Below are 57671 nucleotides of genomic sequence, written 5' to 3'. Positions count from 1 at the left end.
CAAAACCCGAAACTGCTGATTTTGGACGAAGCTACAAGCGCCCTCGACTACCATTCCGAACGCCAAGTTTGCAATAACTTAGCAGAAGCTTTTGCCGGCCGCACGGTGTTTTTCATTACTCACCGCCTGACGACAATCCAAAACGCCGACATAATTATTATGATGGATCAAGGTTCTGTAGTCGAGCGGGGAACTCATAAAGAATTAATGGCTCTTAAAGGGCGTTACTACTGCCTCTTCCAACAACAAGAGTCATCGAATACCTGATATCTAACAACTCACAACTTAGCGCTAACAATTAACAACTGAGAACTAACAAATGGCTATGAAATCGTTAATACTTTCTGAGCAACCAGTCATTCTCGAAAAACCAGCGATTTGGTCGCACTTGTTTTTGTGGATGATCATGCTGATGACCACTTCTGCTGTAGTTTGGGCTTATTTTGCTAGCGTAGAGCAAGCTGTCCCCGCTGTCGGCCAATTGGAGTTCAAAGATGGTGCTAGAGACATCCAAGCACCTGCTACGGGCGCTGTGGTGAGACTTCACGTTGAAAATGGCGATCGCGTGGAAAAGAACCAGCCTCTGCTCACTTTCAACCCCCTTGCACCCAGCGCCGATTTAACATCGATTCAGAAAACTAAAGAAGCTCTGGAAAAGGAAAATAAATTTTACGAAGATGTTGTCAACGGCAAAATTCAAGGCGCTGTTCCTTCTAACCTAGAATCAACTATCAAGGACAGACAGAGCCTCACGGCACAAAATCAAGTGCTGCAAGCTTTGATTGACGAACTGTACCTCAACAGGGGAGCTAGCGGAAATTTTGATGCTGCTCAGCAAGGACTTTATGTTAATTATCGATCGGAGTTTCTGTCTCGCGTAGCCGCAGCTCAAGGCCAAGTTCAGGAGTTGGAAAAACAACTGAAGCAAGCTCAGGATGCTGAGAAAGCCGCCGGCGATCAAATGACAGTGGCACAGCAACAATTGGGTTTTGCCCAGAACCAATTAAATTATGCTCAGCAGCAGTTAAGTTCTTCGCAAGAGCAAGTAAAATCAGCCCTGGCTCAGAGAGATTTGGCCCAAGAACAGTTAGCGAAATCCCAACAAGTATTGAAGTCGAATCAAAACATTCTAGGCAGACTCGCCCCCCTGGTGGAGGAAGGAGCCATCGCTGAACTGCAAAAAGAACGTCAAGAACAAGATGTTTTCAGAGGCCAAAGCGACGTTCTCAAACAGCAAGATCAAATCAAGCAGCGCGAAGGTGAAATCAACTCTCGCAGGGGCGAAATTAACACGCGCCTCGGTGAAATCAATACGCGCCGAGGCGAAATTAACGCGCGTCAAGGTGACATCCAAAAAATTACTGCTGAAATACAGCGTCACCAAGGAGAGCAAGCGCGCCTTCTGGAGTCCATCGCCCGCGCCCAAGAACAGTTGAAAAACACCAAGGATACCTGGGCGAAAGAACTTTATACCAAAATTGCTGAAAACCAGAAACAAATTGCCAGCAGCGATTCTCAGCTAAGCCGCTTCAAAGTGGAAAACCTGAAAAAGTTGTCCGAGGTGAACGCTCAGCTAGAAAAGGCTCAACAAAACCGCGACACTCAAGTGATGAAGGCTCCGGTATCTGGCGTTATCTTCGATTTGAAACCTTCTACGAAGGAGAAAGCTAAGTTGGATATGGCGAAAGATCCGATATGCCAATCCATTATTAATACGGTGGTGAAACCGGGCGAACCGCGCCCAGCACGCTGCGAAGAAGCTTATTACGAAGCGCAGCAAACTGAAAAGCTGCTCAAAGTTTTGGATGACGACAACGGTCTGCAAGCAGTGGTTTACCTGGAAAACAGCAATGTGGCTCTGGTATTGGATGCTTTGAGACAGAAGCGGGCAAAATTGGAGCAGTATCACGGCAAGCAATTAGACGGAGAAAAGATTGACTGCGAAATAGGTAAAAGTTGCGTTTGTCCAGAGAAGGAAGTTAACAGAGAGAAACTGGGTTTGACGAAATACCAATGCGTGCCTGTGGAAGTGAATGTAGAAGCTTTCCCGGCGCTGGAGTTTGGTACTGCTGAGGGTGAAGTGATAGAGATTAGCAGCGATGCTGAGCCTCCTACTGAACTGCGGAAATACTACGCTTTCAAAACCAAAATAAAGCTCAAAAATCAGAAGTTTGTTTTGAACAAGGGCAAGGCAAATGAAGTGGAGGTTAACTTGCAGTCGGGAATGTCCGTGAGTTCTAATATCAATATTGGCAAGCGGAGTGTCTTGCAGATGTTTATCAACCGATTTACTGGGAAAATGGATACGTTCAAGACTATTAAGTAATTCGGTTAACCGAATTGAACGTGAGACTTTGAGGCTGTTCGGAAACCCGGTTTCTTCAAGAAACCGGGTTTCTATGTGTTATGTTTTTCAACTTGTTTGTAGTAACGAATGCAAGTCCCGGCTCAAACTATGAGGAGTGAAATCTTCACTACAAACTTGATAAAAATTATTTAACCGGGTTTGATATAAAATGGTGATGACAATCAGTGCGATCGCACTTTCATGAAAAAAATCATCTTATTTACTTTATATCTAATTCCTGTCCTCTTCTTAATCGGATTGGTAGCGAATTTTAGCGTTAACGTTCCCGTTGATGACGAGTGGAGGTTAGCTAGCCTTTTTGAAAAAATAGCTGCGGGAAATGTAACTTTTAACGATTTTTGGGATTTGCACAGCAATCACCGCATAGTTTTCCCTAAAATAATTATTGCGGTGCTGGCTTTTGCTTCCCGATGGAATATTAATTATCAGTTGTGTCTCAGCATAGGTTTGGCTGCGATAACTTTTCTCGCTATGTACAAGTTATCCTCGATGCAAGTTAAGAATGTTGGGGATGATTTGTGGCATTTAGCTAATATTTTAACTTGTATTTTGCTTTTCTCGCTAGTTCAGCACGAAAACTGGCTTTGGGGATTTCAATTGGCTTGGTTTTTAGTCAATTTTTGTTTTGTCGCTGCGGTTTATGCGCTGGTTTCAAATCACAAATTATTGCCTAATATAGCGGTTTTTAATCGGATGAAACAGAGATGTTGCACCACGATCAATAAGCTATTTAGGAACGGGCAAGATGCCCGTTCCACAAGAACATTGAATTTTTGTGGAACGGGCATCTTGCCCGTTATTGAGAATGATGCAACACCTCAGATCAAACAGAGTACGGACACGGCACTGCCGTGTCCCTACGATATTCAAATATGGATTGCGGCTGGATTCTGCTTTATTGCGAGTTTTTCCCTGGCCCAAGGTTTGCTTTCTTGGTTGGCTGCGATTCCGGCTGTGGCGGCTTTAGAAGGAAATGCGGCGCAGAAAAGAAAAAGAGTTATTGTCTGGATGCTGCTGTTTTTGGCAACTTGTGCTGTTTACTCAATTGATTATCATCCTAGCCGCAAAGCAAGTATTATTTCATTGTTGAATAAGCCGTTTGTGGTGATTGATTACTTTTTAAGTTTGCTGGGTTCGCCAATTGTGCGATCGCCTGGAATTTCAGCATTAGTTGGATTGCTAATATTTGCAAGTTTCTTATTTTTGGTATTCTATTTCTTTGTCATTGGGAACCCTGCGAAGCAATCTCCAGCCCCTGCGATTCCTTCGCCACTGGCAATGACAGATAGGAATGATATTTCTGAAAGCTATAGCAATCCCAACTCAGTTATGAACGTGGTTCAGACTGCGACGCTGGACGGGCAAGATGCCCATCCCACAATTCATTTAGGATTACGGCAAGATACTCATTCCAATATTGATTTAGGATTGCAAAATCAGGCTTTACCTTGGCTGTCAATAGGTTTTTTTTCGGTTTTATCTTCTTTGTTTATTACGGCTGGCAGGGCTGAATTTGGGGCAATTCAGGCGCTAGAATCGTCTAGATATACGACTAATTCAATTTTGCTATTAATTGCTGTGGTTCAGCTAGGGCAATTGTTTGTCCGAGGTAATTATCAAGAAAAAAAAGCAACGTTAAAACGTAATTATAAATTTATTTATCGCGTAGTTGCAGGGCTGTTAATTGCCACAATTATTGTTAACTCTCAACAGGCAATCGCCCAAACTAGATCGGCACTTATTTACAAACAAGGCGCTCAAGATTGTTTGCAGTTAATTAACTATCTGGAACCCTCGGATTTTTTCAATAATTCGCCGGAAAGCTGTTTGAGGGTGCTGAGCAAAAAAACTTGGCTGGTGAGAGAAGGCGCTGCAATTATCGACAAAATAGGTTGGAGAAAGTTCGCGAAAAATGTAGAGTTTATTTCTAATACCGAGAAAGTTTACGGTTATTTAGACAAACCTCAAACTACCGATAAATCCTTGACTGTTAAGCAAAATGATGCTGTCAAGGCTGCGGGTTGGGCGGTTTGGCCAGAAAAATTGCAACAGCCGAATATTGTACTGCTATCTGTCGGGGGAAAAAAATCTTTTTTTGCTAACGCTTATGTAAATTTGGACAGTCCCGACATTGCTGAGAGTTTAAAATCTGAGTTATACAATAATGCCAGGTGGGCTGTTGATTTGTCGCATAATAATTTGCCGATCGCCCAAACAGAAATTAAAGCTTGGGTGTATAATCCTGTTGACAACCAGTTTGTCCAGTTGCGCGGAGGATGAGGAGTGAAAATTTCTGTGATTATACCAGCCCACAATGAGGAGGGCTGTTTGTACGGTACTGTGCGGGCGATCGCCCAGACGCTCGATTTAGAAGGCATTCCGCACGAAATTTTGATTGTGAATGACAACAGTGTCGATCGAACTCTTGATATTTGCCAGGAGTTGTCAGAGACTTTTCCCACAGTGAGATACATCAACAATCAACCTCCCAACGGTTTCGGATTTGCTGTGCGCCGGGGATTGGCGGAATTTGACGGAGATGCTGCGGCAATTGTGATGGCGGATGCTTCCGACGATCCGATGGATTTGGTAGCAGGATACCGCAAGTTGCAAGAAGGATATGATTGCGTTTTTGGTTCCCGCTTTATCAAAGGCGGCTTTGTGGTTGATTATCCAATTCACAAGTTAGCAATTAACCGCTTAGCAAACTGGTTTGTCAAAAGTATTTTCGGCTTGCGGTACAGCGATGTCACCAATGCTTTTAAAATTTACCGCCGAGAAGTAATTGAAGGCGTACAACCGATTTTGAGTCATCATTTTAATTTGACAGTGGAACTGCCTTTAAAAGCAATTGTTCGGGGTTTTTCCTATAAGGTAATTCCTTTGAGGTGGTACAATCGGACTGCGGGAATTTCTAAGCTGAAAATCAAAGAGATGGGCAGTAGGTATTTGTTTATTGTCTTGTACGTTTGGCTGGAAAAACATCTCTCTCGCGGCGACTACCACCGGACTAGAAAGATGAATGAATTGAAATTAGATTTATTGCCAAATTCAAGGAGGGAAGTTTTGACGGCGAAGGAATGATGACTAATGATTTTGGTACCGCAGCTATTGATACTTTGATGCAGATCGGAGATAATCAGTGCGATCGGTTAATCGTCATCCTACCTGGCATATTCTCGCGAGATGGAAAAATTCATGGCAACTTTGCGCTCTTCTCGCGGATTGCGTACAAAATCGAGTTTCCCGATTATAATGGTGAAGGGGATAAAAAGTAGGATAGTCAGCGATAATTTGACGAGAGAGGCGATGGGGAAGTTTGGGTTATAAAATATACCAAATTGGGAGGATTGAGTCATGGTTTTTACAGCCCAAGAAATGGCAAGATTGATGCCAGATGCCAGTCAATTAGAAAGTGACGAACCGGAAATGGAAAGTTCCCTACATTATATTCAACTAGCATTATTAGTTGCCTGTTTGGAATGGCAATGGCGCGAGCGCCACGACTTTTTTATTGGAGCAAACCTGACGGTTTACTACAGCCAGCAACAATTGCGGAATCGGGATTTTCGCGGTCCGGATTTTTTTCTGATCGCAAACACAGAAAAACGTCCGCGTCGTTCCTGGGTAGTTTGGGAAGAAGAGGGGAGATATCCCGATCTAATTATAGAATTGCTATCTAGTTCTACGGCAAGAGTCGATCGCAACGAAAAAAAGATATTATATCAGAATCGGTTTAGAACTCCCGAATACTTTTGGTTCGATCCTGAAGATTTAGATTTTAGCGGTTTTCGTTTAATCGGTCAAGAATATCAACCTATCATTGCCAATGAATTTGGTAGATTGTGGAGTGAGGTACTAGAATTATATCTGGGAATTCACGATGGGAAATTGCGTTATTTTACCCCAGATGGTGAGTTAGTTGCTACACCAGAGGAAGCTGCACTGCAAGCACAGGAGCGGGCCAATCGATTAGCGAATCAGTTGCGGGCTTTGGGCATTGAACCAGAATAGTTGAAGACTTACGCATTTCCGACCAAAGAAACCGGGTTTTTTATCTAATCTGCGGATTGCAGCGAAGGATTTTCGCAAAAAACCCGGTTTCTGGTGATCCGTGCGCCAGTCCTATAGTTGTCAAAATTCATTAAAAAGATGATTCGGTTTTAATGCGAGGTATACCTCAACACCCATTGTTCAATAATTTAACAGCAGTAATTAATCCTCTAAGAAAGTTGAGTCAATGCCTGAGAGAATTTTAATTGTGGGTGGTGCGGGTTTCATCGGCAGTTGTTTGGCAATTGGCCTGAAGAAACTGCACCCGGAATGGCAAATAATTTGTTTAGATAATCTGCGTCGCCGGGGCTCGGAATTGAATCTGCCTCGGCTTAAAAGTTGCGGTATTCAGTTTGTTTACGGGGATATTCGTACAGCGGCGGATTTAGATCCAGTTGCACTCAATGCTGACTGCATTATAGATTGTGCTGCGGAGCCTTCTGTGCTGGCTGGTTTTAGTTCGCCTCAGTACGTTTTGCAAACGAATTTACTGGGCACTGTGAATGTTTTGGAGTTGGCGAGACAAACGGGTGCGAGTTTGCTGTTTTTGTCTACGAGTCGGGTTTATCCGATCGCCAGTGTCAAATCTGTTAAGCTGTTAGAGTTGCCGAATAGATTTGCGATCGCCCCTGAGCAAACTTTACCCGGTATATCGGAGTTGGGCATATCAGAAGACTTCCCATTAAAAGGACACCGTTCGCTTTACGGAGCAACTAAATTAGCTTCGGAATTGCTGATTGAGGAATACAGGGAAGCATACAATGTGCCGACAATTATTAACCGCTGCGGGTTAATTACTGGTGCTTGGCAAATGGGTAAAGTAGATCAGGGAGTTTGCGGTTTGTGGGTGGCGGCTCACTATTTTCAAAAGTCGCTGAATTATATCGGTTTTGGCGGCAGTGGGAAGCAAGTTAGGGATTTGCTGCACGTTGAAGATTTGTTGAGGTTAGTTAATTATCAGTTAGAACATTTTCCTGAATTTGATGGCGAAGTTTTTAATGTGGGCGGCGGTTTGAGCAACAGTCTTTCTTTAGTTGAGACAACTGATTTGTGCCAAAAGATTACGGGTAAATCGATTTCAATTAACCCTGTTTTGGAGGAACGCGCGGGGGATATTCCGATTTTTATTACGGATTCTTCTAGGGTGATGGAGAAAACAGGATGGCGGCCTGTTATTGGGCCGGAAGCAGCTTTGCAGGATATTTATGATTGGATTGCTGCTAATGAGGTGGTTTTAAGTTCGATTTTGTAGGGAGTTTTTTAATGGCAGATTGCAAATAGTAGGGTGCGTCGCTATGGGAAATTTCGCCACTATTTGAGTGACTAGAACCGACGCACCCTACGGCGAAATTTCATCCCCGTCTAAAATTCCCACCATTATTTTCATTAAATCCTCTAAATCGTCAGGCACTTTAAACAAATTGATATCTTGAAAAATAGTGTGCTGATTTCGGTCTAACTTGCCAAATCGCCAGACATCTCCCATTGTCACCGCACCGTAAAAGATATTTTGCTCTTCAACGTGAGACATCGCAATCAATTCTACAGCTAGTTGGGTAAATCCTCTAGTCATATCGTCGTTCTTTGCTTCAATGACTAGCAATTCTCGCTCGGATTTTACGAAATAATCTAAATTTCCCTTTAACCAGCTATTAACGTTGAGAGTATACTCAAATCGCAGTTGACATTTGCAGTACCGGATGATGTCCAGCAAAACTGGCGATACTAATGATTCTCTTCTAGCTGTTTCGCTGCTGAGACTGACAAAAAATAAAGTTTCTTTAATTCTTTGTTTGAGAAAAGCTATTTCTGCCAGTTCCCTAGGGGTATGCGGCAAAGACAACTCAGTTTTGATCAGCGAGTAATCAAATTCTGCTAAAATTTGATCCGTTTCGTAAGGTAACTCAAAGTATGAACTAAATGTATATTCTCGACCTTCCTGTAAGATTTTTTGCTTGGTCATACTGTTTGAAATCGCAATGTGTTTATTTGTCAATAATAGCAAATATAAATCATTTATACAGATTTGTAGGGGTAGTGCTCCCGTGCCTACCCTCTATCGATTATCCCCAAACTTCTGTCAAATCTAAGACAAACCCAGGCAACACATCTTCACCGGACAGACTAATAGGATTTTCCAAGACTTCTACATCTTGATTTTGCCTGTAAATTTCCACCTTTCTGTTTTTTCTATCTATCAACCAACCTAAACGAGCGCCATTGTTCATATACTCTTTCATCTTGGCTCGCAGCGGTTCCATGTTGTCAGTTTTAGAACGAAGTTCTACCACAAAATCAGGACACAAGGGAATAAAGCTTTCTTTTTGTTTTGGGGTGAGTGCATCCCACCTTTCTTGACGCACCCAAGCTGCATCGGGAGAGCGATCGGCTCCATTAGGCAGGTGAAAACCAGTAGAAGAGTTAAATGCTTCTCCTAATTTAGTCTGGCGGTTCCACAACCAGAGTTGTCCTTCTATACTGAGATTTCTCTTTCCTGTTTCGCCTCCGGTTGGTGGGTTCACGATTAATTCTCCTGTTGCTGTGCGTTCTAATTGTAACTCTCGATTGGCGCTCGCCAATTCAACGAACTGTTCGTGGGTAACGGTGAGTGTTAGTGTTAGTGGAATATTGACGGGAAGGGCAGCGGATAATTGAGTTTGTGTCATCATTTTTGTCCTCAAGCTGATGCTTTAATGGCAGCTTCATCCTAATTGGGCTAAGCCAGAAATGCGGGATACTTTGTAACTTTTATGATAACACTTACAAGTGCCATCTACAAAGTGCGATCGCCCTTTTGTCCACCAAAGGTCGATCGCATCTGGTATCATAGAAAAAAAGTTCCCCGCCCAGACGCAAAAACATGATAACTTCTACAGTTGTTGCCCCATCGAAAATCTACTCTCTAGAAGCATGGATGGAAAGTCCACCGGATCGGCAAGAGTGGGTTGATGGCGAATTACTGGAGAAAAATGGCATAACTCTCAAGCATAGCAAGGTGCAAGGAAATCTTTACTTTTATTGGAGAAACTACAAAGAATCCAGCCGACAGGGAGGAAAAGTTTATACTGATGTTCCCTGCCGCACAAACAAGCAGGGGCGCTATCCTGATGTTGCCTACCTTCCCCCGGAATTAGCAGCACAATTTGGCAATCTCAAAGTGCTGCCGCAAAGTTTTCCTTTATGTGCTGAAATTGTTTCACCAACAGATTTGGCGGAAGATGTAATTGCTAAAGCTACAGAATATTTAGAATCGGGAAGTGAGGAAGTTTGGCTGGTATATCCTGAAAACCAATGGATTATTGTAGTAACAAAACAAACCAGAAGCATCTTTATTGCTGGGGAAGCTGTTAGCACTCAAATTGTTTTACCGGGTTTTAGTATTCCAGTAGATGAGTTATTAAAATGAGCGCTTTCCCTACATTCTCATTTTCAGCCTCCGACGGCAAGTGTCGATATTGAGGAAGATACTCACTTGTTGGGTTTCGATGCTTTAACAAACATTTGCCCTCCCAAAAACCGCCACAACCAAGGCAATTTTAAGTAAATTTTTAACAGCAAGGGCGAGGCCGGTCTGCCTTTCGTCGAAAAGGGCAAAAATCTCGGTACAATCAGGTCAATTTCAAACCCGACAGTTTGTAAAAGCTCTTGTAGCGATAAATGCGTTATCGGTAATTGATGGTCGATAAAATCGTAGTATTCCTTGTAGGAATATTTGAAATTAGGCTGAATTACCAATAGAGAACCGCTAGGCTTGAGGGCATCAAAGCAAAACGAGATAATTTCTACAAGTTCCTCTTTGTTGCGGAGGTGTTCAAAAAAGTTTGAGATAAAAATGCGATCGAACTGTTCGGTAAAAGATGTGTAATCTTCCAAATTCAACACATCAATATTAAGCACATTTACATCAGCATTAGCAAATAACTTTGAATCGGGATTAAGGTCAATTAAATATTTTTTTTTAGCCCGAATTTGATTGATAAACTCGCAGTAACCGCCGCCAATATCTAAAACGGTTGATTCGGGAGGAACATAATCTTGTAAGAATTCGTCAATTAAAACTTTCCATAGTGCCACCTTCGCTTGCATTTGTCGCAAATCAAAGCGGTTGGCATACAACTTTTTGAGATATGTGTCAGTTTTCATAGTAAAATAGCCTAGACTGAGTATGAGTTTATCACGCGATACAGCCAACTATGAATGTTATATCTACTGAAATACCGGAAGTTCTGATTATTGAGCCGAAAATTTTCGGAGACGATCGCGGTTTCTTTTTTGAGAGTTTCAATCACAAAGCTTTTGTAGAAAAAACAGGCGTGACGGCCGAATTTGTGCAAGACAATCATTCCAAATCTTCTAAAAATGTGCTGCGCGGTTTGCACTACCAACTGCAGCAGCCTCAAGGCAAATTGCTGCGGGTAGTTGCTGGCGAAATATTTGATGTAGCAGTGGATATTAGACAAAGTTCGCCGAATTTTGGAAAGTGGGTGGGGTGTTTGCTGAGTGCAGAAAATAAACGGCAATTTTGGGTGCCGGCGGGATTTGCACACGGTTTTTTAGTGGTTTCCCAGACTGCTGAAGTTTTGTATAAAACTACAGATTATTATGCACCGGCACACGAGCGGTGTATCCTGTGGAATGACCCCGATTTGGCGATCGACTGGCCGCTAGATGGTGCTCAACCCATCTTATCAGCTAAAGACCAAGCTGGACAAACGTTGAAAACAGCTCAAGTGTTTTGATTATGAAAATTTTACTCGCAGGTGGCAGCGGACAGCTAGCTCAAGAATTGCAGCCGATTTTATTATCTTCGGGAGAGGTAATTGCGGTCGATCGCACTCGCCTCGATTTATCCCAACCGGAAAGCATCCGTCAAGCAATGGCTGAAATTCAACCGAATTTAGTCGTCAATGGGGGTGCTTACACTGCGGTAGACAAAGCGGAAAGCGAACCGGAATTAGCAAACGCCATCAACGGCATTGCACCCGGAATTATCGCAGAAGAATGCGAAAAACTGGGAGCAAGTTTGATTCACTTTTCTACTGATTATGTATTTGACGGTAGCCACGGTTCTGCTTATCAGGAAACAGATTCTACGAACCCGCTGGGAACTTACGGCAAGTCCAAATTAGCAGGCGAGGAAGCAATTCGGCAAGCCGGAAACCGACATATTATTATTAGAACAGCCTGGGTTTACGGCAACGGTGGCAAAGGTAATTTTGTCAAAACCATGTTGAGGTTGGGAAAGGAAAGAGAAGAAATTCGAGTAGTAGCCGATCAGATCGGAAGTCCTACTTGGACGGGGGATTTAAGTGCGGCGACTTCGCAAATTATTCCTCTGCTTGGGCCAGAAAGTTTTGGGACTTATCAGTACACTAACAGCGGTGTTTGTAGTTGGTACGATTTTGCGATCGCCATTTTTGAGGAAGCAGCCAAACTCGGCTTTCCCCTAAAAATTCAGCGCGTAATTCCCATCACCACCTCCGAATATCCGACACCCGCAAAACGTCCCGCTTTTTCTGTCCTCTCTACAGTAAAAATATCAGCACTTCTAGGCACGTATCCTCCCCACTGGCGGCAAGGGCTCAGACAAATGCTGGCAAGAGAAGTGAAATAAAAATTCGAGTAAATCTGTAAAGTAGCCAGAAACCGGGTTTTTTCACCAAAATACTTGGTTCAAACCCTCAATCAAGTAAAAAACCCGGTTTCTTTAATCCCAGCGCGTACAACTTAGCCCAAATCGATTAAAAATATCGCCATCTACCAATCCATGAAAGTCAAGCAACAATATATTTTAATTGCCGCATCAATTCTCGGAATTCTAATACCAGCGTCATATATTTTGTACTTGATATCGCAAGCGGGAGACTTGTCTAATTTTGATTATTGGTGGATGACATGGAATTTTTATTCTGTAGACGGTTTCTCTACCAATCCTTTTAATTGGATATTTCGGGCGAACGAGCATTTTGTCTTGATTCCGGCAATTATTTATGGCTTGAATATAGTTGTCACCCAAGGTTCAAATATTGGTTTGTGTTTAGTTGCCTGGTTCTTGGCTTGGATTCAGTGCCACGTATTAATTGCTCTGCTGCCGTTAAATTTGAGGCGTTTTCCCCTGCAATTTATCTCGCTACTCCTTTGCATTTCTATTTTTAATTTTACTCCGGCGGCGGCTCACAATTGGATGCGGGGATTCAGTGGCGTTCACTGGATAATTGCTAATTTATTTGTGATTTGTTCGATATATTGTTTGCAATCCTATGCGACTTTGTTGGGTACACCGGGGGCGGGCACGGGGGCACCGCCCCTACGGAATGGTTGGGTAATTGGCAGCATTGTTTTTGGCGTTTTAGGCTGTATTAGTTACAGCACTCCTTTAGCTTTGTGGCCGATATTGTGTGCGGCTGCTGTTGTGCTGCGGTTTCCTCGGCGAATAACTTATTTGTATTTCATTGCTTCGATTGCGGTGATTGGCATTTATTTTTTAACTTATAAAACTCCATCTCATCACCCTTCTTTAACTAAAATTAACCCGCTCAAAACTCTCGAATATATTCCCACTTATCTCGGCGGAATTTTTAGCGAAAATATTATTGTTGCTTCAATTATTGGTATAATTGGTTTGATTGCAACGACGGGTTTTGTGGGTTATTGGCTATTTGTAAAAAAGGTCGATCGCCCGGATTGGCTGCCTTGGCTATCAATCCAACTTTACACGCTGCAAACGGCCTTAATGGCCGCTGTCAGTCGATCGGGATTTGGCGTCGAACAAGCCACCGCTTCCCGCTACGCCACACTCCCAGCTTTGTTTTGGATGAGTACAATTGTGCTGACAGTATTGTGGGTGCGCGAGTTGCAGCCAACACCAAGAATTCAAGGGCGTTGGCTGACACCGCTGTTTGCAGTCGCCACAGTCGCGATTATTTTAATGTACGGGGTGGGAGGCGAAACTGCAATGGCGATCGCCCGCAGAGCAACCTATCAACCGTTAGTAGCATTATCACTGCAATTAGGCATCACCGATGTAACCCTAATTAAAGACCGCGTAGGCAATAAACCCGCCGCTTTTGTCGGCTTAATCGACGCATTAAAAACTAACAACTTAGTGCCATTTAACCGAGACATCAAAAAACACAATTTTTGTGCAGCATTAGACACAAAACTCGACGCAAATTTACTGTCAGCGCCCAAAGACGGAGTACCCGGATATTTTGATACAGTAACTAAACTCGCACCCGCCGCCTCCAGAGTAATTGGCTGGGTAGGAGACCCCGAAAACAATGTAAAATGTATTGCCATTCTCAACCAAGAAAATGTCGTTCGAGGTTTCGCCATGTCAGGATTTCCCCGCCCAGATTTAGTTAAATTATTTGGCCATTCCTACGAATTCGCAGCTTGGAGAGGATACATTCAAACATCACCAACAGATAAACTATTGACAGCCTATGCCTCCTTTAAAAACCGCAAAGATTGGGTAGCCTTGCGAAACTCCCAAGTTATCAACAAAAACTAAAAAACCTCTCTTTCTCCTCCTCTGCGCCCTCTGCGCCCTCTGCGGTTAATAAAAAAATCTCATTGACAACACAAATGAAATAGAATAGCCCTATGCCAAAACATCTCAGCTTCGTAATCCCAGTTCACAACGAAGAAGCCACCCTCAAATTACTGTTTGACAAAATCCAAATTGTCATGTTCCAAACAGCAATTGACAGTTACGAAGTCATTTTCATAGATGACGGTAGCCGCGATTATTCCTGGCAAGAAATCACCGATTTAGCCAACAAACATCCCAAACTAATTAAAGCGATTAAAATGCGCCGCAACTTTGGCAAATCCGCCGCGCTTTCAGCAGGATTTCGCAATGCAGCAGGGATAATTATCTTTACTCTCGATGCTGACCTTCAGGATGACCCCGCTGAAATTCCCAAATTCTTACATCATTTAGAATCGGGATTTGATTTAGTTTCCGGTTGGCGAAAACAGCGGAACGACCCGCTTTCTAAAACTTTGCCTTCCAAGCTGTTTAATGCCGTTGCGTGTTTGCTGACTGGGGTGCAAATGCACGATATGAATTGCGGTTTTAAAGCGTATCGTAGGGAAGTTTTGCAGTCGATTAAATTGTACGGAGAATTGCACCGCTACATTCCGGCTTTAGCAAACAATTTAGGGTTTAAAATTGGCGAAGTAGTCGTGGAACATCATCCGCGCAAGCACGGAAAATCAAATTACGGCTGGGAACGTTATGCGCGGGGATTTATTGATTTGTTGACGGTGTTAGCCACGACGCAATATTTGCACAAACCGGGTCATTTGTTTGGAGGTTTGGGATTGTGTTTTGGGTTGGTTGGAACTGTTTCGCTGAGTTATTTGATAGTTATTTGGTTTCTGAATTTGGCGGGGATGAATTTTGGGCCGATCGGGAATCGACCTTTGTTATTTTTTGGGATTTTGTGTACAATTCTGTCGGTGCAGTTGATTTCTTTGGGGATTTTGGCTGAGTTGATGGCGCGGAATGTGGATGCTGATTATGTGGATAAGCAAATTAGCGAAATTATTGATGATTCGGGTTTTGATATTTAACCGCAGATTTGATTCGGCGGTTGAAACCGCTTCTATACAAACAAAGTCTGCCTTCGCAGACTGAATAAATATCTCATGTTTTGAAGAAGAGTATTATCTAATTTTAAACAGTATCCATTTGCCTTCTCGATCTACTATTTCTCCGTCAATATTTGGATGCCAATCGCTGCGAGTGAGGATATAATCGGCATGATAGTTTTTGGCTACTTTGACTAAATCCGCACTGCTGCGGCGGATGAAAAAGTCATTTCCTCCCCAAATCATTTGCGGGTTTAAGGGAACTCCTAAAACAGCTTCCATGCGATTTTGCCATTCTTTGATGCCTTTTTCTGTCAGGGGAAAGTTCTTGAAATTAACTACTATAGCTCTCTGAGAGAAAAACTGGAAGCTGGTAACTGAAGGTGGAATTAATACCAGTGCATCTTGACTGCTAATTTGTGAAAATCGCACCGCTAATTTGTTTACGTCGTCGCTGGGAACGGCATTAATATTAACTTTTTTTTGAAATATGTCTAACATTGGTTTTGGTAAAATGCCTGCTACCCCAAAAACCAAGATCGCGGTAGTTGCTAAAGCTAAGGCATGGGTGAGAATTTGTTTGATTGGTTTAGAAATGGATGTTTTTTCTAAAATAAAAGGCAAGGCAATAATTGAGAAAAGGATAGGTATGCTAATTATACGATCGCCTATTATTTCTCCTGAATTAGTCAGCGGATATATCAAGCTGAAAGTTAATGTTCCTGCTGTGAAAATCCACGGCAAAATAGTGTAGCGTTTGGGAATTATATATTTTTTGCTTTGCCAAATTGATAAAAATACAAATAAGGCTAAAAATAAAATACCTCGGTCAGGTAAAGTGAGGATAATTAACAGCAGCAAACCAATAGCTAGCTGTTTTGCTTGGTAAAGTCGATCGACTAGCAAGCTGATGGCAATAAATATGATTATTTGAGCAAAAGGTACGGTTCTAGCTAACTGGAGTTTGGCAATTAAAGCCACTGGGTAAACTTCTACAAATACATAATTAAGCAGCAGCCCAAAAATTGAGGTACTAATAATTACAGAAAAGTTAACTTTGTCTTCTTGGCGCAGTGAATCGGCAGTTTTGATGCACAATAAGCCACCAATGATCAAACATATAAAGTTGAACCAACTCCAAATATTCCAATTTGACGGGAGGATGTGGTGAGGATTCCGTACTTTTGCGTGAATGTATACAAACTCAGCATTCTCAATAGTTTGAGTGCCGGTAGTACCTGTTAGTAACATTGGCAAATAAACGATACTTGCCATTGCTGCTAAAAGTGCGATCGCCAAAATCAATGTTTTAAACTTCCGCTGTTTTACCGATTCAATAAATAAAACGGGAACCATCATCAATCCCGGCAACAAGCCAACTAAAAATTGCAGCAAACAACCCAGCCCAAAAAAGAAATATCCTGTCAGCCATTTTTGGCGCAAACTAAAGTAAATTCCCCAGATTGCGAAGGCCATCGCGAAGGTACTGGGTACTGATTTTGTGGAAAATATCAGCGTGTTACCAACATCTGTAAATGAAGCGGCTATACATAAAAAAGCCATCGCTGCTGCTGGCAGTTTGGAATTAGTATAGATATTGATAATTGCGTAGCAAGCTAGGATAAAGGAACCGAAGGCTAGGAATTGATAAATAAAATGCACCAACGGAATACTTAACCCTAAGTTGGCTAAGAAATAAATGATATAATAATAGTAGGATCTCGGATTAAATTTAACCATTTCCTGAACATGATAGTCATTTTTGTAGAGTTCAGGATTTAGCAGCGATTGGATTTGTGGCAATTCTGGAAAGTTGCCTCCAATGGGGAAAATATAGCCAGTTGCCATCAGGGAACCGATGATGACAAAAGTATAGAGAGATAGATTAAAATACCAGTTTGATTTTTGATGGTTCTGCATTGAGGGTTCAATTTACCTATTGACAGCTAAATTATTAATCTCCAGTTGGCATTGGTTTGTTAAATCCTGTTTGCTGCTACTCAATACCTCAAGCAGCAGATAAAGGGGATTTTTGCCCTCAACTAATAGATTTAAGCCGATCGCACTTTTTTGACTATCAGCCATCTCTGCTGAGTCTACTAATTTACCTTGCTTGTCCCACAACGTCAAGCGCAGGGCAATTCCCGGACATTGTTTGTTAGGTAAATTGAGTTTGCCGGTAACTTTTACTTTGTCTGAGATGGAACCTAAATACAGAAAAGATGTATCGAGTTTCTTGCTGTTTTTAATTGGATGAGTTACAATATTATATAGGTTATCCGATTCTTGACTCACTGAATAATTGGCAGTTGTGTAGATTGATTGATGCAAACTAATCCAATCTAACTGCGTGCCTGGTCGATCGACTATTTGCCGCTGCATCGCCTCCAGAGTCCTAACTGCCGTTGCTGTATCAGTCGGTCGCATCCTCCGGTAAACGCTGAGTGTCACGCCGTTTTCTAGCTTAAACTGTTCCGGTAGCAATTGGAAATCGCGGGCAATTTCCCAGTTTTGAGTAAAGGCATCGTACACAACTTTAACAACATCTTGTTCGTGCGATCGCAAAACTTGTTCGTCCGTCGATAACACCTGCTGAAAAGGTACAGCAACCACCGCATATTGTGACTGCAACAACTCCGGTAGCGGGTAAGTATCGCGCGAGTCAATTTGCGGCCTCCCGATTGTATTTAACTTCCACCAACCCTCCGGCGGGTTTAATTTGCGGTTAGCTTGTCTGAGTATGTTAGCATTGAAATTGTTAGAAGCACCGGCAATATAAATCGGTTCTTCGTTGGGTGCTGATTTTCGCAGAAACTCTACTAATTTTACAACTTCGTCGTAGTCCGATCGCACTAACGGCGGAAAATTACCCACAAACAGTCTTGGCAAATCAATTTTGAGAGGAATTAACCCGACTGCGGCATTTACAACCAGGTACAAACCCGCCGCGCCCAGCATGAAATACCGGACTTTTCCCTTGAGTGTCAGCCAAGTTGTCCAGAAAAATGTAGATAGTCCTAAAAGTGCGATCGGTGTAATATGAATTGTATAGTGCAAGTAGCCGTAACGCAAGACTAACAGCCATTCAATCAGCGACAAAACCCCAAACAACGAAACAAAAATAGCCGCCGCCGGAACCAGGATTCTGGTGAGAATTCCCGCCGAAAAACCAATCAGTACCAGCAGCCAAGTTCCCAAACCGTAAAAATCCGCATAACGAGTTAAAATATCATTTACAGGCAAACTCCAAGCGACATACAAATTGCGGTAGTCAACCGTCAGAGCACTGCGAGTAAAATCTCCCGCTACCAACATTAAAATAGTCAAGCTAGTTGCAGCTATCAAACCCAATTTTACACCTGATTCAAACAAGTATCTGTAGGGAAACGACACTGCCACGTCCTTGTCTTTGGGAGATGACAATGCGGTTTTTTTACGGTATATTAGTATAATAAACTCGATGAAAGCCTGTAAAGCCGCTGCACCAAAAAATGCGATCGCACTATAAGCAAAATGGCGCCGCAACAGAATGGCCGCCGCCAGCAAAAACCCAATTAATGGGATTTTCCACCAAGATTTCAGCTTAACATCCTGCAAATAAACCAAAATTGCCAAGGCTACAAACACACAGCCGCCAGTATCCAGATATCCCCGCAGAGTCGGTATCCAACTCATAGGAATTAATAAACTCAGCAGCACCGTTGACCAAAACACCCGGCGGGGATAAACTGGAATTAGCTTGGCAGAAATTGCCCCCAACAACAGGCGAAACGGCAGCACATAAATCAGGGATACGCTGAGAATGTAACTCAGCCGAGACTTGCCAAATAAGAGAATAAACGGCACTAACGGCAGAGAAATTAACAGGTTTTTTTCCTTAGATAGCGATTCTATAACTCCGCGCCATGCTTTATCTGGCGAGTCTCGAAATAAATTTGCCGTGTTGACTGTAGCAGTATTGTATCCCGCGTAATCCCACCAATAAAAAGTATGTTCGCTAGATACATAGATTGATGTTACTGCAACTGTGACTAGAACAAGCACAAACAGGAAAAAGCCATCAATTAGAAATTTTCGAGGCAATTTAAAAGAAACAAAATCAAATAATCCCATCAGTCTAGCAACCCTAAATAACTCCTAAACTTCCTCTTTCTCTCTTGCTTCGCGCCCTTCGCGCCTTCGCGGTTCGTTAACTTACCTTAAAACAGTACCTTGCAAAAAATCCTCCAACTTTTCTGCATATTGCCGATTCGCGATCGCGCTTGGATGAATGTCATGAGGTAAATTATTATTGGCAGGTATTTTCAAATCAACCGAAATATCCGCCGTAGCAATTCCCTCCTGACTTAACTCCCCCAACATCTTAGCAGAACCCGCATTAATTCCCGCAACAACTAACTTAACACTGTTAGCCTCAGCCACACGGTGAAACTCTTGAATAATTGCCTTAGAAAGGTCACGGCTTCTATACAACCCCTCTTCAAATTGATTGTAATTAACCTCCCAAAAATGGCTGAATGCAGAAACCCGCATCAGCGGGAACTCGCGATATTCAAGTTTGGCCATGCTGTAGGTAAAATTATTTTCTTTATTCAGCCTCGCATCGGGCTGAAATAGAATACCGAGTTTATTCCAAGCAGCCATTTGCTTTCTTCTCGCCCTTAACAAAGTATTGCGGCGGTCATGAAATCCCGCATAAGCAATCACCGCAATTTTGGGTTTATTTCCTTGTTTGAGTGCTGCTTTGAATTGAATCAATGAGTGCAGCGTTCCGTAGCCGTTAACGCCAAAATTCACTATTTCATATTTGGGTAATTTCTCTTGCAACAACCAAGCATAAGTTTCGCTATCATTCAATGACCAACCGTAGGTAAAAGAACAGCCAAATATCGAAATTTCCGGCTTTTTTGACGATAAATTGTAAGTAGTGAGGGGATGTGTGATTCTTAAACTATTATTGAGATGAGTTGTATTAAATGAGTAATTGCCGTTAATTATCACCTTGAATTTTCCAGGCAAATGTTTGTAGCCGAGTTCCGAATCTTTAGTGAAAAAGTTACCTTTTGGTTCGACCGCAACATCAACATTTTCTATTTGCCAGGGTTTGTATCCCGCAACTCGCAAGACAATTTCAGCCGTAGTGGTAGATAAAAAAATTGGAAAAATTAGATATGTTATTAATCTGAAAATAGAGGTTTTAATAAATTTTTTTTTCATAATTTATCGTAGGGGCGGGTTTCACCAACCATATCGGCGTAAGACCAACAATATAATAAACCCGCCCCCGCCCAACGAATAATCGGAATCTACATTTTTTTGGATGATCTCGAACATCAGGTTAATCTAGATTATCGGTTGTGTGGGGGCGGGTTTATTTAAATTGTTTGTGAACATCAAATATTGTTTGTAAAACCCGCCCCTACAGGCAATTGTAGGGGCGGATTTCACCAACTATCTATGTCTAAAACAAACAATCTCGTAAACCCGCCCAACCGAGGGATTAATTCCTAATAACCAGGCTCCTCCTCGTACTCAGGAGTCTTAGTCTTCTCAGGGATATTCACCCGAGGAGCCTGGTAAGGCTTCGGTGCCTCATCGTCAGCCCAAGCATCCGCCTCCACATCATCCTCGTACTCGTACTGCACCACCGGCTGCTTCGGGCGAGAAATTTCCGCGCGAGTGTACTGCGGCTTCTCCTCGTACTCCTCCTCGTAATCGTCCTCCTCACCGCCCCAATTATCCTCTTCGTAATCGTCGTAATCGTCGCTTATTGGCTCAGGCTGCTGTACCTGCACCGCGCGCATCGGCTGGCGAACCGCAGGCCGATTCCACTCTAAATCCTCATCCCAAGGAACTTCCTCCACCGCAGGCGCAGCTACCCGGCTCCGCATTTCCGGTGCAGGTATCCGCACCCCCGGGCCCAATTGATTTCCCGTAGCCACGGGTTTCGGATAATAACCTGCCTCGTCCTCTTCTCGTTCCCAAGGTGCTTGGCCCAAACCAACGCGCTCCAGCAAACCCACACTAAGCTGCCTGAGCCTTTCCTCGGAACCTTCAAACACAATCAAGCGATTCGGGCCGCTGCTGACAATTTCTTCAATCCCCAACTCGTAAGTGCTGAGAACTTGGTCGGGGATTTGGGGGATTCCCAGGGAAGCGATAATTATAGAAACTAACTTACCGTCTTCGGGATCGAACCTAAAGCCCCGTACCCTACCTAAAAGTTCGCCAGTTTCGGTAATAACTTCGCTGTTAATCAAAATGCTGTAGACTTCAACATCAACATCATCTTCGATCGCGCTCTCATCTTCCACCAACAGCACGTCGCCGATTTCGCTGACATTGCTGAGGAACATAAACCTCGGCATTCCAGCGACCGCGAATATATTATCACGCAGACCGATCGCCACAACTTCCCGCCGATCGATGTCCACCCACAATTGACTAACCACCCCCAAGCGTTTACCTCTGTCGCGGGTGATGACTTGAGTGCCGAGAATATCGGAGCGTTGGCAAATTTGTTCTGATGTCATTCTAAGTTTAGTCCTGATTTATCATAAAAATGGGCCTAAAACCCCCGTGCTTCTAGCACGGCTTTGCTGTATGCTTGTAGTAGTGGAAAGGTAATCAACCACTCTAAAAACCTAGCTGTCAAAAGACAAAGCGCTGAACCTTGAAAATTGAATCTAAGCGGTTCTACTGCATTTTTCTAGACTCCACCTCGCAGTAGGTAAAAGATTCAGAGGAGCTAGACAAACAGCATTTGAAGCGAATTTGCTTCAAACTGAAACAGGACTTGCCTAAAAGCAAATAGGGTAGGGCATACCCGAATTAACTCTTGGGGAGAGTCCCACCTCTGGGCTAGAGACTTCAAGGAATCTAGTTTAAGTGGTCTCGGTGAGCCAAGAATCCTCGTACCTTCAGGTCGAGGAGTGTCAATAAGTACATATATCACTCAACACGATCGTCAACCGACACTCCGGGACTACAACTTCAGTCAGTCGATTTTAGATTTTAGATTTTAGATTTTAGATTTACTCCACAGAGGAATGTGGGAGCTGGAACTAGGGTCTAAAATTTTGATCTATCCACGACTGTTGTCGGCGGCTTGTACCCGTTTTTGGGTAGGGTCATCAACAGAGACTCCGGGACTACAACTTCAGTCCTATGACTTGAGTATAAGCTCCCCGTGCTTGAGTAACACCAATTGTACGCTCAGCCGATTGAATCATAGGTCGCCGCAAACTCACAACAATAAACTGGGCTTGTTCAGACTGTCGTTTTATCATTCTAGCTAATCGCTCCACATTTGCCCCATCCAGAAACATATCCACTTCATCAAAAGCGTAGAACGTAGACGGGCGGTAGCGTTGCAGCGCAAAAATAAAACTCAGCGCCGTCAACGACTTTTCGCCTCCAGACATGGAAGCCAGTCGCTGTACGGGTTTGCCCTTCGGGTGAGCGACCAAATTCAAGCCACTGCTGAAGGGGTCTTCCTGGTCATCTAGCTGGAGATAGCCATCGCCTTCGGAAAGTTCCGCAAAGATAGTCTGGAAGTTCTCGTTAACCGCGTCGAAAGCTTCTTTAAAAGCGCGTCGCCTGAGTGTGGTAAAGTTTTCGATTCTCAACAGCAGTTCAGTGCGTTCTCCTTCCAATGTCGTCAATTTTTGACTTAATTCTTGAAGGCGTTCTTGAGTGCGGTTGTACTCTTCCAAGGCTAGCATATTGACTGGTTCTAAAGCTTGAATGCGTTTGGCGATCGCCTTTACTTCCTGCTGCAATTCGGTCAAATTGGCTTTCTCGACATTTTCAGGAATCGACGGCACGGGGTCGGGCATTTCCGCCCGCTGCGTTTCCAAGAGAGTGCGGATTGCGGCCAATTGTTCCCGGCGTTCTTGCTGGGTTTCGTGGAGTTTTTGCAACTGCCATTGTAACTGTTGTTTGGCTAAATGCTGTTCTCGCAATTGAGATTCCGCCCGATCGCGCTCTCCCTTTTCCACGCCCAATTTTTCCTCAATTTCCCCCAAAGCCGCCTTAGCTGCGGCAATTTGTCCATCGAGTTCTAACTGCTGCGAAACAATGCGATCGAGTGCATCCGCCCCCGCGTTTTGCTGCAATTGCCATTCCTGCAATTTCTCGCTGCCTTCCTTAATTTTCTCTTCCAAACGCCCGAATTGATTTTCCAAGTCTACAAGGCGCTGCTGGACGTTTCTCAGAGCCAATTCTCGCTCTTGGAGTTGCGCTTCCAGAGCGCGCAAACTCGATTGCATTTGCTGCCATTCGCTGTGACTGTTCGACTCTTCCAACTGCGCCAAAGTTTGCCGGTACTGCTGCAATTGAGTTTCCTGTGCGGGCAATTCTCGTTCCAGCAACTGCAATCTCGATCGCGAATCAGTTAATTCCTGTGTGTTTTTCGCAATTTGCGATCGCACTTGTTCCTGTTGCCCTTGCAAATTCTTAATTTCTGACTCCAACTGTTCCAATCGCAACTGATTTTCGCGCAAATTCTGTTTCGCTTCCATCAATTCTTGGCTGCGAGTTTTCACTGCAATAGACGCGCGATCGATCGCAATTTTGCACCGTTCCAAAATCCGCTCAATTTCCTCCAACCTTTCTTGCAAAGACGCGATCGTCCGCGCTTCACTAGCAGCCTCACTAGCCTCAACCGTGCCAAAATGCAAAGTAGATCTATTAGTAGAACTTCCCCCAGTCATCGCCCCGCTAGTTTCCAAAATTTCCCCGTCCAAAGTGACAATCCGGTACTGTCCCAAATAGCGGCGAGCATCGCTGAGGTTGCTAAACACAACCGTACTGCCAAAAACGTAAGCAAAAATTTCCTGATACCGGGAATCGCAGTCAATCAAATTAACAGCCGCATCCACAAACCCAGCCGCGCGCCGCAAATTTTCATTCACCGAATACCTGCCGCCCCTAATCTTATTCAAAGGCAAAAACGTCATCCTTCCCGCCCGTTTTTGTTTCAACAATTCGATCGCAGCAGCAGCCACGCTGTCATCTTCCACCACCATATTTCCCATGCGCCCGCCCGCCGCAATTTCCAGCGCCAACTGATAGCGCGGTTCTACCCTACCCAGTTGAGCCACCAAGCCACAAACTCCGCCAATCCCGCTTTGCGCGACAATTTTTGCAGTAAACGTTCCCGTCGCTTCTTGCATTGCTTGAAACTGCACCTCTAGTTTGTCTAATTTGCGCTGTCTTTCCCGCTGTTCTTCCAACAAACGAGTTTGAGTTTCCTGTTGCAGTTGCAATTCTTGTTCGGCTTCGACTAAAATCTGATTTAGCGATTCTACTTGCAAAGATGCCACGCCTTTGGTTTCCACAAGGCGAGATTGTTGCTCTTTTTTCGCTGCAATTTCCTGTTCCAATACTTGCAGCGATTGGTTTTGTTCTTGAATTTGACTTTGCAGGCGATCGGCTCTTTCTCCGATAGTAGCTTGTTCTGTACGCTGCGGTTCCAAAGTTTGTTGAATTGTTTCGATTTGGCGGTGCAGTTCCGTTTGCTGCTGTACCCAAGCTTCGGCCGTCGAGGCGATCGCATTTGCAACTTCCCGACTTTCATCTAAACTTTGCTGGGCTGCGTCCCGCTGTTCCTGCAAACTTCCTGTTTGAGACTTAACATAAGATATTTCTATCTCAATTTGCTCCAAACTTTGCCGGAATTGGCGAACTTCTTCCTCGGTTTGTGCTATGTTAGCAGCTATTTGCCCAGCAGTTTTTTCCAAATCCTGTTTGCGGTTTTGCAGTTGCCGCCGTTCCGCTTCCTGAGTCGCAATCGTCGCTTGCAAAGCCAACAATTCCGACTCTCCCAAAGCTTTAACGCGGGCATTCAGCGCGTCGAGTTCCGCCGTTGCTTCTTGAATTTGGGTACTAATTGCTTGCAGTTGTTCGGTGAGAGATGCAGAAGTGCGATCGCCCGTTTCGATTTGTTCTCGCAGCTTCCATTCTTGCTGCTGCAATTGGCGGAATTTCAGCACAATTTCCCATTGCGACTTTTCTTGAAATTCCGCCCGCAATTTTTGATATTTTTCCGCTTTTGTGCGATCGGAAGCCAGTCTATCGCGCTGAGAAATCAGCTCTTTTTCCACAATACTGCTGCGTTCTTCCACCTCCTTAACTTCATCCAACTTCTGCCTAGCTAAAGAGATTTTGCGATCGAACTGAGCCACCCCAGCCAATTCGTCAATGATTTCTCTTCGTTCCTTAGAATTCATCGAAATAATGCTGGTAACGTCTCCTTGCAGGACGACGTTATAGCCTTCGGGATAAATTCGCAAGCGGTTGAGTTGTTCGTGAAGTTGAGTCAGCGTGCAAGGTTGACCGTTAATGTAATAAGTTGAAGTGTAAGTACCTTGGCGAGTTACCCGAAGTTTGCGCGTCACACTCCACTCATCCGGTTTGGGATTTTGGATTTTGGATTTTTTATTAGTAGCGAGTAGTTGTCCGTTGTTGTCTTGAGTTGCTGCGATTTCAATCTCTTCTACGTCTTCAACAGATAACTCATCCGATTTTGGATTTTGGATTTTTGATTTTCGATTGACAGGAGATGATTGGCCGTTGTTGTCTAGAGTTTCGGCAGTTTCTATCCCTTCGGCTTCTGCAACTAGAGGCGATTCTTGATTGACAGGAGATGATTGGCCGTTGTTGTCTAGAGTTTCGGCAGTTTCTATCCCTTCAACTTCCTCTGCTTCAACAGATAACTCATCTGCTGCATTTTCATCCTCATCTTCATCCTGCGCGAACCATTCCTCCCCCACATCTTCCAGGGCAAAAGTCGCAGTCACGCTAGCTTCGATCGTACCGCGTTTGTTTTGGGCGCTGTTCACCAAATCCGGCAAACGTTCAGCCCGCATTCCCTTAGAACTCGAAAGTCCGAGACAAAACAGCAAAGCGTCGAGGATGTTGGACTTCCCAGAACCGTTGGGCCCGGAAACCACAGTAAAACCGGGCAGCACGGGAATGGCCGTCGTGCCGCCAAAAGATTTAAAGTTAGTCAGTTCGATCCGCTTAATGTGAACCATATGCTAGGAGTAGCTTTGGCTCTAGGTTGTTGTCACAGGGTAGCACAGGCAATGGGGCGATCGACAATGTGTTAACTTTCTAGCATTGTTGATCGAACCGATATCTTACACCTTCGTCAACAACCCAGCCGGCTTTTACTTCAAAAGATCGTTGACAAAAGTACAACATCTGCGATCCGAGCGACCGCTACAGATGAACGTAAATTTTGATACAAATAATTTCATGAGACTCGATCGACATTATTTATGCGATTAAACCTGAAAGCCTTGTCCCGATTGAATCCCAGCAAATATAATTCCCGGAATTCCTAATGTTACCCCTAGACATATAAAAACTTTCCGGTAAAATCGAACCAAAATTAATAATGTATAAAGTAACGAAGCGAATTATGGAGGGCAAACCCATTACACCAGCTCAGAACTCATCTAACCTGTCAGCTTCACCTGAAAGCGACCAACAAGTATTGCAAATTTGGGGTCGCCAGCCCCTTAAAGGACATATCAAAATCAGCGGCGCCAAAAACTCGGCCTTAGTCGTCATGGCAGGAGCCCTGCTATGCCCAGAGGATTGCCGTCTCCGCAACGTTCCCGGTCTAGTCGATGTCGCCCGCATGGGGCAAATTCTCTCGGCTGTAGGAGTCAAATTACAGCAGCACGGCGACGTTTTAGACATCAACGCCAGCAGCCTCATAGACGCTCAAGCCCCCTACGAATTAGTCAGCCAACTGCGGGCGAGCTTCTTCATCATCGGGCCACTGCTAGCACGTTTGGGATTTGCCAAAGTGCCCTTGCCCGGTGGGTGTGCCATCGGTGCGCGACCCGTTGAACTCCACGTTCGCGGTCTGCAAGCCCTGGGTGCCGAAGTCCACATCGACCACGGCACGGTTCACGCTTACGTCAAAGGGCCGAACCGCCGCCTGAAAGGAGCCAAAATTTATTTGGACTACCCCAGCGTCGGCGCAACTGAAACTTTGATGATGGCGGCGACTCTGGCTGAAGGAGAAACCGTGATTGAAAATGCGGCTCAAGAGCCGGAAGTCGCAGATTTGGCGAATTTCTGCCGCGCAATGGGAGCAAAAATTCAAGGCGCTGGCACGAATACGATCGTCATTTCGGGAGTTCCCAAGCTGCACGCGGTAGACTATTCAATTATTCCCGATCGCATTGAAGCCGGAACATTTTTAGTAGCCGGAGCCATCACTCACTCGGAAATCAGTTTGTCGCCGGTAATTCCCGACCACCTGACCGCAGTCATTGCCAAATTGCAGACAATTGGGGCGAAAATTATTGCAGAAGCCCCTGACATTTTGCGGATAGTTCCCGGCCAAACTCACTCGGCCACAGACATCGAAACTCTGCCTTATCCCGGTTTCCCCACAGATATGCAAGCTCAGTTTATGGCTTTGCTGACGCTGAGCGAAGGCGACAGCTTGATCAAAGAAACCGTGTTTGAAAATCGCTTGCGCCACGTAGCAGAGCTCAACCGCATGGGCGCGGACATTCGCCTTAAAGGCAATGTAGCGATTGTGCGCGGAGTGTCGCGGCTGTCGGGTGCGCCGGTAGTAGCAACAGATTTGCGGGCTTCGGCGGCGTTAGTGTTAGCGGGACTTGCCGCCGATGGTGTCACCACCATCAGCAGCTTGCAGCACTTAGACCGCGGCTACGAGCAGTTAGAGGTGAAACTGCAAAAATTGGGAGCTAAGTTGCGGCGCGTCAAAGAGGGTACAGACCCGGCGACTGCTGAGGCTCCTGTCAATCCAGTGCGATCGGGTTTAAACTGTTAATTAGTCAGTTGACCGTTGACTGTTGACTGTTGACGGTTAACTGTTGACGGTTAACTGTTGACGGTTAACTGTTGACTAAGGAATAATCACTACAATGTCGAACATACCGCTCATCGGTTTAAAAGCAGACCAGTTTCGCCACCCGCTAGACTTGGAAGCCACCAGCACTCTCAAACAACTGCCCGGTCTGGATTTGATCGTGCGGCAGTTGCTGGGACAACTGGGCGAACAGTTTTTCATGCTGGAAAATCTGGCTTCCAGCGTCCAAGTCGGCGAAAATCAATTGCCCCACCTGCATCAATTGCTGTTGGATGCCTGCAAAACTCTGGATTTGGAAGCGCCGCAGCTTTATGTCCGCCAGCATCCGATGCCAAATGCTTACACCTTTGCGATGCGGGGAAAGCAGCCTTTTGTGGTGATGCACACTTCTCTGATTGATTTGCTCACAGACGAGGAAGTTAAGGCAGTAATTGCTCACGAGTTGGGGCATTTGAAGTGCGAGCACGGAGTTTACCTGACTCTGGCTAATTTAATTGTGTTGGCGGCCGGTCAAATTTCGCCTGTGGGAGCCGTGCTGGCGCAGGGTTTGCAGGCGCAAATGTTGGAATGGTTGCGGTGTGCGGAATTTACGTGCGATCGCGCCGCCTTGCTCGCCACCCAAGACCCAAAAGTGGTAGCATCGGTGCTGATGAAACTGGCCGGAGGTTCGCCGACTTTAGCTTCCAAACTGAATGTCGATGCGTTTTTGGCGCAGGCGCGGGCCTACGACGACCTCAGCAGCACTCAACTGGGAGAAATGCTCAAACAAGCTCAGACGGCTCAGTTGTCCCATCCTGTACCAGTATTGCGCGCCAGAGAGATCGATCGTTGGGCAAGTTCAAAAGATTATGAATCTTTGCTTGCAAGAAATCGATCGGTGTGTTATGATGGTGAAACCCAAAAGGGCGGGTGGCGAAATTGGTAGACGCATCAGACTCAAAATCTGACACCGAAAGGTATGAGAGTTCGATTCTCTCCCCGCCCACTACTAGAAAAGCTTAATAAATCTAGGGTTCCAGATGATAAGTCTGGAACCCTAATTTATATGGCATCGGGAATCGGGAATCGGGCATGGGGCATGGGGAATTGCGAATTGCCAATTGCGAATTGGTAACTAATGACAACAGTCAACCGTCAACACTTACTGTAGGGTGCGTGACAGCGACGAGCTCACCGTCGAAGCAAAAACATTTGCAGTCACGCACCTGACTTCTAAATCATCTGAATCAACCGGATTTTATATGATTTAATAGCTTTTTGGTGCGTGACCGTCCTGAGTTTCCTCGCCGCGAGTCAAAGCCCGTCGCTGTCACGCACCCTACAACTAAAATCTCCAATCTAATGACAAGTTTTATGGGTGAAATCGCCGCTTTAGGCGCTGCACTTGTCTGGGCTCTAGCTTCCACCATCTGGCAGCGAGTGGGACAGCAACTCCCCGCAGTCGTGCTAAACTTGCTCAAAGGCGCGATCGCCCTTTTCATGCTCCTTGCCACTGTACTAATATTAGGCAAACCCTTACCCGCAATCAACCCTAATATTTTAGCAATGCTGCTCATCAGCGGCGGGCTAGGAATTGGCATCGGAGACACCGCTTTCTTTATCGTATTAAAATATTTAGGCGCGAGGCGAACGCTGCTTTTAGAAACCCTATCTCCCCCTTTAACAGCTTTATTCGGCTTAATCTTTTTGCAAGAAAAGTTATCGGCCATTGCTTGTACTGGCATTCTTTTAACTATCTGCGGCGTAGCGTGGGTAATTGCAGAACGAACAGCCGAAACAACCTTATCATCAAAACATATTTGGCAGGGATTAGGTATTAGTTTATTAGGACAAACAAGCCACGCCGCTGGAGCAATTTTATCCCGCGCCGCCTTCACTCAAATAGATATTGATCCCCTGTGGACAGCCGCCTTGCGTTTGAGCGGTGGTATGGCAGTTATGTTGTGCTTTTTGAAGCCAACAAACCTTGACAGTTTCAAACAATTAAAATCCTCCAAAATATTAGCTGCAATAATTCTGGCAGCTTTTTTAGGAACCTATCTCGGAATTTTCCTGCAACAGACTTCACTGAAATATGCACCCGCAGCAATCGCTCAAACACTCAGTTCTACCAGTCCCCTATTTATCCTGCCTTTAGCCGTGCTGGCGGGCGAAAAAGTGAGCATTCGGGCTGTTTTGGGGGTAGTTGGTGCGATCGGCGGAATCGCCTTATTATTGGGTTTGAAGTGATTAGATTTGATCTCAATTCCGGTGCCACCGGAATGATTGTTGACTGTTGACTGTTGACGGGCGGGTCGAAAAACTGAATGGTTGAGTGTTAACTGTTGACACTAATAGGCACGGCGCCGTCTCGAAAGCAATGGGTAATATTAATTCCGATGCTACCGGATTTGATATCACAACTCCGACAAGTGGAAACAAAACTCTACGGAGAGATTGAGAAGCAAATTGCAAACGCTCACCAGAAGGAAGAGGAAGGGATTTATGCTTCTAATACTTGGGTAAAACAATTGGCAGAAATCCGTAAGGATTTTGGTCTGATTATCCGCTAAATCACGAAGGCCACAGCTAATCCGAATACTTGAATCTGAGAAAGCGCGATCGCCCTTACATCCCAACTTGTCACAAAGCACGCGCGGCGCAGCTATCCCGTAGGGAATCGCCCTTATAAGCTGTTGTGCATTTAACTTATATCTTTAGGGCGGGCAGGATGCCCACCCCACAAAAGTTTAATTGTATTCGGTCGTGCAATTTAAATGCCTCGGAGCTTATTCTTTAGAGAAGAAACGGCCCGAATAATATTTCTTCATCGATTCGTGAGAAATAATCCCCTCACAAGATTCGTCTCTCGGCAAATCTCCTCTCGCTTCCTGCCAAGGCATTTCACTGCAAATCATTCGTTCCAAAGTTGCATCATCATACTCAAAATAAGCATCAGCAACTTCCTCGATAAATTCCCCGATTTTTTGGGGAAGTTTCGGTTGTTCGATTTTCTCTGTAATTGGTTCCCCACTAAATTGTCGTTGATACTTTTCTAATAAATCAGGAATAACCGGCCCGTGAATCCCTGCTTGAAAATCTGCATCAAATAGTGGCTTGCCGTAAACTCCTAAATACCAAGCTTGAGCGTAATACATAAGTTTTTGTAGCTTGTAGGCGTTGATTGCTACATTAGTTTGGGCGGCTAACCAAATAAAAGCATTGGCAATATCTTGCTCACTCACTTTTACTGAATTACCTGGAACCGCAACAACTTTGAGTTGACCTTCGCCTATCTGTTCCAATAGTTCAGAAACTGACAAGTTAAATTCGGCGGCAATTTGCTCAACTCTTTGCCAAACTGGAGAACTCACAGTTATTTGATATTCATTTTTTGTTGAGATAGCTTGAGTCATAGGCCTCCTTAGAGCTGACTTAAATAATTCTAGCAAACAGTGCCGAATAATGACCTCATGCAGTCTTTTCTAAACCTTATAACTCAAGTGCAACTCACCCACAATCGGTAATTCAAATACATTACTCTCTCGCAACCGCTTTGAGAAAAACATAACTTCCAGATTTTCAATTTCCTCCGTGTCAGGATTGAGACGAGCCACAATTCCATATTCTAGTTCTTGCGATTCTTGCTCTGCATAAGGCGAACATTTATTGACGTACAAAATATCCCCAATAGCATCGTATTTAAAAGTTAGTTTTTCTGCCATATTATCTCTCCTTGGGTAACATTTTTTGTTAAGTAAGCTGTCACGATCCAATAGCGCTCTCTCGGAACTGTATCATTCACAACAGCTACTACAACATACCTACCCTTGCGACCCTTACCATACTGCTGTGAAAATAGAAAAGTATTGCCGAAACGTAAATCACATCGAACCTCATCTGGGTCAGCTAGAGTTTTAGCAATTCTTTCCTGATAAGATGGTAGCAAATCGGGATGTGTATCAACAATATGTAGTTCTCGCTCTTCAGTGAGTTCAACCTCGCTATCGAGATATGGACAGAAAAATTGTGTTGTCACATTCCTCCATTCTTGCCAGTCCTAGTTACCTAACTTTTAGATTACCATAATTACCTGATAAGTTTAGCGATCGCCCATCCCAACCCAACTTGTCAAAAAGCACGCGCGGCGCAGCTATCCCGTAGGGAATCGCCCCTGCTTGACCGATCGCCTCAACTCTGGTTAATATACAAGAGTAAGCTTTGGAGAGAGTGCTTGAAACTGCCCAATTATGAAAGAGCAGTCGTTCCTGAAAAGAAAATTACCGAATATCTGCTCTCACTCACCCACCGCGACGGGAAAAGCAAAGCAAAATTTTTTTTACGGTTTGGTTTTTCAGTTGATGCTTGGGAAATCATGGCAACTGCCTTGCTGCGTCATGCCGCAGACCATGAATTAGCTAAAATTGAAGAATCTCCTTTTGGCAGTCGGTACGTTATTGAAGGAGAAATGCTAGCAGCAGATGGCAGAAAACCCTTTGTGCGTTCTGTTTGGTTTATTGAAACCGGAGGCGACACTCCCAGGCTAGTAAGTGCCTATCCACCAGATTAAAAAATAAAATGATTCAAGAACTTGACAGCATTGTTTTAACAATTGATATCCCCGAAAAAAAATTAAGCCAAGGCGATATTGGCACAGTTGTTTTAGTACATCAAGGTGGGGTAGGATATGAAGTAGAATTTGTTACCTTGACGGGGAAAACATTAGCTATTATTTCACTCTTTAGCTCCCAAGTCCGTCTCATAGGTGATAGAGAAATTGCTCACGCCCGGATGCTAGCTTGAGCGTTATCTAAATGGAAGCAAAAACATTATGAACACTCACAGATTCACAGGCATCATTTACAAAGAAGAAGATAGATACATTGCCGAATGTCCAGAAATCGGCACAGTTGACCAAGGCGAAACCATAGAATAAGCGATCGCCAATCTTAAACAAGCTACAAAACTCTATCTCGAAGAATGTCCATTATTAGAGCCCCGACTTATTAAAGAAGCCGGAGCTCTAGCTACTATTACAAATTGCAACTCATATCCCCAGATAATTGACTGAAACGCGCATTTTCCCGATAGTCTACCGGACAGTCAATCACGCAAGGGACATCTTGAGCAAGGGCTTCTTTCAGAATCGGAATAAAATCCGTTGCAGATTCCACTCGATAGCCTTTTAAACCCATACTTTCGGCAAATTTCACAAAGTCGGGATTGCCAAATTTGACGAAATCGGAATGACCAAAATAATCTTGCTGCTTCCATTCAATTAACCCGTAACCGCCGTCATTAAATATCAGCGTCACAAAATTAGTACCGACTCGCAAAGCAGTTTCTAACTCTTGGCAATTCATCATAAAACCGCCGTCGCCGGTGGCTGCTATTACTTTGCGATCGGGATAAACGAGTTTTGCAGCTACCGCACCCGGAATCGCAATTCCCATCGCCGCAAAGCCGTTGGAAATCAAACAGGTATTCGGGCGATCGCAATGATAGTGCCGCGCGATCCACATTTTGTGAGCTCCCACATCAGATATAAGAATATCTTCCGGGCCCAGGATTTGCCGCAAATCGTAAATGAGTTTTTGTGGCTTGATCGGGAAACCGTCGTCGGCTGCATATTGTTCGTACCCAGCCCGAATATCCGCCCGCAATTGCTTAGCAAAAGGGTCTACTTTCTCCATGCGATCGGCACGCTGCAAAATTTCATTGAGAGAATCAGAAATATCCCCCACAACTTCTATAAGAGGAATATAACTGCTGTCAATTTCTGCTGGCAGAGCTCCAATATGAATAATCGGAATTTTTCCTTCAGGATTCCACTTCTTCGGGGAATATTCAATCAAATCGTAGCCAACAGCAATCACTAAATCCGTTTCTTCAAAAGCACAGCTAATGTAATCGCGTTTTTGCAAGCCCGTCGTCCAAAGCGCCAAAGGATGAGTGTAAGGAATTACGCCTTTGCCCATGAAAGTATTAGCTACGGGAATATTCAATCGAGTAGCAAATTGTGTCAAAGCATCGCTGGCGTTAGCGCGGATCGCGCCGTTTCCTACTAAAAGCAGAGGACTTTTTGCCTTGGAAATTGCCACTGCGGCTTTATTCAAGCTTTGGTAAGCGCCAAAAGTTTTTTCGCGGTTGTCTTTGGTGAGCGGCTGTCCTTCAGCAGGCATGGCTGCGATGTTTTCAGGTAAGTCAATGTGAACTGCTCCCGGCTTTTCACTTTGAGCTACTTTAAAGGCTTTGCGGACAATTTCTGCCGTCGTGCTGGGGCGAACAATTTGAGCATTCCACTTAGTAACTGGCGCAAACATGGCCACCAAATCTAAATATTGGTGCGATTCTATGTGCATTCTGTCTGTGCCGACTTGTCCGGTAATTGCTATTAAAGGAGCGCCGTCTAAGTTGGCGTCAGCAACTCCTGTCATTAAGTTAGTTGCGCCCGGGCCCAAGGTAGACAAGCAAACGCCGGCTTTGCCTGTGAGACGACCGTAAACGTCTGCCATGAAAGCGGCGCCTTGTTCGTGGCGAGTAGTAATAAATTTAATTGAAGAGTTTCTCAGGGCTTCTAGAACTTCTAAATTTTCTTCTCCAGGAAGTCCGAAGACGTATTCGACGCCTTCATTTTCTAAACATTTTACCAATAGTTGAGCTGTGTTCATTTCCGTTTTTCTCCTCGGTTAATGGGGGTTTTGGGTCTTTCTTTTTCAACCGATCGCCAAAATACTAGATGGGAATTTTTAACCGCAGGTAAACGCAGATAAACGCAGACTTATGTAGATTTGTGCGATCGGTTGATAGAGTGGGAGCTTATTTCACCCACACTGTTTTTATGTTAACAAATTCGTGCATTCCTTGGATGCTCAATTCGCGTCCGTAACCGGAGCGTTTGATGCCGCCAAAGGGCAATCTGGGGTCTGATTTTACTAAGCCGTTGATGAATACGGCGCCTGCTTCTAGTTCGGAAATAAACCGATCGCTCTCTTCTCTTACTGTAGTCCAAGCTGACGCACCCAAGCCAAAAGATGTGCTGTTTGCCAGTTCGATCGCCTCATCGATGCCTGCAACCCGGAATACTAAAGCTACAGGCCCGAAAAATTCTTCTTGACGCGCAGCAGCCTCCGGGGGAATCTCTGCCAGAATAGTTGGCAAGTAGAAATTGCCGCCATTCTCTGACAATGCGCGGCCGCCTGTCAGAAGTTTTGCTCCCGATTGGATGCAAGTTTGCACTTGCTTGTCCAAGTCTTTGAGGATTGCCGGAGTAGCTAAAGGGCCGATATCGGTTTCTGGCAACATCGGATCGCCTACTTTTAATTGCTCGATTTTTTCGACAAATCCTGTGATGAATTCGTCTGCGATATCTTCGGCTAAAATAAAGCGTTTGGCGGCGATGCAAGATTGACCGTTATTGAGCATCCGGGATGTCACAGCAGTTGATAAAGCTGCTGCTAAATCGGCACTGGGCATCACAATAAATGGGTCGCTTCCTCCTAATTCCAGTACAACTTTTTTCAAGTTTTTGCCCGCATTTGCTGCCAAACTTTCACCCGCTGGTTCGCTACCGGTGAGAGTTGCTGCTTTTATACGATCGTCCGCAACGATATCAGCTACTTTGTCGGCGCCCACTAACAAAGTTTGAAAAACGCCTTCGGGAAAGCCCGCTTCCGTGAAAATTTCCTCTATTTTCAAAGCGCACTGCGGCACGTTGGAAGCGTGTTTGAGCAAGCCGACATTGCCCGCCATCAGCGCCGGCGCCGCAAACCGAAAAACTTGCCAAAATGGGAAATTCCACGGCATGACGGCTAAAATAGCCCCTAGCGGTTGGTAGCGGACAAAGCTGCTGCTAGCGTCAGTGGTTGCCGGTACGTCTGCCATAAATTGAGCGGCATTTTTGGCGTAATAGCGACAAACTAAGGCGCATTTTTCCACTTCGCCGATCGCAGATTTGAGCGTTTTGCCCATTTCCAGGGTCATCATTTCAGCGTAAATTTCGCGATCGCGCTCCAAGATGTCTGCAGCTTTCTGCATCCACAGAGCTCTCTGCTCAAACGGCAGGTGGCGGTATTTGTTAAAAGCTTGCTGTGCTAATTCCAGCTTAGCTTCGATTGCCTCATCCGCGATCGGCTCGAAAGTTTTCAGCGTTTCTCCCGTTGCCGGGTTGATAGTAGCAATAGCCATTGTTTCATCTCCTGTGTGAAAAACACAAAACTCCCTGCTAGTTTTCCGCCTAGGCAGGGAGTTGTATCAATGTATTACAAAATAGGAATTTACCAGCCACGTTTTCTTTCAGGTCTTGCCAATTTGCAAGTGCCGCGATTTGTTTAAATTTCTCTACTTTTAATTATAGTTCAGAGTCTCGATCGCAAATCTTAAGAAAATTTGTCTTTCTGAAATCATGCACAAATCTCGCTTAACAGGCTGGACGGCCTGTTCCATAAAAGTTAAATGTTCTTGTGGGGCGTCCCGCCCGCCTCTGACAGCTTGATTCACAATTAATGGTGCAAGATGGATGAAATATCTTGTCGGCTGTCCCGCCCGCCTTGCATTCTCAAGAACAGTATAGCCGTAGGGTGCGTCGCCCTCAAAAATCCTCAAAAAAAGCGAAAATCTCGCAGCGACGCACCTTACAAGAATTAGGCATAAGGTGCGTCGCCCTCAAAAATCCTCAAAAAGAGCGAAAATCTCGCAGCGACACACCCTACGATAATTAGCGATTCCCCTCCCTCAAACAGACTGTTCCTGGACGTAATCCTGCACGTAAGACTGATAGTAATACCTGCTGCCTTTATCGTTATTCGCCACCATTCCCAACAGCGGAATTCCCGCCATTTTTAAATCTTCAAAAGCCAACACCAGCGCCTCCCGCTGAGTTTGATGCAGCCCTACTACCAGCATCAATCCGTTAGTGTGAGCCGCCAACAAATTCGCATCCGCCAAACCTAAAAGCGGCGCAGTATCGTAAATAACTAAGTCAAAATGACTTGACAAAGCGGCCATTAAATGCTGCATTTTTCGGGAAGAAAGCACCTTTGTAGGATCGAGAGGAACCGGGCCGGAAGTTAACACAAACAAATTTTCATCGCGGGGCGATCGCAAAATCACCTTTTGCACATCCACATCATCAGCAATCACATTGTGCAGGCCTTGCCAATTCGGTAAACCCAGCATTTCGTGTACCTGCGGGCGCCGTAAATCCCCATCCACCAACAGCACTTGCTGCCCCATTGCAGCCGCCGCCCGCGCCAGATTTACTGCTACCGTAGACTTGCCATCACCTACTTGACAAGAAGTAATTACACAAGAATTGATCGGAGTTTCAACGTTTAGTAAGCGAATATTCGCATTGAGCGAGCGAAAAGCTTCTTGAAAAGCATCCGTCGGCATCGGCGAAATTGCCACATCCACCGGGCTTGTCTCAGCAGGAGGAAGTCTCAAAATTTTATCGCTAGCAGGAATTACCCCCAACAAAGGCAGGCGAATCGACTCTTTGACATCCTCTGGAGTTTGGAACACCGTTTTATTTTTAAACCGTTCCGCCAACTGCGCCGTCAGCATACCAAACAGCAAACCAGCCAATCCCCCCAAAGCCAAATTCAAAGGCATAATCGGAGCAACAGCCATCAACTCGCCATTTTTGTAGCGCGGAATTTCCGGCTTAGCAATAACTTCCCAAGCCACCTCTTTTTTACCCACAGCTTCAAGCTGCAAAGCTTGCTGTTTTGCCAGCAAACCATTCAGCGTATTGTTAGTTAAATCCAACTCGCGCTGCAAATCCGAATAGCGCCGCAAAATCACTGGTAATCCTTGAGAGTATTGATTCAACTGCTTAGCAGCTTGTTCCAAAACTTGATTCCGCACGCCCAGCACCTGAATTAAATTAGCAGTACCAATAAACTGCTCGATTAACTTAATCCGCACCGGATCTTGAAAAGCCAGCACTTGCGAATTTACCTTAGCCAAATCAGTTCCCAGAACCTGTTGGGCTTCTTTCTTCAACAAAGGAATCAGGTTCTTGCGCTGTTCTCGCAACAATTGCATTTGCGGAGTTTCGTCTGTAAACGTAGCCGAGTTAATCGCAATTTGCCCTTCTAATTGCTGCAATTGAGTCAGCATCGCTTGATAGCGGGGAGCTTGACTCAGAGCCGAGGCCATCAGCGCTTGCTTCTGGTTTAATCCGAGCTGATTTTGCAGATTGGAATAGAGCAATCTCTGCTGATTGAGCTGCGATTGCGCTTCCAATCTTTGCGTTTGAAGTTCACTGATTTGCTGCGCGAGTTGTTGGGTTTGAATTTGCGGGTCGATGAAATTGTACTGCTGCCGCAACTTTTGAATTTCTGTTTGCAGAGCTTGTTGGCGCTTTCGCTGGTTGGGAATTTGCGATTTCACAAAATCCAGAGTCTGACTAATTTGAGTTGTGGTATCTTGCACGCTGTAGTTGCGGTAGCCTAGCGCCACTTTTTCCAAAACAAACTGAATTTTTTTCGGGTCATAATCCCGATATCTAACTTCGATAATTTTGGTATTTTTGAATCGATTAATTGACAACCTACTTTCCTGAGAAAACGGCAAATTATCGGCTTTTTGGTTCAAGAGGTAGTTGTAATTTATTTCGGGATACTTAGCCTGCAACTGTTTAATAATCGGCGACATTACTTGCGGGCTTTGCAAAACTTGAATTTGGGATTCGTAGTCAAAACCGCCCTTTTCTTGGGTCGCGGGGGCCGCTGGTTGCAGTTTCAGCTCACCGGAGTAGATTTTTGCTAAAGTATTTTGCGTAACCGCTGGTTCTACTAATAATTGAAAGCGCCCTTCGTACTCGCTTTTTTGATTCAGTGTCCAGGCGAAAACTCCGGTAGTTACTGCCGCTGCTACCCCGATGACTAAAATGGAGCGACTGCGGCAAACTTCCCAAAAACTTAACTCTTCTGCCTCGGTTTTGTTTCTGCCTAAAAATTGATCTTCTTCATAAAGCCCCGAAGACATTTTTTGCAGATCGGCGGCTTTTCTATGATTAAACAGTGCTACTTGTGATTGTTTCCCTGGTTTCATTGGATTTCTACAACTTATTAGTTTAAACGTCTGTATTGGTAGCGGAGTTTCAGGAAATCGGTTGATTCCTAGATATTTCATTACCAAACCGCAATTTTTTATAGAAAGCGGGTTTCTGAGGTCTTAATGCCAGTCTATTCAACTCACCGAAAAATATCGAACAATCGAAATATTCCTAACAGGGGGCTGAGAGGAGCGAGAGTCCCGCCTACATTATCCGAGAACGTAGCGCGACCCGATCGCCTTACCATAATTACATCATTATTTTGCAGTTTGGGATTAGTTTCTTCATTGGCAGTTGCGGAAAAATCCACCTTAACATTTAGCTGCGAAACAGTGCCGTTAGGATTGAGGCGAATTAAATTCACCGAATCCATTTCTGCCCGCGCTTTATTAAAACCTCCCGCTGCTACCAGCGCTTGATTTAAAGTAGTGTTGGGCAGCACCGCAATCGCTCCCGGTTTCACGACTTCTCCTACAATGTTCACCCTAATCGTATCCGGTGAAAAATTAGAATTAGCAACTTGTTCGTCTTGGGTTGCATCGAGATTTTCGGCTTTGGGAACGATTACCGTATCTCCCTGTTGCAGCGCTAAATCTTGGGATACATCTCCCCCTTCCAAAAGTTGCCACAAATTCACATTAATAATTTGTTCGGTACCCGCCCGCGTCAGGCGGCGAACTTGTATTTGTCTGATATCAGCTACCGGCGTAATGCCGCCCGCCATTTTAATTGCCCTCGTTACAGTTTGCTGCAAAACATTTTCCCCGCCGTTGGTTTCGCTAGCAGCAAACAAACCAGAATTTTCACCCATTTCATTCTCTTGTACCCTACTTTGAGCCTCTTTTGCCAAAGTATAAGTACCGGGGCGAGTTACTTCGCCTACCACAGCAATATTAATTGGTTGAGTGCTTTGTCCGGTAATGTTAGCTACTGCTAAAGTCGGTGCTTCTTGGCGGTTGAGGCTAGTTACAGTGGGAATAAATATAGTATCGCCGTCGCGCAAAGTCATATCGGCCCGCAAATCGCCGTTTTGCAATAATTCCCACAAATCCACACTAATAATTTGTTCCGCTGCGTTGCGCTGGGGGCGGCGGATTTTGATTTGCCGCACGTCTGCTGACTGGGTAATTCCGCCGGCCATTCGCAGAGCCCGCGATATTGTGGGCATTTGAGTTCCCATTTGCTCTGCTGTGCCTCCGGGACCTGCTGCTGAGGATATTGTATAGGCTCCGGGGCGGTTAATTTCGCCCGCGATCGCAATTTGCAAAGGACGTGCCGCCAGCAGTTTCAGGGTAATCCAAGGACGTTTAAGGTATTTGCCGTATTTGTCTTTAACAACATTAGAAGCTTGTTCTAGGGTCATACCGTACACCGAAACGCTGCCAATTAACGGCAAATTCAGGGAACCGTCTGCCTGTACTTGGTGTTGACCGTTGGGGCCGCTGTATTCCGGGACGTTGAATATGTCCATTTGAATACGATCGCCCGCTCCCAAAGTGTAAACTTCCGATCGTACACTTGAAGGTTCACTTGCCGGCAATCCCGGCAATCCCGGCACTGCCGGTACTGGTACAGGAACAGGAGAACCCGCATCAGCAGGAGGAGGAGGAGGAGGAGGCATCAACTGGGCAGCCGCAGGAGATGAACCCACCGCCACCAGCACTGACACTGTTAAACTTTGAATCATTAAACTTTTGACAGCATTGCTTGCCCAATAACTTAGCTTGCAGCTTTTGCTGGAAACCTCTGCCTGGGCCCCTTTCCTTGCAGGAAATGGGAGAAATTCTTCACCCTCCCTATCTGCGAAGGGGACACAAGGGTGAGATTTTTTCTCAAGTTGCACGCCGTGCGAATAACTTTTCACCACCATCGCTTTTTGCCCCTATCCTCATCCAACCCCGCCAACATCAAATGTAACCCAACTGTTCTAACTTGGTCAGAACTTTTTTAACACTCTCTTCCACAGTTTCTCGCTCTGTGTAACAAATAATCTCAGGATTAAGCGGTTCTTCATAAGGATCGTCAATTCCCGTAAAACCCTTAATTTCTCCTGCTCTGGCCTTAGCGTATAGCCCCTTGACATCGCGATCTTCGCACACTTCTAACGGCGCTGTGATATATACTTCAACAAAATTGGGCTCCATTGCTCTAATTTCGTCGCGAATTGCTCTGTAGGGGCTAATAGCTGCGGTCATTACGGCTACTCCATTGCGGCTCAGCAGGTGAGCTACAAATCCAATCCGCCGAATATTAGTATCTCTGTCTTCTTGGCTAAATCCCAAACCTTTTGACAAGTTGGTGCGAACGACATCTCCATCTAATATTTCAACTTTGCAACCTCTTGCCTTCAATTCGGGTTCGAGGGCTTTGGTGATAGTTGTCTTGCCGGAACCGCTCAGCCCGGTGAACCAGAGGATAAAACCTTTTTCCATTTTCAGCCGTTAATTAGTAACTGGGAAATTATTAAGACGTAAAACTTTATAGATGCTGTTCCCTTTTTTCTATTATCGTTACTCGCGGTGTCATATTGGCAATATTTACGCGCCAAAAATGAGAAATCAAAATTTGCCATCGCTCCTGCGGTCATTTAGTAACAAAATTGTGCACTCGCTGCATAATTCCCGATTGATTATTTGTCAAGTCTTTAGACAGTAAAATTCAATTCGCGATCGCCCACGCCGAACATCTATCTGCAGGGTACGCACGGAACACCTTAGCTTACATTATGCCAAAATGACAAACGCCGAACATCTATCTACAGGGTTAACGGCACGGCTCACCTGACTGAGCCTTTCGCCATCAACCTAAAATCTCAAATGGTATTGCCTATGTCTTCCGTTTTGAAAGCAGATGTTTTGGTAGTCGGTGGCGGCACCGGCGGCACCGCTGCTGCTGTGCAAGCAGCCCGCCGAGGTGCCAAAACTATTTTAGTAAGCGAATTCCCCTGGCTGGGAGGAATGCTGACTTCGGCTGGCGTTTCGGCCCCCGATGGCAATGAATTAGCAGCTTTTCAAACTGGTTTGTGGGGCGCGTTTTTGCGGGAACTCCAGCAGCGACAGCCGGGAGGTTTGGATTGGGGCTGGGTAAGTTTTTTTACTTACGATCCCCGCATCGGTGCTGAAATTTTCGCTGATTGGGTTAAATGTTTGCCGAACTTACAGTGGATTTGTGGACAAAAAGCTCACGATGTGCTATGGGGAGAATCTCGCATTTCTGGCGTTCGGTTTGCAGATTTTACGGTTTCGGCCAAAATCACTTTGGATGCAACGGAATTGGGAGATTTGCTGGCTTTAGCGGATGTTGGGCACCGCTGGGGTTGGGAATTCCAAGCCGAGTGGGGAGAACCCAGCGCGCCGGCTGCCTCTAATGCTCTCACAGAGCGTTATTCGGTGCAAGCTCCGACTTGGGTGGCAATTATGCAGGATTTTGGCTTAGGTGCGGTGGCGCCAGAAATTCCCGCGCCACCTGTAGACAATCTCGATCGATTTATCGGTGCTTGGGACGGTTACACTCCCGAACAATTTCTCAATTACGGCAGGCTGCCAGGGGGATTGTTGATGATTAATTGGCCGATTCGAGGTAATGATTATGGTGAAGGAGTCGATCGACTCATTAAATCAGAAACATCTCGACAAGAATTCCTGCAAGAAAGTCGGTGGCACAGTCAAAGTTTCGCCCGTTTCATTCAAACGCAACTCGGCCCCCGCTACGGCCTTGCACAGAATATTTTCCCGATTTCAACGATCGACAATCAACAAAATTCTTCCCTTCTTTCTTCCTTTGCCTTACATCCTTACTACCGAGAAAGTCGGCGCTTGCGAGGGATAAGTACAGTCACAGAACAAGATATTTTGCCGATTGTCGGTGGCAGAGTCGCGAAGTTGCCGATAAATTCTGAGGGCATTTGTGAAACAATTGCGATCGGCAACTACGCCAATGATCACCACTACACCAGTGGCGACATTCCCTTGCAGCCAAAATCGATCCGCTGGGGCGGCCGCTGGACGGGAACTCCGTTTACCATTCCTTACAGCGCGCTAATTCCTGCCAGTACAGACGGTTTGCTAGTCTGCGAAAAAAATATTTCCGTCTCTCACATCGCCAACGGTGCAACTCGCTTGCAACCGACGGTAATGAATATTGGACAGGCGGCGGGGATGGCGGCGGCTTTGTGCGCGGAATCTGGATGTCAGCCGCGGGAGTTGCCGGTGAGAGTTTTGCAAGAAGCTTTGCTGCAAGATTCCGAGGCGAGTGCGGCGGTTATTCCTTTATTTAATTTGACACGGGATCGATCGGACTGGCTCGACTGGCAACGCTATTATCTCGATCGACCCCAAGCATATCCCGCCAGCGGCGAATGTCAGGAGTCAGTAGAGAAACAAAGCAGTCAAACAGCAAATACCCACAGCCAATTTTCGGGCATTTTCCGTCGCCTCGGCGAACAAGACTGGACACTAACGCTGACAAGCCCTGCATCCTTAGCCGGTCAAACTTGGCAACTTGTGACTTTGGACTCGGAAACCGACAGATTTTTACACAATTGCGAAACCGAAAAGCCTCTGACTGTATGGGGTAGGCTGAATGCGGCAGGTGCTTGGCTGCTGGCGGGCTCAGTAGAATTGAAGAGGTAGGGTTTTTTGCAGAGATCCGAAAATTCACAGAAATTTATCCTGATCGATCGGGGAGAGTCCGTATCAGTTAATAGACAATGACACGGATACTAACCCCATGCAAACTTACACACCAATTGCTTTACAGAGTCTTTTGGGCGTTACTTTGAGCGCCACTGTCGTTCGAGCCTTTGAATCCCTCGTCGGACTGCTGGAAGTTGCCACCGCTTCATACATTTTATCCGCCCAAACCGAACAAAGGGGCGATCGTTCTCCTGAAAGAGGCAGCGGACGCCGAGAGTTCAGTGAACCTAATCTTTACACTCATCAACTACAAGCATTTTAATGACATTGGACGAAAGCGATTTCCGTTATTGAGTTAGTTTCTGCCGCCCGTGTCGAGCGCTCAATCTGATTTCCTGGGAGGCTAGTTTTTCAGGTTTCCAAGGCCACTGCATTTCTTGTTTACAGTCATTAGGCTCTTCTTTTATGTGAGTGATGATAGCATATAAACCTTAAACCGCCATCTATCGAGAGATTGAATTTCGTATTTGGCGGTTTTGTATATTATTGCAACTTTCGGGGTAGTGCAATTAGGATTTTTTTTTTATTACTGAACCCAGAGATTTTATTTATTCCATTTTACATCGACTTCTGACAGCTCTCATAGATCAGATGCTACGCATCTAAAGTGTCTGTTGCTTCGGGAGGGGTAGAGGGTGAGAAAGGGAGAGGGAAAGATAATTTTCCGCTTTTTATACAAGGATTTTAGGAGACAATTTAAATGCGAGATAGCTTAACTTAAGCCTGATTCCTTCTTCCTTTTTCCTTCTGATTCTTCCTTCTGATTCCTGATTCCTGATTCTATAGTTTGATAATTTCAGGGAAATTAATCCTGATCAGCCTGGGTAATGTCGTATCTCTAAATAGATACTGATACAAATACTACCCATGAAAACCTACACAGCAATTGCTTTACTGAGCCTGTTGGGCATTACCTTGAGTGCCAGCGCCGCTCAAGCTTTTGAATCTCCACTCCCCATTGTCGAAACTGCCACCGCCCAATATATGTTGTCAGTCCAAACTCAACAAAGCGGCAACCGCCCTGCTGAGAGGGGCAGACGCAGAAATTTTACTGAGCCTACAGTTTACACTCATCCGCTACAAGATTTCTAATGACACTGGACGCAAGTGATGACCACAACTGAGTTGCTTCGGGCCGTTCATTCGATCGCGCGATCGGATTTTCTAAAATTCTAGTGTTTCAGGTTAAGCGACAATTGCACTTTTTGTGGACAGTTCTGAGGAGATTCTTTTTTGTTTGAAAAATGTTAGCATATAAACGGGAAACCGCCATCTACCTAGAGATAGATTCTAGTCTGTGGCGGTTTTGTATTGAAAAGGCTTCAATTACACAGTAACTAACCACAGGCCTCTGATCATCTGGGTTTTTCAAACGATATCTCTCGCGCTCCACCCTTATTTTGGGGTTGTACAATTTGAGGAGGATTCTTGTGGGGTGTCCCGCCTGCTGTGAAAATACAGCGGACGGGCTACGAGATCCCATCCCACAAAACCATCAAAATCTTCCCGCAATTATGCAACAGCCTTATTTTAGTCGATCGAACCGGGTTTGGGCATCCATGACTATTCAAGAATTAGGGGATCGGAGTCGCCTGAAATTCTTGGCATCGCAACAGTTATTTACCTTCTCCCCCCCACAGGTAGGGTTTAATTTTCAACCGCTGCACTATAATTAACTTGCGATAACTAACTTATATATAGGTAAACTGTCAGCGCAGAGGGTGCAGCAATCTACTTAAATTGGCCACCAATAAGAACCACTTATGCGGTGTGGATAGCCTTTAAGCCCATGCCCCTGTTACCTCAGGGAAATTAACTAACCTGAATATTAGGGTAGCTGGCAAGCTTTCCGGCGACAGTCGGCTATGCTTGATTCGGCGCTCTCGCAATAATTTAATGGAGGATGACAAAATGCCTCCTAATTTGGCTATTTCGGGGATAGTGATGAAAAATGACTCTTTAGATCTGGTCAAAAGCCTCAGCCCTAGTGCAATGGATCAGATCATGCTATATCTGGCGTTTAGCGCCATGAGAACCAGTGGGCACAGGCACGGGGCGTTTCTAGACGCGGCCGCAACGGCGGCTAAGTGTGCCATTTATATGACTTATATGGAGCAGGACAACAACCTGCGGATGACCGGACATTTGCATCACATTGAGCCTAAACGGGTGAAGGTGATAGTTGAAGAAGTCCGGGAAGCTCTGACTCAGGGAAAATTGCTGAAAATGTTGGGTTCGCAAGAACCTAGATATTTGATTCAGTTTCCTTATGTCTGGCTGGAACAGTATGGTTGGATGCCGGGACGCCCTCGTATTCCGGGAAACAATTTGACTGTTGATGAAAAAAAATATCTCGAAGGCAAGATTCCTCCGAATCCGCCAGACGCTCAACTGATCAATTCTTTTCAGTTTATGGAGTTGATCGAGTTTCTGCACAGGCGATCGCAAGAAGATATGTCTCCAGAAAGGCGAATGCCTTTGAGCGAAGCTCTAGCAGAACACATTAAGCGGCGCTTGATCTATTCTGGGACAGTAACTCGCATTGATTCTCCTTGGGGAATGCCGTTTTATGCCCTCACCCGCGCTACTTACTCTCCCGCAGAGCAGGAAGAGCGGACATTTACTATGGTTGAGGATACGGCTAGATATTTCCGGCTGATGAAGGATTGGGCGGAAAAACAACCGAAGGTGATGCGAATTATGGAGACTTTGGATATTCCGCCGGAACGGCTCGACCAAGCTCTTGAGGAATTAGATGAAATTATTCGCAATTGGGCCGATCGCTATCACAAGCGGGGCGAACCGACGATGATTTTACAAATGGTTTTTGGGCCGCAAGACGACGCTTAGTTGGATTAACTATTAATCATTAGTCAGGAGTTGATTGCTTGAGACTAATGACTAATGATTAATAGCTAATAGCCCTGGACGGCGCAACCGGCTTTTTTTCCCAAAATACTGCGTTATATCATGTCCGATCGAGTGACGGCGATTAAAAGGGCGGGTTTTTGAGATTGTCAATTATTGGCAGATATTTTTCGTGAACCCGCCCCTACCGTATTAAGCTGTCACGCATTTAAATTGCATATTCAGGGCGGGCGAGACGCCCACCCCACAAGACGCTTGATTATTTTTTGACATTCAATTTAAATGCACAACAGCTTAGGGGTAATCGACCGGACATAATATTAATCGTTTGAATTATCGTAAAAAACCAGGTTGATTGGGTCGCGAATGCGTCCAGGATTAACTAAGTTAAAAAAGCTCTCCATGTCGCAGCTAAAATAATCGCTGCGATCGCTCCTATGAGTGTATTGAAAAAATTTACTACCTCGTTGGTCAGCCACTCAAACTTTGATTGCACCGTCGCCCCAATCACACTCTCGATGTTCGTGGCAATAAAAGCTGCAATAATACAAAAAACAATTCCTGTCAAGTCAATTAAACCGACGGCCCAACTCAAAAGCGCGATTAGAATTGAGCCGACAATACCCGCGATCGTTCCTTCCAAACTTACGGCCCCTTCCGTACCCCTAGGTACAGGCTGCAAGCTAGTAATCAAAAAAGTCCGCTTTCCGTAAGCTTTGCCGATTTCGCTGGCGCAGGTATCGGAAAGTTTGGTGCAAAAACTCGCCGCGTAACCCAGCAATAACAGAGAAATAGCATCTTGTGGCACAGGCATCTTGCCTGTCTCTCCTAAAACAGCCATCTTTGCTGTCTCTCCTAAAACAGACATTTTGCCTGTCTCTGCTAAAATAGATAATGCCAAAACTCCCAGAGCACAAAAAGTAGCGGTTAAAGCCGAACCCCAGACATTTTCGGGGCCTCTGGCGCCTGAACGCTTTTCGGCTATGCCTTCTGCTTCTTTTTGGGCTTTGCCGATGCGGGTAACTCCCGATCCGACAAGAAAGTAAAACATCACCACAGCATAGCCTTGCCATCCCAAACAGCCCCAGATGAGGATGCCCAATACCCAGCCGTGAAATTGGCCAGCGGGAGTGAGCAATTTTTTAGGAGCAATGGTGGCGATCGCGATTAAAACTGTATTTAGGGCGATCGCCACCAACCAAGGATTAGACCAAGATAAATAATTAAAGAACAATTCTGAATTCTGCATTTACTACCTCCATGAACCAAGTCTTATTTCATCTTGCCTTCCCCGTGACCGATATTGCCCAAACAAAAGCGTTCTATGTAGACGGGCTCGGCTGCGAACTAGGCCGCGAATCGCCTAATTCTGCGATTATGGGTTTGTGCGGTCATCAAATTGTCGCCCACGTCAGCCGCGAACCTTTGACGCCTCAGCGAGGCATCTATCCCCGGCATTTTGGGTTAATTTTTACTTCCGAAGCTGACTGGGAAGCGTTGCTAGAAAAAGCCCAGCACAACAAGTTAAATTTCTATCAAGAACCGAGACGGCGATTTGTCGGTTTGCCTACAGAGCACCGCACTTTCTTCTTAGAAGACCCTTTCCACAATATACTGGAGTTCAAGTATTACTGCGAAGCTGAAGCAATTTTTGGCCGCAGCGAATACGCTGAAGTTGGCGATGCTGTTTGATTTTTCGGAATGATTAAACCGCAGAGTACGCAGAGTACGCAGAGTTCGAGAAGAGAGAGCGATTATTCTGAGGCTAACGGATTTGATATTAGTTGTTTAATGGCGATCTGACATTTCTATACTGTAGGCTGAATCTGGCCCAAGAAAAGATTGCGGACAGTTCGATTGACAAAACTGAGGTAATCGTCGATTTCTTCGTAAAGATTCAGTTCTTGGTCTTCTTCGGGATTGAGTTGCAAATTTTGTTGTTTTTCCAACAGTTCTTCTATGCGATTTTTGACTGTTGTAGAGGCTCGGAAAATCGGTATTCCTTCCACTAATTCAATGCGAACTGCTCCTTCTATAGGCAGAGTGTCTCGCAGCTTTTCCAGTTTGGGCAGGACGATCATAATTGTTGATTTTATGGGTGTCAATTAAGATTATATCAATAAATTTTAAATCCGTTTAGCTAGACTCGAAAATACCGAAGACCGAACCCCTACTAAAAAAAAATCGGGGTTTTCAAAGCAGAGCGTTTTACTTTACAGCCAGCTATTTATGAATCTTTAAGGGTTCTGACAGTGCTTCAGCGACCGCTTTTAAACTGCTGGAATGCCTCGCCATCATGGCATGGGCGAAAACAGACAATTTTACTTCTTTTGCAGCAGATATTTGGGAACTAGAAGCGGGTACGATGATGAAATCCCAATCTGTCCAAATTGAAGTAAAATTGAGCTTTTCCAACAAGGCCGCATCTCGATTTAAATCTTCCAAAAAAGCACTGCCAGGACGCATTTGGATGCAGCCTTTTCCCCAGAGAGTGTAAGCCATCCAAGTACCGCTGTGAGGAGAAGATATGGCAATAAAGCGCTGCACTCGGTTAATGCCGCCTAACCTTTGCAGGTAGTAACGAGTTACTAAACCGCCCATGCTCAATCCTACTATATCTAGATGCTGTTCTGGCGCAAAGGTTTTGTCTATATAATCTGCTATTTGTTGGGCTAATTCGTCTATGCTGGCGTTGCCCCAATGGGGCGAGAGATTGAGGGTGTAGACTGACCATCCCAGTTGGGTCAGGTAGGCAGACATTTTGTGAAAAATTCCCGATTTTCTGAAGATTCCGTGAATTAGCAAGACTGGGTTTCGGCTAAAATTGCTATTCATTTTTAACTGGGAATTTTATTTTCAATAGGTGCTTTCAGTTCTTCAACTAATGCGTTAATACTTAGGGGCTCTGTCACCATTTGGCGGTGCAGCAAAACGTTGACTTTAACTTCTTTACCTACTGGCATTTGGGAGCTGTTCGCCGGTACAATCATTATGTCAAATGGCGTCCACATTGATGTAAAGTTTATGCGTTTGAGCATTGTCACATCTTGATTTAAATCGCGCAGCAAGCCACTATCGGGGCGCATATCCAGGTATCCTGGTAGGCGTAGGGAATAGGCGGTGAGGGTGCCGTGGTGGGGGGAAGAGAGAGTGATGAAACGCTGTACGCGGTTGATTCCTCCGAGTCGCTGGACGTAGTAGCGGCTGACGATGCCGCCCATGCTGTAGCCTACTATGTCTAAAGATTGTTCTGGCTCGAAGGTTTCAGAGATGTAGTCTGCCAGTTGCTTTGCCAGTAAGTCGAGGCCGAGGCTACCGTCGTTGGGGGTGAGGTTGAGGCTGTGGACTGACCATCCGAGTTCGGTGAGGCGGGCGCACATTTTGCTGAAAATCATCTTTGTGTCCCAGATGCCGTGTATCAGGATGACGGGATTGCGATCGAGCGAACTGTTCATTTGAAAAGAAAATTGCTTGCTGATTACAGCATAAATCACTCCCCTAGGGAGTTTTACCCCTACTAGGACAGCGAGCCAATCGGATCGAGGTACGATCGACCATTAGTGGGAATCCCTAACAAATTCTGAGATAGTTTGTAAATAAGTGCAAAGCAGTGCGAGTATTTATACCTAAAATTTGCTTTGATGAGCTAGCTTAGATATAGCCAAATGTAAATTTTGATGAATAAATGTAGACAAAGGTTGCCTTACCTCGTAATCTAACTTTGTTGACAAGCTTGTACAAATTTCTCTAAAAGAACAAAAGGAGTAAGTCTAATGTTTGGTTTTATCAAAAATTTCTTCGGCGGTATTTTCGGCTTTTTTGGCAGACTGTTGGGCTTGAAAAAGTCTGAATATTTCCTAGATTTGGGCGAATCGGGAGCGAAGGAACCAGCAAAAGTTGCGCCGGCGAAGGCTGAGCCTGCTGCGATCGCACCGACAAAAGTTGAGCCTGTTAAGTCTGAGAAGTCTGAGAAGTCCGAACCGGCTAAGAAGGCTAAGGTAGAGAAAAAGTCTAAGAAAGAAAACGAACCAGTCGCTAGCGCTCCTGCTAATAATTCGGAACCCGTGAAGGTACCGACTGCTGCAGCAACTAACGGCAAAGTGCCGAGTCAAGCTGAACCGAATCGGACTTTTGCTCCTAATAATTTAATGCCGACACCAAATGGAAGTCGTCGCACCCCCGGCCCTAGCATGAACAATTTCCGGGAAATGGCCCGTCAGGTGAAAATGAAGTAGGAATTTGGGAATTGATAATAGGGAATTGGGCATTGGATAACTCCCAATGCTGGCGTTAAAAATTAAAAAAATGGCATTACTCATTTTTAATTTTAACTCTTTGTTCTATTCCCTATTTTTTTCATTTCTGAGGAAGGCTAATCCGCTGTATAGCTGAAAAGCTGAGTCCCAAGGAGTTTCTGATTTGCGATCGACTTCTATATGAGATTCGATCTTTCTCAACATCTGCGTGTAATCGAGCACGGTCTCGGCAAAGGGCGTAAATTCTGACCAAACTGTAACGTCAAGCTGGCGATCGAATATTTCCAGTAAGTTATTCCAGTTAATTCTGGTTGTACTTTGAGGAATTTGTTGAGAGTTTGTGACTCTGGATGTTTTGTTTTTGGAGTTCGGTGAAGTGGGGATATCTGCAGAAGCTTTGGTGAAGTTAACTCCTTGTTGAAATTCGTAACTTTGGTCGCAAATTCGCAGAATGCAGTTTCTGCTGGGAATGTGTAAGTCACAGATTTGAGCGTAATCTTGCCGGATTTCTCTGTGGCGAAATTGATCCTTTCTTCGGTTGGGCGAGTAGTCCATGACTTCGATGAACATCGGCAACAAGCCTTCTACTCTTTGGGTAACTTCTGACCAGCTAAATTCGATCGCACCGAGTCGTGAGAGTTTATCTTTGCAAACAACGGCTGGGGAAGAGAGAGACTGGAAGTGCTGCACTCGGAAGATTTGGATTTTTTGAATATCGCTGAGGGTTGCCCAAAATACGGGAATGCCGGCGTTGAGGAGTTCTTGACCATAAATTCGCAGTTCGGCAATGGGGCCTGTTTTGTAGAGTCTCCAGCCGCGGCTTTGGATTTGCATCCGGGTTGTGTAGGCGTCGATTTTAAAGATTCTGCTGATATTTTGAATGGCGGCGGGTTTGTTTTCGGGACTCACGGGTTCGAGGATGAGGAGTCCGGGTTCGAGGTTGCTGGGGTCGTTTTTGGCGGTTTCTATGGCTTGTTGGCGGAGGTTTTGTTGTGCGGTTTCAATCCGTTGAATAGCTTGGCGGGTCTGGGAGACGATTTTGGGGTTGGTGATGTCGCGGAGTATTTGTTTGTAGGTTGTTTGGGCTTTTTCGAGATTGTTGGTGAGTTCGTAGTAGCGGGCAATATAGTATTGTACCCACGGATTTTCGGGGGATTCTTTTTGTAGTTGTTTGATGAGTTGGGCAGCTTGTTTGTATTCTTTACCCTCTAGGGCGACGGCTATTTGGTTGATGTCTGTCATGGCGATTGGGGGAATGGCGTTGTTTCTATCTTGGCTGATGTTTGGTTGGTTTCGCCACTGGTTAACAATTTTGGCTTTTATGTTAATTTATAGATATGATATCTGGAAAGAAACAATGGTGGAACAAAAGGTAACTTACACGCTTGAAATCAACGGTAAGTTTATTATTATTGAAAATGTTCCTGCTAGAGTGTGTGTGGAAACGGGAGATCATTTTTTTTCACCTGAAACTGTGGAAGAGTTGCAAAAGATGATTTTGGAAGAGAGAAAGCCTATTAGGGTGATTGAAACACCTGTTTTTGAGTTTGCTTAGCACTTGGTTTAAATTGAGTTAAAGCTGATTGGAATTAACGCTTAATGTGTAAGTGCCTTTGCTTGTGCGATCGCCTCCTTTAACAACTATTTTATAAGTGCCGTTACTAGGCAATTTAACGGTGAGTTGAGACTCTCGGAGATTCTGGGAGTTGCCTGTTTTTTCGGCAATATTTTTGCCGCTGGTGTCCAACAGTGCTATGTTGTGGTCGAATGCTCTGCTTTTGAGGTCGATCGTAATAGGTTGACCAGCCCGTCCTTGGAAGGCGTGTTCGCGGGATTCGCCTTCTTTTAAGGTTTCTCGGCGCTCTAGGAGGGAGAGAGAGAGGTGACTTTTGGGCGATCGACATTGCTCAAATCTAAGCGGTAATTTGTGGTTGTTGCACCAGGGCCATTTCCGTTTCTGACTGCGATGATAAAGGCTGTTTTGTTGTTGGGGTCTCGGACTATTTTGTCAATAAATTGGGATTGTATTTGTTTTGCTGTTAGAGGTTTAGGTTGGTTGAAGTTGGGTTTTGAGGTACAGAAAAGCACGCTTCCGTCTAGATAGCGGGCGGCGTATAACCAATAGTTTTGACCGTTAGTTGTAAATTCGTTTCTGCTAAAGATAGTGAATCTTTCAAGTTGCGCTAGTTGCTGGTTACGGTTACAATTTTTATCGATGTAGATTTCGTTAGCTGATGGCTGTCGTTGGGCGAAAACTGCTGGGACGATGGTGGTTACAATTGCTGAGATGAGGGCGAGGGTGAGGGGGAAGGGCGATCGGCTTTTCATAAATACTTGTTTCTCTTTATTGTTGTCAGGTATTGTACGCTGTACTTCCTATTCTATCTCTTTTTTTAATACTTTTCTAATTCCGCAGTGCGCTGTTTAGTCATGCGATCCAAACATTCATTGAGGAAACCTCGATAACCGGTACCGCCACGATTTTTATAAACTTCAAATTCACAGGTTTTATCTCTTAACTGAATCCACCCTAATTGTGCTTCGGAAAGTAGCGCTCGCTCTTCGCCACTCAATTGGGAAATCAGTTGTTTGTAAACCTCGTTCAGTCGTTTATCGGAGGCTTCGTAATTCAACCGAATACAAGCTCTGACTTGTGCATCCCCTTGGGGGCGATCGCAATTAATCTGTTGAGCAATGGGAAAGCTCGGAGATTGTGCAGAAACTGATGTTGTACCGAAAATTGCCAAAAGCGCGTGAAGCGAAGCTATCCCGTAGGGAATCGGCCAAAAGAGCGATCGACCTTTCCTCAACTCTATTTTCATGACTCGTCAACCCATTTATCTGATAATTCCTCTTAACACGAGACAGAGTTGATTTGATTAATTTAAGTATTTTTTTATATTTACTGAATAAAAACGCCTTTTTTTATCAGATTCCAAAAGTGTGCTTGAGTGCTGCATCTACTGCCACCATATCCGACACAATACCAATTTTGCGATCGATTTCAACTTATAGAAGCGTCACAAGATTGTCTGTCATAATTACCGAGTCAGCTAGCAATCCCGTTTGCTGCCCTTCCGGTGTTCCTAGGGAAACAAAAACCCGGCTTGGGTGTCCTGAACGGGCTAAGTTGCTAGTAATCATTGCCGTAATTGTTTGCCCTAAACCAGTCCCCAGATTATTAGCTTGAACTATCAAAGCTGGACGGCGTTTCGCAGTACGCAAATCCGAGCTGGGGAACAAAACCAAAACCACATCACCGCGACTATAAGGCATCGTAAGCATCCATCTCCGGTAGTTCCCAATCAGGAGCAAATCTACTCAACCGAACCCGTAAATCTGCTGCTTGTTCCTGGTTGATACCGCGAGATTGCAAGTTCACTAACCCTACTTTTGGCATAAAAGTAACAATAACTTGCGCTTCTTCTATGTCGGCAGGCATTTCCAATAACTCAATTTTGCCATTTCGGTATATCCCCTCTACTGACTGTAACATATTACTTCTCTGATAATTATCTATTTACATTTTAGCTGCGATCGCCAAACCCATCAAGTCTCCGATCAGCTTGGTGGATATTAGCACTTCTCAAAGGCCGCGCCAACTAAAGATAAAGCCACAATCGGAGCTGTCACCGCTCTTAAAATTCTACTCCCCAAAGAAACAGCTTCAAAACCCCATCCGATCGCCCTTTTCACCTCACCCTCAGTCCATCCACCCTCCGGGCCAATAGCTATGACAATCGATAATTCTCCCCCAGGGGGCGGGCACGGGGGCACCGCCCCTACAAAGGGGGGAGCGAAACTACCAATCAAACAATCCCACAAATGCCGATTGTCCCCGCGAGCCACACAAATAAATCGATATTTTTGACCGCAATCTTTCACAGCCACATCAAACGAAACCGGCTCTAAAATCGTCGGCACAAATTGACGTTCCGACTGTTCCGCCGCCTCCGCAGCAATTCTCCTCCACCGATCGACTTTCTGAGCACTTGGTTTGAGCAAAGTTCGATCGCTCGTTACCGGCACAATACTTGCCACACCCAACTCCGTCGCCTGCCTCACAACCTCGTCAAACCCGTTTCCCTTGGGCAATGCCGCCATCAAAGTCACTTCAACTGGTAGCTCCCTGTTCACAGCAATCTCCTCTGTTATCGAGGCAAATAACCCGGTTTCCTGGGCTTCTAGGACTGCTAACCACCAATGTCCTCGGCCGTCCATTGCAATAAATCGATCGCCCGCTTGCAAACGTAGCACTCGATTTAAATAATGCTGCTGTTCTCTAGTTAAGTCGATTTTGCGATCGCAAATTTGAGCGACAGTAATTGCTAATCTTTGTAATTGAGGCATTGAATTTGGGATTGTTCGTTTTCTATTAGAGATTTTTTTATTTAACCGCAGAGAACGCAGAGAACGCAGAGGAAGAGAGAATGAGAGGAGATAGGCAGGGGGGTTTCAACTCTTCAAAAAACAATAAAGGCAAAGCATCTACAACCGGAATTCTTTTACAAATTCACGTTTTTTCTGCAAATGCTCTGCCTTTATATTACTTTTGCCAGAAGTCTATTGAATAGAATCGAAAATCGGCTTATCCTTCCTCCTTAATCTTCTTTAAATAAGTGGAAATCGCTTCTGTAGCTAGCTGTGTAATCGGCTTGCCCTGACGGGCTGCTTCTTCTTTGAGCTCGTTGTAGATTTCATCGCGGACGCTAATCCGGCGGCGGACTTTGCCACCGCCAGCAGTGGCAGTCTCGTTTTCATCTTCGTTACTAGACGTAACTTTTAAATCATTAATCTCAGTTGTCATCGAGTCAGCAGATTGGTAGTTGGTTACAAATTGACGGATAGATTCTAACCCGACGCGATCGCAAAAATTGCCAAAACTCTCGCTCAGTTGCCGTTTTTGCTTGAAATAAACAAAAATCGGCTCCAGAAAAGCTTCAAAATCCTTGACGTGCAGCTTTTCCTCAATGGGTTTTGCCAGCCGCGTTTGATCGGGAGAACCGCCCAGCCAAATCTGGTAGGATTCCGGGGAACTCCCGACAAACCCCAATTCTGCCATATAAGGGCGGGCGCATCCATTTGGGCAACCAGTCATCCGCACCACCAAATGCTCGTCTGCCAAGCCCACTTTGGTTAAAAGTGCCCGAATCCGCTCTAAAATGCTCGGCATCACGCGCTCCGATTCGGTAATCGCCAGCCCGCAAGTCGGCATTGCTGGACAGGCCATCCCATAGCGCACTAAGGGGTCGATCGCAGTTTCCCGCTGAATGCCACATCGATCGAGTATTCCCTGAATTTCCTGTTTGATATCCGGCGAAATATCGTAAATCAGCACGTTTTGGTGCGGCGTCGCCAGTACCGGCAAGTTGTACTTCTGCACAATTTCCCGCAAAGCTGTTTTTAGCTGAAATGAACCTTCATCCTTGATCCGGCCATTGTCCACGGAAATGCCGACAAACAGTTTACCGTCTCCCTGGTCGTTCCAGCCCAAGAAATCAAAATACTTCCACTCAGGCAGGGGTTTAAACGCTTCTAGCGGCTTGCCAAAATATTCGGCTACTTTTTCGCGGAACCACTGTACACCTTTGTCGTTAATCAGGTACTTCAGCCGCGCGTGCCGTCTGTCTGTGCGATCGCCGTAATCTCTTTGGGTTGCTACAATTGCCTTGACCAAATCGTAAACATCATCCTTGGCTACATAGCAAATCTCATCAGCAACCCGCGCAAAAGTCTCTTCTTTGTTGTGAGTGCGGCCCAAACCGCCGCCAGCAAACACGTCAAAACCTTGCAATTCGCCAGCTTTATTGGTAATTACCACCAAGCTCAAATCCTGAGAGTACAAGTCAATTGAATTGTCTCCCGGCACGGTGACGGAACACTTGAACTTGCGCGGCATATAATGGCTGCCGTAAATCGGTTCTTCTTTGTCGTCAAATGTTGTGCCGTTGCGGTTGGACTGTCTGGCAGCTTTCACTGCGGGGTCTTCTTCCGCCGAAACAGCCTTTTCCCCATCCAACCAAATTTCATAATAAGCACCGGTTTGCGGTGTCAGTAAATCGGCGACATTGTTGGCGTATTGCAGCGCATACTGGTATTCTGGGCGATTTTTGTATGGTGCCGGAGGTGCCATGATGTTGCGGTTCAAGTCGCCGCAAGCTCCCAAGGTTGACCCCATATTTTTAATAATTGAGGAAAACACTGCTTTAAGATTTTTTTTCAACACGCCGTGCAGTTGGAAACCTTGGCGCGTTGTGACGCGGATCGTGTGGTTGCCGTATTCTTCAGATAGCTTGTCTAAGGCTAAGTATAATTGCGGCGGAGTGAACCCGCCGGGATTGCGGGTGCGGAGCATGAACTGATAGTCTTTTTCTTGTCCTTTAACTCGATTGTCGCGGTTGTCTTGCTGGTACGAGCCGTGAAATTTGAGAATCTGAATCCCTTCTTCGGTGAAGTGGGTTGTTTCTTGTAACAGTTCAGTCGCAACGGGTTCTCGTAAATAGTTGCTCCGTTCTTTGAGACCTTCTGATTTAGAGGGCTTGCGCGCAACTGGGGTTGAAGTGGAAGATGTGATCATGGGAATGTATAGTGCCAGTTATAATTAGATACAGCCGATCGAATATTTCTTGACAATTTGACACTTGACAAATTTGCACTTGACAAATCTCCTCAGAAATGCTGTGTCGGATCTGTTGACAACTCGGTTAACAACTAAGTTAACAAGTAAGTTAATAACGGTAATCCGCTAGGAATTCTGATGGTGCTTAATTGTAACACGATCGAGCCGGGCCTGAAAAATTGTAATTAAGAGCTAGTCCCTAGGTAGCGAATAAATAGACAAAATAGTACACTTGTAGACAAATATGCGGTGTACCATTTTGTTTAAGCTCGCGCGTTTTCGCAAAAAAGCTGGGATTGTCAGTAAAAACAC

The 57671-nt window shown here is 45.1% G+C and carries 54 protein-coding genes and 1 tRNA gene (1 of these 55 running past the window's edge); 26 read left to right on the top strand and 29 right to left on the bottom strand.

Annotated elements, in window-relative coordinates:
- The 7 genes from QUB12_RS13255 to QUB12_RS13225 all read left to right on the top strand — a co-directional run.
- On the top strand, positions 1-267 hold the 3' portion of the coding sequence (locus QUB12_RS13255; RefSeq protein WP_333307096.1) for a peptidase domain-containing ABC transporter. It extends 2742 nt beyond the left edge of the window; the window shows 267 of its 3009 coding nt (coding positions 2743-3009); its start codon lies beyond the left edge, outside the window; its stop codon occupies positions 265-267.
- 52 nt (positions 268-319) lie between these two features.
- Positions 320-2326 (top strand): chromosome partitioning protein ParA, encoded by a 2007-nt coding sequence (locus tag QUB12_RS13250; protein ID WP_333142720.1) that lies wholly within the window; start codon positions 320-322, stop codon positions 2324-2326.
- 222 nt (positions 2327-2548) lie between these two features.
- Complete coding sequence (locus QUB12_RS13245; protein WP_333307094.1) at positions 2549-4648, top strand: hypothetical protein; 2100 nt, start codon at positions 2549-2551, stop codon at positions 4646-4648.
- Positions 4649-4651: 3 nt separating this feature from the next.
- Complete coding sequence (locus tag QUB12_RS13240) at positions 4652-5452, top strand: glycosyltransferase family 2 protein (protein WP_333307092.1); 801 nt, start codon at positions 4652-4654, stop codon at positions 5450-5452.
- Positions 5449-5646: a hypothetical protein gene (locus tag QUB12_RS13235; protein ID WP_333102861.1), complete on the top strand. Its 198-nt coding sequence runs from the start codon at positions 5449-5451 to the stop codon at positions 5644-5646. The genes QUB12_RS13240 and QUB12_RS13235 overlap by 4 nt, the downstream gene beginning before the upstream one ends.
- A 79-nt stretch (positions 5647-5725) precedes the next feature.
- Positions 5726-6382, top strand: a complete 657-nt coding sequence (locus tag QUB12_RS13230) for a Uma2 family endonuclease (protein ID WP_333102862.1) — start codon at positions 5726-5728, stop codon at positions 6380-6382.
- Positions 6383-6608: 226 nt separating this feature from the next.
- Positions 6609-7673, top strand: coding sequence for an NAD-dependent epimerase/dehydratase family protein (locus tag QUB12_RS13225; protein ID WP_333307090.1), 1065 nt, complete (start codon positions 6609-6611; stop codon positions 7671-7673).
- Positions 7674-7760: 87 nt separating this feature from the next.
- On the opposite strand, the gene QUB12_RS13220 is transcribed toward QUB12_RS13225, so the two are convergent.
- Both QUB12_RS13220 and QUB12_RS13215 read right to left on the bottom strand, forming a co-directional pair.
- Complete coding sequence (locus tag QUB12_RS13220) at positions 7761-8384, bottom strand: hypothetical protein (RefSeq protein WP_333307088.1); 624 nt, start codon at positions 8382-8384, stop codon at positions 7761-7763.
- Between the two features lie 100 nt (positions 8385-8484).
- Positions 8485-9090, bottom strand: coding sequence for a Uma2 family endonuclease (locus QUB12_RS13215; RefSeq protein WP_333307085.1), 606 nt, complete (start codon positions 9088-9090; stop codon positions 8485-8487).
- A 191-nt stretch (positions 9091-9281) separates the two neighbouring features.
- Between QUB12_RS13215 and QUB12_RS13210 the strand changes: the two genes are divergently transcribed.
- Complete coding sequence (locus QUB12_RS13210; protein ID WP_333307083.1) at positions 9282-9827, top strand: Uma2 family endonuclease; 546 nt, start codon at positions 9282-9284, stop codon at positions 9825-9827.
- Positions 9828-9889: 62 nt separating this feature from the next.
- Here QUB12_RS13210 and QUB12_RS13205 read toward each other — a convergent pair whose 3' ends face one another.
- Positions 9890-10564, bottom strand: coding sequence for a methyltransferase domain-containing protein (locus QUB12_RS13205; protein ID WP_333142709.1), 675 nt, complete (start codon positions 10562-10564; stop codon positions 9890-9892).
- Between the two features lie 50 nt (positions 10565-10614).
- On the opposite strand from QUB12_RS13205, the gene rfbC reads away from it, so the two are divergent.
- From rfbC to QUB12_RS13185, 4 genes are all read left to right on the top strand, one after another.
- Positions 10615-11160, top strand: coding sequence for a dTDP-4-dehydrorhamnose 3,5-epimerase (gene rfbC, locus QUB12_RS13200; RefSeq protein ID WP_333142708.1), 546 nt, complete (start codon positions 10615-10617; stop codon positions 11158-11160).
- A gap of 2 nt (positions 11161-11162) precedes the next feature.
- Complete coding sequence (gene rfbD, locus QUB12_RS13195) at positions 11163-12035, top strand: dTDP-4-dehydrorhamnose reductase (RefSeq protein WP_333142707.1); 873 nt, start codon at positions 11163-11165, stop codon at positions 12033-12035.
- A gap of 153 nt (positions 12036-12188) precedes the next feature.
- On the top strand, positions 12189-13934 hold the full coding sequence (locus QUB12_RS13190; protein ID WP_333142706.1) for a hypothetical protein: 1746 nt from the start codon (positions 12189-12191) through the stop codon (positions 13932-13934).
- A gap of 92 nt (positions 13935-14026) precedes the next feature.
- Complete coding sequence (locus QUB12_RS13185; RefSeq protein ID WP_333142705.1) at positions 14027-15001, top strand: glycosyltransferase family 2 protein; 975 nt, start codon at positions 14027-14029, stop codon at positions 14999-15001.
- A 93-nt stretch (positions 15002-15094) separates the two neighbouring features.
- On the opposite strand, the gene QUB12_RS13180 is transcribed toward QUB12_RS13185, so the two are convergent.
- The 5 genes from QUB12_RS13180 to smc form a co-directional block, all read right to left on the bottom strand.
- Entirely contained in the window at positions 15095-16939 is a 1845-nt protein-coding gene (locus tag QUB12_RS13180; RefSeq protein ID WP_333142704.1) for a DUF6798 domain-containing protein, read from the bottom strand.
- A 12-nt stretch (positions 16940-16951) separates the two neighbouring features.
- Positions 16952-19132: a hypothetical protein gene (locus tag QUB12_RS13175; protein ID WP_333142703.1), complete on the bottom strand. Its 2181-nt coding sequence runs from the start codon at positions 19130-19132 to the stop codon at positions 16952-16954.
- An 81-nt stretch (positions 19133-19213) separates the two neighbouring features.
- Entirely contained in the window at positions 19214-20236 is a 1023-nt protein-coding gene (locus tag QUB12_RS13170) for an SGNH/GDSL hydrolase family protein (protein WP_333300507.1), read from the bottom strand.
- A gap of 290 nt (positions 20237-20526) precedes the next feature.
- Positions 20527-21552: a PRC-barrel domain-containing protein gene (locus tag QUB12_RS13165; RefSeq protein WP_333142701.1), complete on the bottom strand. Its 1026-nt coding sequence runs from the start codon at positions 21550-21552 to the stop codon at positions 20527-20529.
- A gap of 618 nt (positions 21553-22170) precedes the next feature.
- Positions 22171-26058 (bottom strand): chromosome segregation protein SMC, encoded by a 3888-nt coding sequence (gene smc, locus QUB12_RS13160; protein ID WP_333142700.1) that lies wholly within the window; start codon positions 26056-26058, stop codon positions 22171-22173.
- A 365-nt stretch (positions 26059-26423) separates the two neighbouring features.
- On the opposite strand from smc, the gene murA reads away from it, so the two are divergent.
- The 5 genes from murA to QUB12_RS13135 all read left to right on the top strand — a co-directional run bounded on the left by murA (position 26424) and on the right by QUB12_RS13135 (position 30433).
- Complete coding sequence (murA, locus tag QUB12_RS13155) at positions 26424-27842, top strand: UDP-N-acetylglucosamine 1-carboxyvinyltransferase (RefSeq protein ID WP_333142699.1); 1419 nt, start codon at positions 26424-26426, stop codon at positions 27840-27842.
- 94 nt (positions 27843-27936) lie between these two features.
- Entirely contained in the window at positions 27937-28806 is an 870-nt protein-coding gene (locus QUB12_RS13150) for a M48 family metallopeptidase (RefSeq protein WP_333307081.1), read from the top strand.
- A tRNA-Leu gene (locus QUB12_RS13145) sits at positions 28785-28866 on the top strand. The genes QUB12_RS13150 and QUB12_RS13145 overlap by 22 nt, the downstream gene beginning before the upstream one ends.
- A 368-nt stretch (positions 28867-29234) precedes the next feature.
- On the top strand, positions 29235-30110 hold the full coding sequence (locus tag QUB12_RS13140) for a DMT family transporter (RefSeq protein ID WP_333307079.1): 876 nt from the start codon (positions 29235-29237) through the stop codon (positions 30108-30110).
- Positions 30111-30205: 95 nt separating this feature from the next.
- Complete coding sequence (locus QUB12_RS13135) at positions 30206-30433, top strand: hypothetical protein (protein ID WP_333142695.1); 228 nt, start codon at positions 30206-30208, stop codon at positions 30431-30433.
- Positions 30434-30649: 216 nt separating this feature from the next.
- Here QUB12_RS13135 and QUB12_RS13130 read toward each other — a convergent pair whose 3' ends face one another.
- The 3 genes from QUB12_RS13130 to QUB12_RS13120 form a co-directional block, all read right to left on the bottom strand.
- On the bottom strand, positions 30650-31276 hold the full coding sequence (locus QUB12_RS13130; RefSeq protein WP_333142694.1) for a type II toxin-antitoxin system antitoxin SocA domain-containing protein: 627 nt from the start codon (positions 31274-31276) through the stop codon (positions 30650-30652).
- A 69-nt stretch (positions 31277-31345) separates the two neighbouring features.
- Complete coding sequence (locus tag QUB12_RS13125; RefSeq protein ID WP_333142693.1) at positions 31346-31585, bottom strand: DUF2283 domain-containing protein; 240 nt, start codon at positions 31583-31585, stop codon at positions 31346-31348.
- Positions 31570-31899, bottom strand: a complete 330-nt coding sequence (locus QUB12_RS13120) for a hypothetical protein (RefSeq protein WP_333142692.1) — start codon at positions 31897-31899, stop codon at positions 31570-31572. Before QUB12_RS13120 ends, QUB12_RS13125 begins: the two co-directional genes overlap by 16 nt.
- A gap of 195 nt (positions 31900-32094) precedes the next feature.
- On the opposite strand from QUB12_RS13120, the gene QUB12_RS13115 reads away from it, so the two are divergent.
- The gene (locus tag QUB12_RS13115; RefSeq protein ID WP_333142691.1) at positions 32095-32430 is read left to right on the top strand and encodes a DUF6883 domain-containing protein; all 336 of its coding nucleotides are present in this window, start codon (positions 32095-32097) and stop codon (positions 32428-32430) included.
- 8 nt (positions 32431-32438) lie between these two features.
- A complete protein-coding gene (locus QUB12_RS13110) occupies positions 32439-32663 on the top strand; it encodes a DUF4926 domain-containing protein (RefSeq protein WP_333053374.1) in 225 nt (74 codons plus the stop codon).
- Positions 32664-32893: 230 nt separating this feature from the next.
- Here the strand turns inward: QUB12_RS13110 and QUB12_RS13105 are convergent, their stop codons facing one another.
- The 6 genes from QUB12_RS13105 to cysC form a co-directional block, all read right to left on the bottom strand.
- The gene (locus tag QUB12_RS13105) at positions 32894-34531 is read right to left on the bottom strand and encodes an acetolactate synthase large subunit (protein WP_333142690.1); all 1638 of its coding nucleotides are present in this window, start codon (positions 34529-34531) and stop codon (positions 32894-32896) included.
- Between the two features lie 148 nt (positions 34532-34679).
- The gene (locus QUB12_RS13100; RefSeq protein ID WP_333307077.1) at positions 34680-36047 is read right to left on the bottom strand and encodes an NAD-dependent succinate-semialdehyde dehydrogenase; all 1368 of its coding nucleotides are present in this window, start codon (positions 36045-36047) and stop codon (positions 34680-34682) included.
- Between the two features lie 159 nt (positions 36048-36206).
- Positions 36207-36464, bottom strand: coding sequence for a hypothetical protein (locus QUB12_RS13095; protein ID WP_333142688.1), 258 nt, complete (start codon positions 36462-36464; stop codon positions 36207-36209).
- A gap of 129 nt (positions 36465-36593) precedes the next feature.
- On the bottom strand, positions 36594-38918 hold the full coding sequence (locus tag QUB12_RS13090) for a polysaccharide biosynthesis tyrosine autokinase (protein ID WP_333307075.1): 2325 nt from the start codon (positions 38916-38918) through the stop codon (positions 36594-36596).
- A gap of 143 nt (positions 38919-39061) precedes the next feature.
- Entirely contained in the window at positions 39062-40792 is a 1731-nt protein-coding gene (locus QUB12_RS13085; RefSeq protein ID WP_333307073.1) for an SLBB domain-containing protein, read from the bottom strand.
- Positions 40793-40829: 37 nt separating this feature from the next.
- Positions 40830-41354 (bottom strand): adenylyl-sulfate kinase, encoded by a 525-nt coding sequence (gene cysC, locus QUB12_RS13080; RefSeq protein WP_333142685.1) that lies wholly within the window; start codon positions 41352-41354, stop codon positions 40830-40832.
- Positions 41355-41750: 396 nt separating this feature from the next.
- Between cysC and QUB12_RS13075 the strand changes: the two genes are divergently transcribed.
- The 4 genes from QUB12_RS13075 to hetR all read left to right on the top strand — a co-directional run bounded on the left by QUB12_RS13075 (position 41751) and on the right by hetR (position 46466).
- Complete coding sequence (locus tag QUB12_RS13075; RefSeq protein WP_333307071.1) at positions 41751-43553, top strand: FAD-dependent oxidoreductase; 1803 nt, start codon at positions 41751-41753, stop codon at positions 43551-43553.
- A gap of 97 nt (positions 43554-43650) precedes the next feature.
- Positions 43651-43878, top strand: a complete 228-nt coding sequence (gene patX, locus QUB12_RS13070) for a heterocyst-inhibiting protein PatX (protein ID WP_333142683.1) — start codon at positions 43651-43653, stop codon at positions 43876-43878.
- Positions 43879-44483: 605 nt separating this feature from the next.
- Positions 44484-44708, top strand: coding sequence for a hypothetical protein (locus QUB12_RS13065; RefSeq protein ID WP_333142682.1), 225 nt, complete (start codon positions 44484-44486; stop codon positions 44706-44708).
- An 852-nt stretch (positions 44709-45560) separates the two neighbouring features.
- Positions 45561-46466, top strand: coding sequence for a heterocyst differentiation master regulator HetR (hetR, locus tag QUB12_RS13060; protein WP_333034952.1), 906 nt, complete (start codon positions 45561-45563; stop codon positions 46464-46466).
- 400 nt (positions 46467-46866) lie between these two features.
- Here the strand turns inward: hetR and QUB12_RS13055 are convergent, their stop codons facing one another.
- Positions 46867-47733 (bottom strand): DUF92 domain-containing protein, encoded by an 867-nt coding sequence (locus tag QUB12_RS13055; RefSeq protein WP_333307067.1) that lies wholly within the window; start codon positions 47731-47733, stop codon positions 46867-46869.
- Positions 47734-47744: 11 nt separating this feature from the next.
- On the opposite strand from QUB12_RS13055, the gene QUB12_RS13050 reads away from it, so the two are divergent.
- The gene (locus QUB12_RS13050; protein WP_333307065.1) at positions 47745-48176 is read left to right on the top strand and encodes a VOC family protein; all 432 of its coding nucleotides are present in this window, start codon (positions 47745-47747) and stop codon (positions 48174-48176) included.
- A 116-nt stretch (positions 48177-48292) separates the two neighbouring features.
- On the opposite strand, the gene QUB12_RS13045 is transcribed toward QUB12_RS13050, so the two are convergent.
- From QUB12_RS13045 to QUB12_RS13035, 3 genes are all read right to left on the bottom strand, one after another.
- On the bottom strand, positions 48293-48565 hold the full coding sequence (locus QUB12_RS13045) for a hypothetical protein (RefSeq protein WP_333044472.1): 273 nt from the start codon (positions 48563-48565) through the stop codon (positions 48293-48295).
- Between the two features lie 142 nt (positions 48566-48707).
- Positions 48708-49319: an alpha/beta fold hydrolase gene (locus tag QUB12_RS13040; protein ID WP_333307063.1), complete on the bottom strand. Its 612-nt coding sequence runs from the start codon at positions 49317-49319 to the stop codon at positions 48708-48710.
- 2 nt (positions 49320-49321) lie between these two features.
- On the bottom strand, positions 49322-49939 hold the full coding sequence (locus tag QUB12_RS13035) for an alpha/beta fold hydrolase (RefSeq protein ID WP_333307061.1): 618 nt from the start codon (positions 49937-49939) through the stop codon (positions 49322-49324).
- A 318-nt stretch (positions 49940-50257) separates the two neighbouring features.
- Between QUB12_RS13035 and QUB12_RS13030 the strand changes: the two genes are divergently transcribed.
- Positions 50258-50719, top strand: a complete 462-nt coding sequence (locus QUB12_RS13030; RefSeq protein ID WP_333147887.1) for a hypothetical protein — start codon at positions 50258-50260, stop codon at positions 50717-50719.
- A 105-nt stretch (positions 50720-50824) separates the two neighbouring features.
- Here the strand turns inward: QUB12_RS13030 and QUB12_RS13025 are convergent, their stop codons facing one another.
- On the bottom strand, positions 50825-51982 hold the full coding sequence (locus QUB12_RS13025) for a tetratricopeptide repeat protein (protein ID WP_333147885.1): 1158 nt from the start codon (positions 51980-51982) through the stop codon (positions 50825-50827).
- Here QUB12_RS13025 and QUB12_RS13020 point away from each other — a divergent pair.
- Entirely contained in the window at positions 51972-52295 is a 324-nt protein-coding gene (locus QUB12_RS13020) for a YgiT-type zinc finger protein (protein ID WP_333147883.1), read from the top strand. The two genes, QUB12_RS13025 and QUB12_RS13020, sit on opposite strands and share 11 nt — an antisense overlap.
- Positions 52296-52313: 18 nt before the next feature.
- Here the strand turns inward: QUB12_RS13020 and QUB12_RS13015 are convergent, their stop codons facing one another.
- From QUB12_RS13015 to sir, 7 genes are all read right to left on the bottom strand, one after another.
- Complete coding sequence (locus QUB12_RS13015) at positions 52314-52487, bottom strand: hypothetical protein (protein WP_333147881.1); 174 nt, start codon at positions 52485-52487, stop codon at positions 52314-52316.
- A gap of 116 nt (positions 52488-52603) precedes the next feature.
- Positions 52604-53068, bottom strand: a complete 465-nt coding sequence (locus QUB12_RS13010; protein WP_333147879.1) for a hypothetical protein — start codon at positions 53066-53068, stop codon at positions 52604-52606.
- Positions 53069-53133: 65 nt separating this feature from the next.
- Positions 53134-53562 (bottom strand): lysozyme inhibitor LprI family protein, encoded by a 429-nt coding sequence (locus tag QUB12_RS13005; protein WP_333147877.1) that lies wholly within the window; start codon positions 53560-53562, stop codon positions 53134-53136.
- 187 nt (positions 53563-53749) lie between these two features.
- Positions 53750-54016 (bottom strand): type II toxin-antitoxin system PemK/MazF family toxin, encoded by a 267-nt coding sequence (locus QUB12_RS13000; protein ID WP_333147875.1) that lies wholly within the window; start codon positions 54014-54016, stop codon positions 53750-53752.
- Positions 54006-54236: a hypothetical protein gene (locus tag QUB12_RS12995; protein WP_333147873.1), complete on the bottom strand. Its 231-nt coding sequence runs from the start codon at positions 54234-54236 to the stop codon at positions 54006-54008. The genes QUB12_RS13000 and QUB12_RS12995 overlap by 11 nt, the downstream gene beginning before the upstream one ends.
- A gap of 80 nt (positions 54237-54316) precedes the next feature.
- Positions 54317-55090 (bottom strand): 16S rRNA (uracil(1498)-N(3))-methyltransferase, encoded by a 774-nt coding sequence (locus QUB12_RS12990; RefSeq protein ID WP_333147871.1) that lies wholly within the window; start codon positions 55088-55090, stop codon positions 54317-54319.
- A gap of 238 nt (positions 55091-55328) precedes the next feature.
- Positions 55329-57317, bottom strand: coding sequence for a sulfite reductase, ferredoxin dependent (gene sir, locus QUB12_RS12985; RefSeq protein WP_333147868.1), 1989 nt, complete (start codon positions 57315-57317; stop codon positions 55329-55331).
- Positions 57318-57671: the final 354 nt, after the last annotated feature.

It is taken from the genome of Microcoleus sp. B7-D4 (genome assembly GCF_036705125.1).
Classification (GTDB): Bacteria; Cyanobacteriota; Cyanobacteriia; order Cyanobacteriales; family Microcoleaceae; genus Microcoleus.
Note: the sequence above shows the minus strand (reverse complement) of the source record. Positions and strands in the feature narration are given on the sequence as shown.

Excerpts from the sequence above, each read along its gene's own strand:
- QUB12_RS13250 (WP_333142720.1), top strand. The coding sequence starts at position 320 with ATGGCTATGAAATCGTTAATACTTTCTGAGCAACCAGTCATTCTCGAA.
- QUB12_RS13245 (WP_333307094.1), top strand. The coding sequence starts at position 2,549 with ATGAAAAAAATCATCTTATTTACTTTATATCTAATTCCTGTCCTCTTC.
- QUB12_RS13235 (WP_333102861.1), top strand. The coding sequence starts at position 5,449 with ATGATGACTAATGATTTTGGTACCGCAGCTATTGATACTTTGATGCAG.
- QUB12_RS13230 (WP_333102862.1), top strand. The coding sequence starts at position 5,726 with ATGGTTTTTACAGCCCAAGAAATGGCAAGATTGATGCCAGATGCCAGT.
- QUB12_RS13225 (WP_333307090.1), top strand. The coding sequence starts at position 6,609 with ATGCCTGAGAGAATTTTAATTGTGGGTGGTGCGGGTTTCATCGGCAGT.
- QUB12_RS13220 (WP_333307088.1), bottom strand. The coding sequence starts at position 8,384 with ATGACCAAGCAAAAAATCTTACAGGAAGGTCGAGAATATACATTTAGT.
- QUB12_RS13215 (WP_333307085.1), bottom strand. The coding sequence starts at position 9,090 with ATGATGACACAAACTCAATTATCCGCTGCCCTTCCCGTCAATATTCCA.
- QUB12_RS13210 (WP_333307083.1), top strand. The coding sequence starts at position 9,282 with ATGATAACTTCTACAGTTGTTGCCCCATCGAAAATCTACTCTCTAGAA.
- QUB12_RS13205 (WP_333142709.1), bottom strand. The coding sequence starts at position 10,564 with ATGAAAACTGACACATATCTCAAAAAGTTGTATGCCAACCGCTTTGAT.
- rfbC (WP_333142708.1), top strand. The coding sequence starts at position 10,615 with ATGAATGTTATATCTACTGAAATACCGGAAGTTCTGATTATTGAGCCG.
- rfbD (WP_333142707.1), top strand. The coding sequence starts at position 11,163 with ATGAAAATTTTACTCGCAGGTGGCAGCGGACAGCTAGCTCAAGAATTG.
- QUB12_RS13190 (WP_333142706.1), top strand. The coding sequence starts at position 12,189 with ATGAAAGTCAAGCAACAATATATTTTAATTGCCGCATCAATTCTCGGA.
- QUB12_RS13185 (WP_333142705.1), top strand. The coding sequence starts at position 14,027 with ATGCCAAAACATCTCAGCTTCGTAATCCCAGTTCACAACGAAGAAGCC.
- QUB12_RS13180 (WP_333142704.1), bottom strand. The coding sequence starts at position 16,939 with ATGCAGAACCATCAAAAATCAAACTGGTATTTTAATCTATCTCTCTAT.
- QUB12_RS13175 (WP_333142703.1), bottom strand. The coding sequence starts at position 19,132 with ATGGGATTATTTGATTTTGTTTCTTTTAAATTGCCTCGAAAATTTCTA.
- QUB12_RS13170 (WP_333300507.1), bottom strand. The coding sequence starts at position 20,236 with ATGAAAAAAAAATTTATTAAAACCTCTATTTTCAGATTAATAACATAT.
- QUB12_RS13165 (WP_333142701.1), bottom strand. The coding sequence starts at position 21,552 with ATGACATCAGAACAAATTTGCCAACGCTCCGATATTCTCGGCACTCAA.
- smc (WP_333142700.1), bottom strand. The coding sequence starts at position 26,058 with ATGGTTCACATTAAGCGGATCGAACTGACTAACTTTAAATCTTTTGGC.
- murA (WP_333142699.1), top strand. The coding sequence starts at position 26,424 with ATGTATAAAGTAACGAAGCGAATTATGGAGGGCAAACCCATTACACCA.
- QUB12_RS13150 (WP_333307081.1), top strand. The coding sequence starts at position 27,937 with ATGTCGAACATACCGCTCATCGGTTTAAAAGCAGACCAGTTTCGCCAC.
- QUB12_RS13140 (WP_333307079.1), top strand. The coding sequence starts at position 29,235 with ATGGGTGAAATCGCCGCTTTAGGCGCTGCACTTGTCTGGGCTCTAGCT.
- QUB12_RS13130 (WP_333142694.1), bottom strand. The coding sequence starts at position 31,276 with ATGACTCAAGCTATCTCAACAAAAAATGAATATCAAATAACTGTGAGT.
- QUB12_RS13125 (WP_333142693.1), bottom strand. The coding sequence starts at position 31,585 with ATGGCAGAAAAACTAACTTTTAAATACGATGCTATTGGGGATATTTTG.
- QUB12_RS13110 (WP_333053374.1), top strand. The coding sequence starts at position 32,439 with ATGATTCAAGAACTTGACAGCATTGTTTTAACAATTGATATCCCCGAA.
- QUB12_RS13105 (WP_333142690.1), bottom strand. The coding sequence starts at position 34,531 with ATGAACACAGCTCAACTATTGGTAAAATGTTTAGAAAATGAAGGCGTC.
- QUB12_RS13100 (WP_333307077.1), bottom strand. The coding sequence starts at position 36,047 with ATGGCTATTGCTACTATCAACCCGGCAACGGGAGAAACGCTGAAAACT.
- QUB12_RS13090 (WP_333307075.1), bottom strand. The coding sequence starts at position 38,918 with ATGAAACCAGGGAAACAATCACAAGTAGCACTGTTTAATCATAGAAAA.
- QUB12_RS13085 (WP_333307073.1), bottom strand. The coding sequence starts at position 40,792 with ATGGTGGTGAAAAGTTATTCGCACGGCGTGCAACTTGAGAAAAAATCT.
- cysC (WP_333142685.1), bottom strand. The coding sequence starts at position 41,354 with ATGGAAAAAGGTTTTATCCTCTGGTTCACCGGGCTGAGCGGTTCCGGC.
- QUB12_RS13075 (WP_333307071.1), top strand. The coding sequence starts at position 41,751 with ATGTCTTCCGTTTTGAAAGCAGATGTTTTGGTAGTCGGTGGCGGCACC.
- patX (WP_333142683.1), top strand. The coding sequence starts at position 43,651 with ATGCAAACTTACACACCAATTGCTTTACAGAGTCTTTTGGGCGTTACT.
- QUB12_RS13065 (WP_333142682.1), top strand. The coding sequence starts at position 44,484 with ATGAAAACCTACACAGCAATTGCTTTACTGAGCCTGTTGGGCATTACC.
- hetR (WP_333034952.1), top strand. The coding sequence starts at position 45,561 with ATGAAAAATGACTCTTTAGATCTGGTCAAAAGCCTCAGCCCTAGTGCA.
- QUB12_RS13055 (WP_333307067.1), bottom strand. The coding sequence starts at position 47,733 with ATGCAGAATTCAGAATTGTTCTTTAATTATTTATCTTGGTCTAATCCT.
- QUB12_RS13050 (WP_333307065.1), top strand. The coding sequence starts at position 47,745 with ATGAACCAAGTCTTATTTCATCTTGCCTTCCCCGTGACCGATATTGCC.
- QUB12_RS13045 (WP_333044472.1), bottom strand. The coding sequence starts at position 48,565 with ATGATCGTCCTGCCCAAACTGGAAAAGCTGCGAGACACTCTGCCTATA.
- QUB12_RS13040 (WP_333307063.1), bottom strand. The coding sequence starts at position 49,319 with ATGAATAGCAATTTTAGCCGAAACCCAGTCTTGCTAATTCACGGAATC.
- QUB12_RS13035 (WP_333307061.1), bottom strand. The coding sequence starts at position 49,939 with ATGAACAGTTCGCTCGATCGCAATCCCGTCATCCTGATACACGGCATC.
- QUB12_RS13030 (WP_333147887.1), top strand. The coding sequence starts at position 50,258 with ATGTTTGGTTTTATCAAAAATTTCTTCGGCGGTATTTTCGGCTTTTTT.
- QUB12_RS13020 (WP_333147883.1), top strand. The coding sequence starts at position 51,972 with ATGTCTGTCATGGCGATTGGGGGAATGGCGTTGTTTCTATCTTGGCTG.
- QUB12_RS13025 (WP_333147885.1), bottom strand. The coding sequence starts at position 51,982 with ATGACAGACATCAACCAAATAGCCGTCGCCCTAGAGGGTAAAGAATAC.
- QUB12_RS13010 (WP_333147879.1), bottom strand. The coding sequence starts at position 53,068 with ATGAAAAGCCGATCGCCCTTCCCCCTCACCCTCGCCCTCATCTCAGCA.
- QUB12_RS13005 (WP_333147877.1), bottom strand. The coding sequence starts at position 53,562 with ATGAAAATAGAGTTGAGGAAAGGTCGATCGCTCTTTTGGCCGATTCCC.
- QUB12_RS13000 (WP_333147875.1), bottom strand. The coding sequence starts at position 54,016 with ATGCCTTATAGTCGCGGTGATGTGGTTTTGGTTTTGTTCCCCAGCTCG.
- QUB12_RS12995 (WP_333147873.1), bottom strand. The coding sequence starts at position 54,236 with ATGTTACAGTCAGTAGAGGGGATATACCGAAATGGCAAAATTGAGTTA.
- QUB12_RS12990 (WP_333147871.1), bottom strand. The coding sequence starts at position 55,090 with ATGCCTCAATTACAAAGATTAGCAATTACTGTCGCTCAAATTTGCGAT.
- sir (WP_333147868.1), bottom strand. The coding sequence starts at position 57,317 with ATGATCACATCTTCCACTTCAACCCCAGTTGCGCGCAAGCCCTCTAAA.